This window comes from uncultured Bacillus sp. (assembly GCF_958411575.1).
GTDB lineage: Bacteria > Bacillota > Bacilli > Bacillales > Bacillaceae > Bacillus > Bacillus spizizenii.
Window position 1 is genome coordinate 689,738 of record NZ_CATYRA010000001.1, and the last position, 55,630, is coordinate 745,367.

At 44.1% G+C, this 55,630-nt stretch carries 59 protein-coding genes, 4 tRNA genes and 4 pseudogenes (2 of these 67 cut by a window edge); 23 read left to right on the forward strand and 44 right to left on the reverse strand.

The genetic code is table 11. The features are described 5' to 3' along the window. A protein-coding gene (gene rlmH, locus Q5C82_RS03385) for a 23S rRNA (pseudouridine(1915)-N(3))-methyltransferase RlmH (protein WP_003219117.1) crosses the window boundary here: on the reverse strand, positions 1-24 show its beginning. 456 nt of this gene lie to the left of the window's left edge; the window shows 24 of its 480 coding nt (coding positions 1-24); the start codon lies at positions 22-24; the stop codon falls past the left edge of the window. Positions 25-104: 80 nt separating this feature from the next. Then, positions 105-275: a CxxH/CxxC protein gene (locus Q5C82_RS03390; protein WP_003219122.1), complete on the reverse strand. Its 171-nt coding sequence runs from the start codon at positions 273-275 to the stop codon at positions 105-107. Between the two features lie 184 nt (positions 276-459). Between Q5C82_RS03390 and Q5C82_RS03395 the strand changes: the two are divergent. After that, positions 460-872: pseudogene (locus Q5C82_RS03395) on the forward strand (hypothetical protein). Positions 873-956: 84 nt separating this feature from the next. Here Q5C82_RS03395 and Q5C82_RS03400 read toward each other — a convergent pair. Next, a complete protein-coding gene (locus tag Q5C82_RS03400) occupies positions 957-1,127 on the reverse strand; it encodes a hypothetical protein (RefSeq protein WP_003219127.1) in 171 nt (56 codons plus the stop codon). Positions 1,128-1,274: 147 nt separating this feature from the next. On the opposite strand from Q5C82_RS03400, the gene Q5C82_RS03405 reads away from it, so the two are divergent. Next, positions 1,275-1,571, forward strand: coding sequence for a hypothetical protein (locus tag Q5C82_RS03405; RefSeq protein ID WP_003219128.1), 297 nt, complete (start codon positions 1,275-1,277; stop codon positions 1,569-1,571). 71 nt (positions 1,572-1,642) lie between these two features. Here Q5C82_RS03405 and Q5C82_RS03410 read toward each other — a convergent pair whose 3' ends face one another. The 3 genes from Q5C82_RS03410 to Q5C82_RS03420 all read right to left on the reverse strand — a co-directional run bounded on the left by Q5C82_RS03410 (position 1,643) and on the right by Q5C82_RS03420 (position 4,174). Next, positions 1,643-2,800: a hypothetical protein gene (locus Q5C82_RS03410; protein ID WP_003219129.1), complete on the reverse strand. Its 1,158-nt coding sequence runs from the start codon at positions 2,798-2,800 to the stop codon at positions 1,643-1,645. A 10-nt stretch (positions 2,801-2,810) separates the two neighbouring features. Next, positions 2,811-3,548: a hypothetical protein gene (locus tag Q5C82_RS03415; RefSeq protein WP_032727264.1), complete on the reverse strand. Its 738-nt coding sequence runs from the start codon at positions 3,546-3,548 to the stop codon at positions 2,811-2,813. Between the two features lie 155 nt (positions 3,549-3,703). Beyond that, a complete protein-coding gene (locus tag Q5C82_RS03420) occupies positions 3,704-4,174 on the reverse strand; it encodes a GNAT family N-acetyltransferase (protein WP_003219131.1) in 471 nt (156 codons plus the stop codon). Positions 4,175-4,284: 110 nt separating this feature from the next. Between Q5C82_RS03420 and rapG the strand changes: the two genes are divergently transcribed. Together rapG and Q5C82_RS03430 are read left to right on the forward strand one after the other, a co-directional pair. Next, entirely contained in the window at positions 4,285-5,382 is a 1,098-nt protein-coding gene (gene rapG, locus Q5C82_RS03425; protein ID WP_013308091.1) for a response regulator aspartate phosphatase RapG, read from the forward strand. Next, positions 5,383-5,499, forward strand: coding sequence for a Phr family secreted Rap phosphatase inhibitor (locus Q5C82_RS03430; protein WP_003219133.1), 117 nt, complete (start codon positions 5,383-5,385; stop codon positions 5,497-5,499). Positions 5,500-5,534: 35 nt separating this feature from the next. Here the strand turns inward: Q5C82_RS03430 and rocF are convergent, their stop codons facing one another. From rocF to rocD, 3 genes are all read right to left on the reverse strand, one after another. Continuing rightward, the gene (gene rocF, locus Q5C82_RS03435) at positions 5,535-6,425 is read right to left on the reverse strand and encodes an arginase (RefSeq protein WP_003219134.1); all 891 of its coding nucleotides are present in this window, start codon (positions 6,423-6,425) and stop codon (positions 5,535-5,537) included. A gap of 73 nt (positions 6,426-6,498) precedes the next feature. Next, a complete protein-coding gene (locus Q5C82_RS03440; protein ID WP_003219135.1) occupies positions 6,499-7,902 on the reverse strand; it encodes an amino acid permease in 1,404 nt (467 codons plus the stop codon). A gap of 224 nt (positions 7,903-8,126) precedes the next feature. Continuing rightward, a complete protein-coding gene (gene rocD / locus Q5C82_RS03445) occupies positions 8,127-9,332 on the reverse strand; it encodes an ornithine aminotransferase (RefSeq protein ID WP_003219136.1) in 1,206 nt (401 codons plus the stop codon). 240 nt (positions 9,333-9,572) lie between these two features. On the opposite strand from rocD, the gene rocR reads away from it, so the two are divergent. Both rocR and Q5C82_RS20465 read left to right on the forward strand, forming a co-directional pair. Continuing rightward, positions 9,573-10,958: an arginine utilization regulatory protein RocR gene (gene rocR, locus Q5C82_RS03450; RefSeq protein ID WP_003219137.1), complete on the forward strand. Its 1,386-nt coding sequence runs from the start codon at positions 9,573-9,575 to the stop codon at positions 10,956-10,958. A gap of 121 nt (positions 10,959-11,079) precedes the next feature. Beyond that, positions 11,080-11,199, forward strand: a pseudogene (locus Q5C82_RS20465) (peptidase); the annotation flags it as partial. 147 nt (positions 11,200-11,346) lie between these two features. On the opposite strand, the gene htrC reads toward Q5C82_RS20465, so the two are convergent. The 13 genes from htrC to dnaB all read right to left on the reverse strand — a co-directional run bounded on the left by htrC (position 11,347) and on the right by dnaB (position 22,619). Beyond that, on the reverse strand, positions 11,347-12,558 hold the full coding sequence (htrC, locus tag Q5C82_RS03455) for a serine protease HtrC (RefSeq protein ID WP_013308092.1): 1,212 nt from the start codon (positions 12,556-12,558) through the stop codon (positions 11,347-11,349). Positions 12,559-12,639: 81 nt separating this feature from the next. Then, positions 12,640-13,434 (reverse strand): MBL fold metallo-hydrolase, encoded by a 795-nt coding sequence (locus tag Q5C82_RS03460; RefSeq protein ID WP_003219139.1) that lies wholly within the window; start codon positions 13,432-13,434, stop codon positions 12,640-12,642. 22 nt (positions 13,435-13,456) lie between these two features. After that, entirely contained in the window at positions 13,457-14,299 is an 843-nt protein-coding gene (walI, locus tag Q5C82_RS03465; protein ID WP_003219140.1) for a WalRK two-component regulatory system regulator WalI, read from the reverse strand. Further along, positions 14,286-15,653 (reverse strand): WalRK two-component regulatory system regulator WalH, encoded by a 1,368-nt coding sequence (walH, locus tag Q5C82_RS03470; protein ID WP_032727374.1) that lies wholly within the window; start codon positions 15,651-15,653, stop codon positions 14,286-14,288. The genes walI and walH overlap by 14 nt, the downstream gene beginning before the upstream one ends. After that, on the reverse strand, positions 15,643-17,478 hold the full coding sequence (gene walK, locus Q5C82_RS03475; protein WP_003219142.1) for a cell wall metabolism sensor histidine kinase WalK: 1,836 nt from the start codon (positions 17,476-17,478) through the stop codon (positions 15,643-15,645). Before walK ends, walH begins: the two co-directional genes overlap by 11 nt. A gap of 7 nt (positions 17,479-17,485) precedes the next feature. Continuing rightward, positions 17,486-18,193 (reverse strand): cell wall metabolism DNA-binding response regulator WalR, encoded by a 708-nt coding sequence (gene walR / locus Q5C82_RS03480; protein ID WP_003244363.1) that lies wholly within the window; start codon positions 18,191-18,193, stop codon positions 17,486-17,488. Between the two features lie 383 nt (positions 18,194-18,576). After that, a tRNA-Phe gene (locus Q5C82_RS03485) sits at positions 18,577-18,649 on the reverse strand. 35 nt (positions 18,650-18,684) lie between these two features. Next, positions 18,685-18,761: transfer RNA gene (locus tag Q5C82_RS03490), tRNA-Asp, on the reverse strand. Positions 18,762-18,843: 82 nt separating this feature from the next. Beyond that, positions 18,844-18,915, reverse strand: a tRNA-Glu gene (locus tag Q5C82_RS03495). Positions 18,916-18,924: 9 nt separating this feature from the next. Then, positions 18,925-19,000: transfer RNA gene (locus Q5C82_RS03500), tRNA-Lys, on the reverse strand. 220 nt (positions 19,001-19,220) lie between these two features. Then, positions 19,221-20,513: an adenylosuccinate synthase gene (gene purA / locus Q5C82_RS03505; protein ID WP_003219147.1), complete on the reverse strand. Its 1,293-nt coding sequence runs from the start codon at positions 20,511-20,513 to the stop codon at positions 19,221-19,223. Between the two features lie 205 nt (positions 20,514-20,718). Then, positions 20,719-21,138 carry a VOC family protein gene (locus Q5C82_RS03510; RefSeq protein WP_003219148.1) on the reverse strand — a complete coding sequence of 140 codons (420 nt, stop codon included), beginning with the start codon at positions 21,136-21,138 and terminating at the stop codon, positions 20,719-20,721. A gap of 116 nt (positions 21,139-21,254) precedes the next feature. Further along, positions 21,255-22,619 carry a replicative DNA helicase gene (dnaB, locus tag Q5C82_RS03515; protein ID WP_003219149.1) on the reverse strand — a complete coding sequence of 455 codons (1,365 nt, stop codon included), beginning with the start codon at positions 22,617-22,619 and terminating at the stop codon, positions 21,255-21,257. A 169-nt stretch (positions 22,620-22,788) separates the two neighbouring features. On the opposite strand from dnaB, the gene Q5C82_RS03520 reads away from it, so the two are divergent. Next, on the forward strand, positions 22,789-22,989 hold the full coding sequence (locus Q5C82_RS03520) for a DUF2188 domain-containing protein (RefSeq protein WP_003219151.1): 201 nt from the start codon (positions 22,789-22,791) through the stop codon (positions 22,987-22,989). Positions 22,990-23,033: 44 nt separating this feature from the next. On the opposite strand, the gene Q5C82_RS03525 is transcribed toward Q5C82_RS03520, so the two are convergent. Further along, positions 23,034-23,237: a hypothetical protein gene (locus tag Q5C82_RS03525; RefSeq protein WP_003219157.1), complete on the reverse strand. Its 204-nt coding sequence runs from the start codon at positions 23,235-23,237 to the stop codon at positions 23,034-23,036. Positions 23,238-23,357: 120 nt separating this feature from the next. Between Q5C82_RS03525 and Q5C82_RS03530 the strand changes: the two genes are divergently transcribed. The 3 genes from Q5C82_RS03530 (at position 23,358) to Q5C82_RS03540 (ending at position 26,989) form a co-directional block, all read left to right on the forward strand. Further along, positions 23,358-23,501, forward strand: coding sequence for a YycC family protein (locus Q5C82_RS03530; protein WP_003219160.1), 144 nt, complete (start codon positions 23,358-23,360; stop codon positions 23,499-23,501). A gap of 72 nt (positions 23,502-23,573) precedes the next feature. Beyond that, positions 23,574-24,782, forward strand: a complete 1,209-nt coding sequence (locus Q5C82_RS03535; RefSeq protein ID WP_003219162.1) for an MFS transporter — start codon at positions 23,574-23,576, stop codon at positions 24,780-24,782. Positions 24,783-24,898: 116 nt separating this feature from the next. Further along, entirely contained in the window at positions 24,899-26,989 is a 2,091-nt protein-coding gene (locus Q5C82_RS03540; RefSeq protein ID WP_003219164.1) for a glycosyltransferase family 39 protein, read from the forward strand. Positions 26,990-27,025: 36 nt separating this feature from the next. On the opposite strand, the gene rplI is transcribed toward Q5C82_RS03540, so the two are convergent. The 4 genes from rplI to Q5C82_RS03560 form a co-directional block, all read right to left on the reverse strand. Further along, positions 27,026-27,475 (reverse strand): 50S ribosomal protein L9, encoded by a 450-nt coding sequence (gene rplI / locus Q5C82_RS03545; protein ID WP_003219165.1) that lies wholly within the window; start codon positions 27,473-27,475, stop codon positions 27,026-27,028. Then, positions 27,472-29,451 carry a cyclic-di-AMP phosphodiesterase GdpP gene (gdpP, locus tag Q5C82_RS03550; protein ID WP_003219170.1) on the reverse strand — a complete coding sequence of 660 codons (1,980 nt, stop codon included), beginning with the start codon at positions 29,449-29,451 and terminating at the stop codon, positions 27,472-27,474. Before gdpP ends, rplI begins: the two co-directional genes overlap by 4 nt. 36 nt (positions 29,452-29,487) lie before the next feature. Next, the gene (locus tag Q5C82_RS03555) at positions 29,488-30,417 is read right to left on the reverse strand and encodes a YybS family protein (RefSeq protein WP_003219172.1); all 930 of its coding nucleotides are present in this window, start codon (positions 30,415-30,417) and stop codon (positions 29,488-29,490) included. 225 nt (positions 30,418-30,642) lie between these two features. Continuing rightward, positions 30,643-30,792: a hypothetical protein gene (locus Q5C82_RS03560; protein ID WP_003219174.1), complete on the reverse strand. Its 150-nt coding sequence runs from the start codon at positions 30,790-30,792 to the stop codon at positions 30,643-30,645. Positions 30,793-30,936: 144 nt separating this feature from the next. Between Q5C82_RS03560 and cotF the strand changes: the two genes are divergently transcribed. After that, positions 30,937-31,419, forward strand: a complete 483-nt coding sequence (gene cotF, locus Q5C82_RS03565; RefSeq protein ID WP_003219179.1) for a spore coat protein CotF — start codon at positions 30,937-30,939, stop codon at positions 31,417-31,419. A gap of 29 nt (positions 31,420-31,448) precedes the next feature. Here the strand turns inward: cotF and hypR are convergent, their stop codons facing one another. Then, positions 31,449-31,826, reverse strand: coding sequence for a transcriptional regulator HypR (hypR, locus tag Q5C82_RS03570; RefSeq protein ID WP_003219181.1), 378 nt, complete (start codon positions 31,824-31,826; stop codon positions 31,449-31,451). Between the two features lie 205 nt (positions 31,827-32,031). On the opposite strand from hypR, the gene Q5C82_RS03575 reads away from it, so the two are divergent. Next, positions 32,032-32,961 carry a manganese-dependent inorganic pyrophosphatase gene (locus Q5C82_RS03575; protein ID WP_003219183.1) on the forward strand — a complete coding sequence of 310 codons (930 nt, stop codon included), beginning with the start codon at positions 32,032-32,034 and terminating at the stop codon, positions 32,959-32,961. A gap of 235 nt (positions 32,962-33,196) precedes the next feature. Here the strand turns inward: Q5C82_RS03575 and Q5C82_RS03580 are convergent, their stop codons facing one another. Continuing rightward, the gene (locus tag Q5C82_RS03580; protein ID WP_003219186.1) at positions 33,197-33,643 is read right to left on the reverse strand and encodes a DUF6376 family protein; all 447 of its coding nucleotides are present in this window, start codon (positions 33,641-33,643) and stop codon (positions 33,197-33,199) included. Between the two features lie 11 nt (positions 33,644-33,654). After that, positions 33,655-33,975: a hypothetical protein gene (locus Q5C82_RS20470; protein ID WP_003219188.1), complete on the reverse strand. Its 321-nt coding sequence runs from the start codon at positions 33,973-33,975 to the stop codon at positions 33,655-33,657. 104 nt (positions 33,976-34,079) lie between these two features. Here Q5C82_RS20470 and Q5C82_RS03585 point away from each other — a divergent pair, with 104 nt between their 5' ends. Then, entirely contained in the window at positions 34,080-35,390 is a 1,311-nt protein-coding gene (locus tag Q5C82_RS03585) for an MFS transporter (protein WP_003219190.1), read from the forward strand. Between the two features lie 185 nt (positions 35,391-35,575). Further along, a pseudogene (locus tag Q5C82_RS03590) lies at positions 35,576-36,128 on the forward strand (MerR family transcriptional regulator). A gap of 36 nt (positions 36,129-36,164) precedes the next feature. On the opposite strand, the gene Q5C82_RS03595 reads toward Q5C82_RS03590, so the two are convergent. Together Q5C82_RS03595 and Q5C82_RS03600 are read right to left on the reverse strand one after the other, a co-directional pair. Then, positions 36,165-36,965 (reverse strand): hypothetical protein, encoded by an 801-nt coding sequence (locus Q5C82_RS03595; protein WP_003219195.1) that lies wholly within the window; start codon positions 36,963-36,965, stop codon positions 36,165-36,167. Positions 36,966-37,071: 106 nt separating this feature from the next. Beyond that, positions 37,072-38,271, reverse strand: a complete 1,200-nt coding sequence (locus tag Q5C82_RS03600; protein ID WP_003219196.1) for an MFS transporter — start codon at positions 38,269-38,271, stop codon at positions 37,072-37,074. Positions 38,272-38,458: 187 nt separating this feature from the next. Between Q5C82_RS03600 and Q5C82_RS03605 the strand changes: the two genes are divergently transcribed. From Q5C82_RS03605 to Q5C82_RS03615, 3 genes are all read left to right on the forward strand, one after another. Continuing rightward, positions 38,459-39,337, forward strand: coding sequence for a LysR family transcriptional regulator (locus Q5C82_RS03605; protein WP_003219197.1), 879 nt, complete (start codon positions 38,459-38,461; stop codon positions 39,335-39,337). 14 nt (positions 39,338-39,351) lie between these two features. Next, a complete protein-coding gene (locus tag Q5C82_RS03610) occupies positions 39,352-39,795 on the forward strand; it encodes a GNAT family N-acetyltransferase (protein WP_003219198.1) in 444 nt (147 codons plus the stop codon). Between the two features lie 82 nt (positions 39,796-39,877). Continuing rightward, positions 39,878-40,357 (forward strand): hypothetical protein, encoded by a 480-nt coding sequence (locus Q5C82_RS03615; protein ID WP_003219199.1) that lies wholly within the window; start codon positions 39,878-39,880, stop codon positions 40,355-40,357. Positions 40,358-40,472: 115 nt separating this feature from the next. On the opposite strand, the gene Q5C82_RS03620 is transcribed toward Q5C82_RS03615, so the two are convergent. Continuing rightward, positions 40,473-41,135 carry an MBL fold metallo-hydrolase gene (locus tag Q5C82_RS03620; RefSeq protein WP_003219200.1) on the reverse strand — a complete coding sequence of 221 codons (663 nt, stop codon included), beginning with the start codon at positions 41,133-41,135 and terminating at the stop codon, positions 40,473-40,475. A gap of 105 nt (positions 41,136-41,240) precedes the next feature. On the opposite strand from Q5C82_RS03620, the pseudogene Q5C82_RS03625 reads away from it, so the two are divergent. Both Q5C82_RS03625 and Q5C82_RS03630 read left to right on the forward strand, forming a co-directional pair. Beyond that, a pseudogene (locus tag Q5C82_RS03625) lies at positions 41,241-41,595 on the forward strand (winged helix-turn-helix transcriptional regulator). Positions 41,596-41,690: 95 nt separating this feature from the next. Next, entirely contained in the window at positions 41,691-42,614 is a 924-nt protein-coding gene (locus tag Q5C82_RS03630) for a hypothetical protein (RefSeq protein ID WP_032727262.1), read from the forward strand. 88 nt (positions 42,615-42,702) lie between these two features. Here the strand turns inward: Q5C82_RS03630 and Q5C82_RS03635 are convergent, their stop codons facing one another. Then, positions 42,703-43,155 carry a MarR family transcriptional regulator gene (locus Q5C82_RS03635; protein ID WP_003219206.1) on the reverse strand — a complete coding sequence of 151 codons (453 nt, stop codon included), beginning with the start codon at positions 43,153-43,155 and terminating at the stop codon, positions 42,703-42,705. 120 nt (positions 43,156-43,275) lie between these two features. Here Q5C82_RS03635 and Q5C82_RS03640 point away from each other — a divergent pair, with 120 nt between their 5' ends. The 3 genes from Q5C82_RS03640 (at position 43,276) to Q5C82_RS03650 (ending at position 46,667) form a co-directional block, all read left to right on the forward strand. Continuing rightward, on the forward strand, positions 43,276-43,722 hold the full coding sequence (locus Q5C82_RS03640; protein WP_003219208.1) for a GNAT family N-acetyltransferase: 447 nt from the start codon (positions 43,276-43,278) through the stop codon (positions 43,720-43,722). Further along, positions 43,719-44,309 carry a YitT family protein gene (locus Q5C82_RS03645; protein WP_003219210.1) on the forward strand — a complete coding sequence of 197 codons (591 nt, stop codon included), beginning with the start codon at positions 43,719-43,721 and terminating at the stop codon, positions 44,307-44,309. Before Q5C82_RS03640 ends, Q5C82_RS03645 begins: the two co-directional genes overlap by 4 nt. Before the next feature lie 288 nt (positions 44,310-44,597). After that, positions 44,598-46,667, forward strand: coding sequence for a thioredoxin domain-containing protein (locus tag Q5C82_RS03650; RefSeq protein WP_032727261.1), 2,070 nt, complete (start codon positions 44,598-44,600; stop codon positions 46,665-46,667). On the opposite strand, the gene Q5C82_RS03655 is transcribed toward Q5C82_RS03650, so the two are convergent. Next, positions 46,664-47,563, reverse strand: coding sequence for a CPBP family intramembrane glutamic endopeptidase (locus Q5C82_RS03655; protein ID WP_003219214.1), 900 nt, complete (start codon positions 47,561-47,563; stop codon positions 46,664-46,666). The genes Q5C82_RS03650 and Q5C82_RS03655 overlap by 4 nt on opposite strands. A 226-nt stretch (positions 47,564-47,789) precedes the next feature. On the opposite strand from Q5C82_RS03655, the gene Q5C82_RS03660 reads away from it, so the two are divergent. Continuing rightward, complete coding sequence (locus Q5C82_RS03660) at positions 47,790-49,145, forward strand: MFS transporter (protein WP_003219216.1); 1,356 nt, start codon at positions 47,790-47,792, stop codon at positions 49,143-49,145. 32 nt (positions 49,146-49,177) lie between these two features. Here Q5C82_RS03660 and Q5C82_RS03665 read toward each other — a convergent pair whose 3' ends face one another. The 9 genes from Q5C82_RS03665 to Q5C82_RS03705 all read right to left on the reverse strand — a co-directional run. Further along, complete coding sequence (locus Q5C82_RS03665) at positions 49,178-49,732, reverse strand: sugar O-acetyltransferase (protein WP_003219218.1); 555 nt, start codon at positions 49,730-49,732, stop codon at positions 49,178-49,180. 17 nt (positions 49,733-49,749) lie between these two features. Then, complete coding sequence (locus tag Q5C82_RS03670) at positions 49,750-50,130, reverse strand: VOC family protein (RefSeq protein WP_003219220.1); 381 nt, start codon at positions 50,128-50,130, stop codon at positions 49,750-49,752. A gap of 55 nt (positions 50,131-50,185) precedes the next feature. Beyond that, positions 50,186-51,121: a LacI family DNA-binding transcriptional regulator gene (locus Q5C82_RS03675; RefSeq protein ID WP_003219221.1), complete on the reverse strand. Its 936-nt coding sequence runs from the start codon at positions 51,119-51,121 to the stop codon at positions 50,186-50,188. A gap of 58 nt (positions 51,122-51,179) precedes the next feature. Beyond that, the gene (gene xth, locus Q5C82_RS03680; RefSeq protein WP_003219223.1) at positions 51,180-51,938 is read right to left on the reverse strand and encodes an exodeoxyribonuclease III; all 759 of its coding nucleotides are present in this window, start codon (positions 51,936-51,938) and stop codon (positions 51,180-51,182) included. Between the two features lie 60 nt (positions 51,939-51,998). Further along, a complete protein-coding gene (gene rpsR / locus Q5C82_RS03685) occupies positions 51,999-52,238 on the reverse strand; it encodes a 30S ribosomal protein S18 (protein WP_003219224.1) in 240 nt (79 codons plus the stop codon). A 43-nt stretch (positions 52,239-52,281) separates the two neighbouring features. Continuing rightward, positions 52,282-52,800 carry a single-stranded DNA-binding protein SsbA gene (gene ssbA / locus Q5C82_RS03690; RefSeq protein ID WP_003219228.1) on the reverse strand — a complete coding sequence of 173 codons (519 nt, stop codon included), beginning with the start codon at positions 52,798-52,800 and terminating at the stop codon, positions 52,282-52,284. A gap of 40 nt (positions 52,801-52,840) precedes the next feature. Then, on the reverse strand, positions 52,841-53,128 hold the full coding sequence (gene rpsF, locus Q5C82_RS03695; protein ID WP_003219230.1) for a 30S ribosomal protein S6: 288 nt from the start codon (positions 53,126-53,128) through the stop codon (positions 52,841-52,843). A 110-nt stretch (positions 53,129-53,238) separates the two neighbouring features. After that, positions 53,239-54,339: a redox-regulated ATPase YchF gene (gene ychF, locus Q5C82_RS03700; protein WP_003219232.1), complete on the reverse strand. Its 1,101-nt coding sequence runs from the start codon at positions 54,337-54,339 to the stop codon at positions 53,239-53,241. Positions 54,340-54,465: 126 nt separating this feature from the next. Further along, a protein-coding gene (locus Q5C82_RS03705) for a molybdopterin-dependent oxidoreductase (protein WP_003219234.1) crosses the window boundary here: on the reverse strand, positions 54,466-55,630 show its 3' portion. 839 nt of this gene lie beyond the right edge of the window; 1,165 of the gene's 2,004 nt are visible here — the last part of the coding sequence; its start codon lies beyond the right edge, outside the window — the gene reads right to left on this strand; the stop codon is at positions 54,466-54,468.

Below are 55,630 nucleotides of genomic sequence, written 5' to 3' on the forward strand. Positions count from 1 at the left end.
GATTGTCACAATATTGATATTCACAGGTCATCCCCACTTTAAAAACAAGTTATTCATATATGTTGTCCACAATTGTGGATATCTTTTCTGTATTTTGTGTAAGATCATTCGTTCCCCACTATATATACTGCGGGGTCTCCACATAATTCACAGGCTGTGGATAAACTGTTAGTATGTTCGATTTTTCTGATTTCGGGCGGCAGCTCGTGGTCGTCTATGTACATATCCAGCACCGTTTCGATGTGTTCTTCACAGGAATAATACGCTTGTTTCATGTTCATATCCTCCGATGTTTTCTTCCATTTTTACAAATGTTCTCTTCTCAATATAACCTATTTATTCACATGTTAGTAGTGCTTCGGGCTGAGTTTTATCCACAATTCGACAAACAAGCTGTTGATGACTCTATTTCGCTCGTGTGTTAGTTTGAAGGTAACCGATGTGTGGGGAGGTCTGCATTTGCTCTTTAGATGGGTTTGGCTTTTGGTAATCATGTTGCTGCTTGCTGGGTGTCAGCCGTCTTATTGGGTGTTGGAGAAGGATCGAGTCGGTGAAGGCAGTCCAGACTTAGAAATATACGCTAATTACCTTCAAATGCATGATGACGTAAAAGGATATCAAGTCTTCACCATATCAGAAGGCAAAAAAATGGTCGTGGTATCTCTGGAAACAGTGAGAAAGACAAACAGCTCGAGGTATCAGACATCAAATACTCACCTAAAGAAACAACTGTAACTGTGAAACGAAAACCTGCTCCTAAGGCAAATGAGAAAAACCCTTATATACTGATTGGACTGGACAAAATCGAAGGAGAATTCATTGTACAGGATGAAAAGGGAAATCGCTTTGAAGAAACGGATTATCAGCAATAAAGCCGGCGTTCCTGAGAACGTCCGGCTTTTCTTTTTAGCCTTCCATTCGGGTCGATGATGAATGTTTTAGCATCCTTTCTTTTTTTACGAGTGTTTTTTCTGTATTCTTAGAACAACAAATATGCCAAGAAAGCAGCCGATAATGGTTCCGATGAGGTCAAACCAGTCCGCTTTTCCTCCATTCAGCAGGAATACAACAGCCGCCGAGATTATGCCGATGACCACTGCCAGAAGAATGACCCGTTTGGTGCGCATGTAATTCCTCCTTTACCCATTCTCCAGTTGATACATCAATTTTACAATAATTCACATATTTAACACAGAATTAATTTTAAATCGAAAGGAATCTCATGAAATCCGTTGAATTTTTTATTTGATTTCAAAAAAATGGGAGGGAAGAAAATGTTTAAAAAAGTTGTGATTGGAACTTTAGCTTTAGGAATTTCACTAGGTATTGGTGGCACTCTCGCTAGTCCGGCTTCTGCGGCTGAATTCTCTACTAAGGAAGTCAAAGCACAGGCTACCAAGTATATCTCCGATTATAAAGTAACTTACTGGGGCTATTCTGACGTTGATGATATTCCTGACTATTACAGCTACTCAAAAGACGGATACACAGGAACATTAAAACTCTCTCATGTTGAACCGCGTTATGATGGAGGCTGGACAGCGTTCTATTATGGATATGTATCAAATTAAGCACCAGAAAAAGAGACTTCCTGCAAGTCTCTTTTTCGTATTTCCTGAGAAATAATGTGACAATACTTGCCTTAAAACCCCTTCATCACCTCAACATCATACAGCTTCAAATGACTCTTCGGCGTCACAATCTCCTTTACCTTCCCGATCTCTTTTTCCTTCACTTTCTTTCCTGTTTTCAGGCTGTACTGTTCAATGTATGCAGGCTTGTTATAACTGTATGTGAAGAAATAAAGTCTGCTGCCTTTTTGGGTGATTTCTCTGAAATCGGCTTTCATTTTGTCTCGGGAAAGGGTGAAGGCGGTGCTTGTTTTTCCTGTCTTTGCATCGATTTTATATACCTTTCCGAAGCCGTCAATGAAATACAGGTACTCATCATAATAGAAAAAGCTTTTTTTGAAGCTGAAGGGCATCGAGCTGTATATCGTTTGTTCGTCGTTTTTGTATTCGGCGATGTCGTGCAGCTCGACTTCGCCGCTTTTTTTGTTGATCTTGACCATTTGATAGAGATTGCGGGCTTTTTGACCGCGAACCATAACATAAACCGCTTGGTCGTCCACGGCAAGCTGGGATTCGACTGAGGCTCCTTCCCTGTACTGCCATTCCGTTATGTTGTGGTAGGTGAGTTTCTTCTGATCCGCTTGAATCTGAAGGAGCTGATAGCCTTTTTCGTCAGCTGTCGGGACAAGTGCGAAAATCGCACCCTCATGAAAACCGGAGGCCCGGATGTAGTAGGGAATGACGTCTTTTTTCCACTCTTCGTTCATCTGGCGGTACAGCTCTGAGCGGTACCCGTCTCCCTTTTTGTCGTAGCCGGAGTTGTAGAGGGTGTAAAAACCGTCCGTGTTTTGCAGAAAGCCTGCGCTGTCTCCTGTGTGCTGATAGGCTCTTTTATGAGATCTCAGGCCGTCTTTAATCGTATAAATCGTGTTTTTGTCCTCCAGCATCACATTTTCGCCGTGAACCTTGGCTGATCCCAGCTCAAGGCCCTTCATCTGAAAGGAAGAGAGCGACCCGTCCTGGCTGATAAACAGGGCGTAGCTTTTCCCGCCGCCAAATGCATCTTGATCCGCAGAGGTTGAGAAATATAACAGGACTTCTTTGTCATCCAAGAAACTGGAGTCTCGGAGATCCTGGTGACTTACAGTTTTATGGCTAGGAGAAATGAAGACAAATAGTGCGATTCCTGCGAGAATCAGCATGGCGATAATAATCATCCACTTTTTCATATCCTCCTCCTTAGTTGATGGTCATGATGGTTGTCGTATACGAAGAGCTTGTGATGTCGCGCGGATACACGCCTAAGCCTCCGTTACTGTCAATATCAATGCCCGCTTTCAGCAAAAAGGCAGACCATAGGAGCTTTGAACAGTTTTTGGCGCCGTCATGGCCGGTATTTCTGTTATTGACGAAGTTATATGAGTATGGGTCGCCGACCTTTGATACCGCCCAGTCGGCAGCAGATGTTTTTTGAGATGAGGATACGCTGACGGTTTGCACAATGGAGTTGTCTTCCACGTCTCTGGCATTGTAAGCGATCTGCCTGACACCGTCGCTCGGGACAGATTCAACAATTTTGTCAGCGGATGAGTACATGCCGACGTGGCCATGATTGTAGTAGGCTGTGTAGGAGTTCGTGTAATAGATATTGCCTTTCGCGCTTGCCGGGAGTTTTTTCGTGCCGGACGACCCGCCCATGATAGACATGCCGCTTTCCTTGGCGAGCCTGTCACCTTCTGCTTTATCAGCCGTGATTTCCTTATAAAACTGTTTTAGGATAACGTCCTGCTTTACGTGCTGTTGTTTGGCAATCTGGTTGGCGGACTTCATGATTTCTTCTGGTGTCGTGCCTGGCTGCAGTGCGGCGATTTCTTCAGCATAGTTTGTGGCCTTTACGGCTTTCGCGGGAGAAACAAACAGGCCGCCGCATACTGTAAGCGCTACCAAAAACATTGACACCCGATTCCTCAACTTCATTACATCTCCTCTTTTCTTGTGAATGTAGGAAAGGTGATTTCCTCACCCACATTATATTAGGAAAATAAGGAAAGTAACTAGGTGATTTACAGAATTTTTAGAAATCATTTACAGAAGGCTGTCCGAAAAAAAGGCCTTAATCAGGCCCTTTTTCGTTACAGCTTCTTGCTCATGACCACGTCCGTTTCTTGAAATCCCGTCCGCTCATATAGCTTCCGCGCCACCTGATTGTGAGCAAAGACGTGGAGGGACAGCTTCCGGATTCCCATGCTGCGTGCTGTATGATCTAATGCCGCCAATGCTTGCTTTGCATAGCCCTTGCCCCGGTATGGTTCATATAACCCGAAATCGTAAATAAACGCTTCCTGCTGCGGATGCTCCGGTTCAGCATGTATCCAGAGCCAGCCAACGATTTCCTTTTCATTCAGCGTAAGGCTCCATAAATGATGATGGGGTGTGTCCAGCCCCTTCGGAAGCAGATTAGAAAAGGTCTGCTTAGACAGAAGCAATGCGTCTTCAGGCAGCCATGTTCCTGCTTTTACCTTTTCTTCGGCGTAATGCTTTGCTGTGTACGTAAGATAAGCTCTAAATTCTTCTGTCTGCATGGGAGTCAGCATGATTGTCATATCATCTCTCCTTCATATATTGACTAGAGGATTTTACATAAAATAGAAAGAGGTGTTACTATCAGAATAAGCAACTGAGATTGATAAGTCACTAGAGAAAGGAGTTTCAAATGAATAAAATTGCACCCGCAGAAATCGCTAACATGCTCAACGATTGGTACCTTGCGATCAAGAAACATGAAGTTGAAGAGTCCGCCCGTTTTTTTGAAGAAGTGAAGCCTTTATTGGATGACATGGAAGAGGATCAGGAGGTTCTTGCCTACTTCTCCTTGCTGGAACTGCGACACAAGGTTTTGCTTCACGAGGCGAGAGGACAGGGCTTTCAGCATGAGGAGCCTTCTCATATGAATGCTACGTCTGACATGCTGAAATATTACTTTTTTCTGTTTGAAGGCATGTATGAGGCCTATAAAAATAATTATGATATTGCCATTGGGCTTTATAAAGATGCAGAGCAGTATCTCGACAACATTCCCGATCCGATTGAGAAAGCCGAATTTCACCTGAAGGTCGGAAAGCTCTATTATAAGCTGGGACAAAATATTGTATCCCTCAACCATACACGGCAAGCAGTTAAAACGTTCAGGGAAGAGACCGATTATAAAAAGAAACTGGCTTCAGCGCTGATCACCATGTCAGGCAATTTTACCGAGATTGGGCAGTTTGAAGAAGCTGAAACATATTTGGACGAAGCGATTCGAATCACGAGAGAATTAGAGGATCATTTTTTTGAAGCCCAGCTTTTGCATAACTTCGGACTTCTTCATGCGCAAAGCGGCAAGTCAGAAGAGGCGGTCTCCAAATTAGAAGAGGCCTTACAGAACGAAGAATACGCCCGCTCCGCCTATTACTATCATTCTGTCTACTTGCTTATACGAGAGCTGTTTAAGATTAATAAGAAAGATCAGGCCTTATGTTATTACCAAGAAGTGAAGGAAAAATTGGCTGCTGAGCCGAATAGAATATGTGAGGCAAAAATAGACATTTTGTATGCCATTTATGCAAAAGGAGGTCATGCGGAAACGTTTCACTTATGCAAACAACATATGGATGATTTGATGTCCGAGAAAGAGTATGACAGTGTAAGAGAACTTTCCATTTTGGCTGGCGAACGGTATAGGGAATATGAGCTTTACAAAGAAGCTGCCCACTTTTTTTATGAAGCATTACAAATTGAAGAACTGATCAAACGAACGGAGGTTATATAAATGAAAAAATTTCTGATTGGTGCAGGCGTCGCAGCGGTGATTTTATCAGGATGGTTTATTGCGGATCATCAAACCCATTCACAGGAGATGAAAGTCGCTGAGAAAATGATTGGATAAATGAAAAACCCCCGCGGGATGCGGGGGTTTTCTTATTACAGCAACTTTTTCCCTAGCAGAGATTCTACGAGCTCTACTGCTGTTTGGCCAGTCTTGTTTTCGTGATCAAGAATCGGGTTGACCTCAACGAATTCAGCTGAGGTGATGATGCCTGCGTCATACAGCATTTCCATAGCCAGGTGGCTCTCCCGGTAGCTGATGCCGCCGACGACAGGGGTTCCGACACCCGGTGCGTCGTTTGGATCAAGTCCGTCCAGATCAAGGCTGAGATGGACGCCGTCACATGCTGATAAATAATCAAGGGTTTCTTCGATCACCTTGGTCATGCCGAGACGGTCGATTTCGTGCATCGTGTACACCTTCATGCCGCTTTCCTTAATATATTGGCGCTCTCCTTCATCAAGTGACCGAGCGCCGATAATGACGACGTTTTCCGGTTTGATTTTAGGGGCGTAGCCTTCAAGGTTAACCAGTGACTCATGGCCGATGCCGAGGCTGACGGCAAGCGGCATGCCGTGAATATTGCCTGAAGGTGATGTTTCAAGTGTATTCAGGTCGCCGTGCGCGTCATACCAGATGACGCCGAGATTATCGTAATGCTTCGCTGTGCCTGCCAGCGTGCCGATCGCAATACTGTGGTCGCCGCCCAGGACAAGTGGGAATTTTTTCTCTTCAATTACGGTGTTCACCTTTTGAGCGAGCTTTTCGTTTCCTGCCAGTACGGAATTTAGGTTTTTCAGTTCTTCATCGTTTTTGATCTTTTCACGGCTGATCGGAATGTCACCGAGATCTTCAACCGTATAACCCATGTCTGACAGCCTCTCAATTAGATGGGCATACCGGATGGCACTTGGTCCCATGTCCACTCCGCGTCGTGCTTGTCCTAAATCCATTGGCATTCCAATAACCGAAATCGTTTTATCCATCTGTAATTCCACCTCAACATATAAGATAATGTCCTATGCGGGTTATAACAAAGATGACTTGCGGACAACGTTTTTAGAGCTCTAGCTGACGATTTGCCTGCTGGCGTTTTTTAATGACGACATGATAAATGATGTAGCAAATGACCATAAACGGTACTCCGCAATACAGCGCGATACGCTGCTCCGGATCAAACGCGAGACTGATAAGAACGACTGTATTTAACGTCAGGCCGATCAGCGGAAGCACCGGATATAGCGGTGTTTTAAATTTCAGATCTTCTATCTTGCCACCTTCACGGATATATTTTCGTCTGAACCTGATTTGGGAAAGCGAAATTGCGATCCAGCCGACTTGCGCGCTCATGCCCGCCAAGGATAGAAGCACCATATACACGGTTTCGGCCGCCGCCACTTTTGACAGAAGCGACAGGCAGGCCACAGCCATCGTTACAATTAACGCGTTCAGCGGCACACCTCTTTTATTTGTTTTGCCGAGCGCTTTGAAGGCCTGTCCTTCATTCGCCATCGCGTACAGGATACGAGTCGATGCGTATAAGCCTGAATTCGCAACAGATAAGAGCGCAATCAATATAACAAAGTTCATGATATCAGCTGCATACGGGATTCCGATTTGCTCAAATACGGCAACAAACGGACTTTCCACAACACCCGCCTGTTTCCACGGAATCATGCCGGCAATGACAATGATGGAAAGAACAAAGAAAACCAGAGTTCTCCATACTGTCTGTTTGATGGACCGCGGAATCGTTTTTTCAGGGTTTTCACTTTCTCCGGCTGCAACCCCGATCAGCTCAGTTCCCTGGAATGCGAAGTTCACGGTAATCATCGTTATCAATATTGCCTTTATGCCGTTCGGGAATAACCCATCTTCATAAAAATGCGTCAGAAACGGCGCTTGCTCTCCGCCTTTTAGGTCAATGAAGCCGAACATAGCGGCTCCGCCGAGAATAATAAATAAAAGGATAATCAATATTTTAATGCCCGAAAACCAAAATTCAGATTCTGCAAAGGCTTTCGTTGTTATTGCATTTAAGATAAACATTAGTGCCGCAAAGACCAGACACCAAATCCAGACATCAACGTGCGGAAACCAGCGGAGCATCAGCTGCCCCGCTGACAAAAATTCTATTGCGCATGTAACTGCCCAGCCAAGCCAGTACAGCCAGCCGAACGCAAACCCGAAGGCCGGGCTGATAAATTTTGTCGCATAGGTCTGGAAGGACCCCGACACAGGAAAGGCGACCGCCAGCTCCCCTAAGCAAAGCATGGTCAAAAACATGATAAAGCCGCCCACTAAATAGGACAGAACCGCGCCGAGCGGTCCCGCCTGGTTAATGGTAAACCCGGTTCCCAGGAAGAAACCGGTTCCGATCACTCCGCCCAATGAAATCATGAACAAGTGACGTGATTTCATTGTCCGCTGGAGCTGATTTCCGTTATCTTGGTTCGTATTCACATTCTGCACCCCTTCAGCAACTTGTATTGGATCTAAGCTGGAACATCTATCGTGGTGCATATCCCAGTTTGCTGTCCAAAGAGTCTCTATCTATTTAATATAAAATTCACTTCTTCTCATAAAGATACATTATACTAAAATACTGTAGCTGAGCAAATAGGGAGTGCTGATTTTTCTGTTGTAAATTTATACAAACGAAGTGAATATCCCGCCATGGTGCGGATTTATGCGTTTTGCAGTACGTGCTTAATTTTCTCTATTGCCCAATCCAAATCCTTTTTGGAAATGATTAATGGCGGTGCAAAACGAATGACTGTATCATGCGTTTCCTTGCATAAAAGCCCTTCTTCCTTCAAACGCTCACAATAAGGGCGTGCGGCTTCCGTCAATTCAACACCGATAAACAGCCCTCTGCCGCGGACTTCTTTAATGACAGGGTTGTCAATGCTCTCAAGCTCGCTTTTAAAGTATTCACCAAGCTCAAGAGAACGATCCGCCAGCTTTTCATCCTCCAGCACTTCCAATGAGGCAATAGACACCGCACATGCCAGCGGATTTCCGCCAAATGTGGAGCCATGTGAACCCGGGTTAAACACGCCTAAAACGTCGCGGTCCGCCGCAATGCATGAGATCGGGAACACACCGCCGCCTAGCGCTTTACCCAAGATGTACATATCCGGAACAATGCCGTCCCAGTCACAGGCAAACGTCTTGCCTGTACGTCCAAGACCCGTCTGAATTTCATCCGCAATAAACAGGACATTCTCTTCCTTACAAATCGACGCCGCTTCCTGCAAAAACCCTTCAGGCGGAATGACAATGCCCGCTTCCCCTTGAATTGGTTCGAACAAGAATGCCGCTGTATTCGGCGTAATCGCCTGACGCAGCGCTTCCGCATCTCCGTATGGAATTAATTTGATTCCCGGAAGCATTGGGCCGAATCCTCTTTTATATTCCTCTTCAGAAGAAAGAGATACCGCCAGCATCGTCCGGCCGTGGAAGTTCCCGACACATGCGATAATTTCCGCTTGATTGTCGGCTACGCCTTTCACTTCATAAGCCCAGCGTCTCGCCGCTTTCACGGCAGATTCAACCGCTTCAGCTCCTGTATTCATCGGCAGAATCATCTCTTTGCCCGTCAGCTTAGCTGTTTTTTCGTAAAAAGGCCCAAGCTGATCATTGTGAAACGCGCGTGATGTGAGGGTGATTTTATCAGCCTGATCCTTCAATGCCTGAATAATTTTCGGGTGTCTGTGACCTTGGTTTACCGCAGAATAAGCACTCAGCATATCCATATATTCATTGCCTTCTGGGTCCTTTACCCAAGCACCCAGCGCTTCAGAAATGACAATCGGGAGCGGGTGGTAATTGTTGGCTCCATAATGAGACGTCTGATCAATAATTTCTTTGGATTTAGATAAAGCTGGCATATTTGAATTCCCCCTTGTTTTCTGTTTCAACATGTTATCCTGCTTTCCCTTTTTATAAATGCAAGTTCTGTGCCAAATCAAGATTTCGTGTGTTTTCTACAAATTTCGTGGACAAGGTGCAAAAACATTCAGATATTTCGAGCGAAATTTTCTGCAAGTGCAAAATTCTTTTGCATATCCTCTCCATTCTTTTATAAAATAGAAGCAATATTAAGAAAATAATTGAGGGAGGTTTATACAGTGGTCAAAGACAGCGAATTCCTCACGTTAGTGTTTCAGAGCATTTTGGATGAAATCGATGTTGGCCTGCACGTGGTAGACGAGCACGGAAACACGATCGTTTATAACAATAAAATGATGCAAATTGAAGATATGGAGAAGCATGACGTCCTGAATAAAAACCTGATGGATGTGTTTATGTTTTCAAAGCAGCAGGACAGCACGCTTGTACAAGCCCTTCAGGAAGGCAAAACGATTAAAAACGTTAAACAGAGCTACTTCAATAATAAAGGTCAGGAAATCACAACGATCAATCATACATATCCCATCGTCAAGGACGGCAAAATCAGGGGGGCAGTCGAAATTGCGAAGGATGTGATAAAGCTTGAACGGCTGATCAGGGAGAATATGAACAAAAAAGGCAACACAACCTATACATTTGACAGCATTCTCGGCACCAGCCCGGCCATTCAAGACGTCATCGAAAACGCCAAGCGGGCAACGCGGACGTCATCATCTATCCTTCTCGCAGGCGAAACCGGCACGGGAAAAGAGCTGTTCGCGCAAAGTATCCATAATGGCAGCGACCGTTCAGGAGGCCCGTTTATATCACAAAACTGCGCGGCACTACCAGACAGTCTTGTGGAAAGCATTTTATTCGGAACGAAAAAAGGCGCATTTACCGGCGCTGTCGACCAGCCTGGCCTGTTTGAACAAGCCCATGGCGGCACGCTGCTGTTAGATGAAATCAACTCGCTGAATCTCAGCCTTCAGGCGAAGCTGCTGCGCGCCCTTCAAGAACGGAAAATCAGGCGCATTGGTTCGACAAAGGATACACCGATTGACGTGCGTATTATAGCCACGATGAACGAAGATCCGATTGATGCAATTGCGGGCGAACGAATGCGGAAGGACTTGTATTACAGGCTGAGCGTCGTGACGCTCATCATCCCGCCGCTTCGGAAACGGAAAGAAGACATTTTGCTTCTCGCGTCAGAGTTCATCCAGAAAAACAACCACCTGTTCCAAATGAATGTCGAACACATCAGCGAAGATGTGAAGCAATTTTTCCTATCCTACGACTGGCCGGGAAATATTCGTGAGCTTGAGCATATGATCGAAGGCGCAATGAATTTCATGACGGACGAGCAAACGATTACGGCTTCCCATCTGCCCTATCAATACCGCATGAAAATCACGCCGGCTGACATCCCGGAGCCTGAAGCACCAAGACACCAGCCGGCCGCAGACTTAAAAGAAAAAATGGAGAGTTTTGAAAAATATGTGATTGAGAACGTGTTAAGAAAACACGGCCATAACATCTCACAAGCTGCTCAGGAGCTTGGCATCAGCAGACAAAGCCTACAATACAGGCTGAAGAAATTTTCTCAAGCGCCTGCTGAGTAACAGCCCTATTCCAGTGCAGGAAGCCTGACGTGTATATCGTTAAACGGTAAAGTTCCCCCTGCAACGTCAACTGTAGCAGCAGAAAGGCCGTCAAAGCAATCACAAATGCAAAGGCACAGTCACATCTTCTGCATTGAAGAAAGAAAACGGCATCTATGTATACATCATTAAAATCACTGCCAATAACCACACGGAACAAATCATTAAAGTTAATGCTGAAAACGGAAGCATTTGCAGCTAACATGCATTGCCTGCTGTTTCACGTGTAACACCCATCTTGTATGTTTCTTCATATTCGATATATCCTTTTTTCAACTGAACGGGCGTGACCCTCTTTCAGTTTTTTTCGCATAAAAAACAGTCTGGCAACGGTGCCAGACTGTTTTGATTAACTTCCTAATTGGTCTGCGGAGGAGAGCTTAATGTCAACGGATTTTTCTTTTCCGCCGCGGTAAAACTTCACCTTCACCCGGTCACCGACTTTTTTCTGATAAAGCCGTTTTCGCAGATCAACAATATCATTTACTTTGTATCCGTCAAATTCCGTAATAACATCCAGTTCCCTAAGCCCCGCTTTTCCGGCTGGAGAAAAGGCATCTACACCCATCACAACCGCTCCATTGGTGACATCCTTAGGAAGCTTCAATGTTTCATCCCAATGATAGCTTGCGATGTCGCTTAGCGATTTCATCTCAATGCCAAGGAACGGGCGTTTGACTTTGCCGTATTTCTCTAAATCCTCTATCACAGGGATCACAAGCTTAGACGGAATCGACAGGCCAATCCCTTCAACCGCCGATTCGGCAATTTTCATTGAATTGATGCCAATGACTTTCCCATCCATATTTAACAAAGCGCCGCCGCTGTTCCCAGGGTTAATGGCCGCATCTGTTTGCAGGACTTCTGCATTCCAGTCAGGCTGTCCGTCATCGTTTGAATCCACAGGAATTGCCCTCTCCGTACCCGAGATGACACCCTGTGTAACAGAGCCTGCAAACTCAAGGCCTAACGGGTTCCCGATTGCGATAACCGGCTCACCAGATTTGACTTTATCTGAATTTCCGAAGTCGGCGACAGCTTTGATTTTGTCGCTTTTCACCCGTAAAACAGCAAGGTCCATCAGCTGGTCGCTGCCGACAAGTTCAGCCGATACACGTGAGCCGTCTTTTAGGCTGATTTCAATTTGGGAAGCGCCCTCGATGACATGATGGTTGGTCACGACATAAGCGGAGTTGTCATTTTTCTTATAGATGACGCCGGATCCGCTCCCAGCCTCACCGCTCTCTCCCCAAATATCTGATTTTTGGATGTTCACAACACCGACAACGGCAGCTGACACATTGCTGACAATCTTGGTGACTGCATTGTTGACACTGACATTCACCGTCCTGATTGATTCCCGGCCATTGTTGTTCTGCTGCTGCTGATCTAAGGCACCCGTACCCGTATCAAACCCTTCATTTGAAAAGTACGGCATGAGAAACGCCATTAATACGGCACCGACAATCACACCAATCAGACTAGAAAGAAAATATCCTTTTTTGCTTCTCTTTGGCTGTTCAGGAGTAGTATGTGCTTCCTCACGATCGTAATCCACCATATTCCATCCTTTCCAAGAACGTTAATATGGTTATATTGTGGGTTAGAAGCTCCTATAATAGTCATGAATTACATAGAAAAATTATACAGCGCAAAGCGGAGTGGCCTTCTTCGGATCGGTATCATACAAATCAAATGTCTCGCCCGTCAAGAATCCTTTTGAAGCCAATGTCTGCTGTACAGACATTCTCGCCAGCTCCTTCATGTTGTTGTCCTGGCTCAAATGCGCCAGGTATATACGAGACGTCTCGTCACCAATGACATCAGTCATCGCCAGGGCAGCATCTTCATTTGAAACGTGCCCGACGTCACTTAAAATCCGCCGCTTAATGCTCCATGGATATCTTCCCATTTGCAGCATCCCAACATCGTGGTTGCTTTCAAATACAAACACATTCGCTGAGCGGATGATGCCTTTCATCCGGTCGCTGACATATCCCGTATCTGTCATTAATGCGAGTTTCCGGCCGTTATAATGGAACACATAAAACATCGGTTCCGCCGCGTCGTGGGAGACGCCAAACGATTCGACATCAAGTCCGCCGAACGATTTCACCGTCTCCATCGGAAACACAAACTTTTGATCGGTGTCTATTTTACCGATCTGGTTCTCCATCGCTTTCCATGTCTTCTCATTCGCATAGATCGGAAGCTTGTACTTTCTGGCGACCACGCCGAGGCCCTTAATATGGTCACTATGCTCATGCGTCACAAAAATGCCGTCTACATCATCCATCTTACGCCCGATTTGCGCCATTAGCCCATCCATGGCTTTCCCGCTCAAACCGGCGTCCACCAAAAATGCGTGATCCTCTGTTTCGAGATAAAACGCATTTCCCGTACTCCCGCTCGCAAGTACGCTAAATTGCAAGCTCATGTTTGTCTCACTCCATTATTTTTCATTGATCTGTATCTAAAATCGTACTCTCCAAAGCATTCACAGTAAAATACTCTTGTACTGTCTTTTTCTCGCCGTTCACTTTTTTATCGTACTCGACCGTAATTCTCCATACCGGCGCCAGCACCTGCGTACTTGTCAGCGGATATTGTGCAACGTAGCCGAATTTACAGCTCTTCACAGTGCTGTATTCTTTTAATTGATTTTGATAGTACAATAACTCAACCGCATCCATTTCAGTAATTAAGCTTTCTTTCTGAATTTGCTTGAACGTCTCAAGCGTAGTCTGGTCGTACGACACAACCTCGTTTTTAGCGTTTAAATGCAGGACCACTTGCCCGATCATATTAGAAGAATTGTCGGTCTGCTGGTAAATATAATCGCCTTCATACGTTTGGAAGAAAATAATTTCTTTCTTTGATTTGTCAACCTTCCAAAGTTTATATTTTTCACCATCTTGGATCTTCGAAGAAACAAGTGCCTGAGCATCGTCCTCGATATTTTTCTTTGATAGGGCGATCGGATTCGTAAACTTCATTTTCAAGGTCGTTACTTTACGATCATCACTAGGCATGTCCATCAAAGGCTTTTGATCCTTGAGCGCCTCAATTTCCTCCTTGGTGAAGGCCTTTTGATTTGCTGTGATCCGGTAGCCTTCTATTGCTCCCTTATTCAGGCCTTCATACGTGATATGGTCGGCTTTCATGTCATGCTCGACATCATTTTTGATGACCTCATATTCTTTGCTGGTAGCCTGCCATTTCTGGAAAAACTGATAGCCTAAGAATATATCTAAAATGAGGAAGGCAACGATGAAGATTGATTTTGTCTTATTCCACTCCACTGTTTGCCCCCTCCTTCGTCAACAAATCCTTTGTAATTGGCACCATTTTTCCGTTTATTTTCATCGCCCAAACCGGTTCAAGCTCAACAAGAGGGTCATCATTGGTTGATGTTGATACCAATTGATAAGCAAGGAAGATCTGATCAATTTTGTCCATATCATATTTGGTTTGTTTAGAAAGCAGCATCTTCACTTCGCTGCCGCTCATCAGCTCTGTCTCGCTTGTTTTGATCGGATTCGTTCCAAGACTGTAATTCGGCCGCTTATAGCTGAGAATATCATCGTTCGCCCATTGCACCGTAATCGCCGATGTCGCTCCGAATGGTTTGGCGGTGCTGTTAATGACCGGCATCTGATCCATAAAGATATAAAAGCTCAGCTGCTGGCTGTCATTGATATTGAAAAATTGATAGTGATCCGTCCAGCTTCCCGTATCCTCTAGGTATTTTTGGCTCTTTTTGATTAACTCACCTGTTTGATAAGAGGTGCTCTGGACTAAATTGCGCTGCTGGAATTGCACCTGGCGCTGGCTTAGATTCACATCTAAACGGCTGATCCCATCTGTCAGCACATTTCTGTTGTTGTAATTCGAATCTTCCCTTACAATGCTCGGATCGCTGAACAAGGCCTGCTTAAAGGTATTTGTTTTAATCGATTCTGTGACAAATTCTTTTTTGTCCATCGTAAGCGTTTTGTTCGGCAGCAGGAATTCTTTCTTAGAGCCGATTGAGAACAAACTGTACGCCGGCATGTTTGATTGCCTGTTTTTCAAGTCGCTCATAATGTTCCGGTAGTTTGCCGATTCAACGGTCACTTCGAGAATGAGCTGTTTGCTGTAAGACACCAAATAAATTTTCTTGTTCGCTTTTGTTTCATTGAACGGAATCAGAATATGATCAAACGAACTGTATTCAAACGACTGATTGGACCATCTAAACAGCGTTTGGAAAATATCAATCGGAATCGTGTCAGTGAATTGCAAATCAAGCTTCGCTTCATAACCGCCTATTCCATAAAACCAGCTCTTGAATCCGAGCTTATCATACTGATCAGAAATATCTTTAATTCCTTTTACATCCCAATGAGGCAAGTCAGACCAGACTTCTTCATAGAGGGCTTCATCATCCACTTTGTAATGAGCGCCGTCATCATGGATAAACATGTCCCTCGGTCTTACCGTTTCAGACAACTTTTGGGTGTTTTTTTCGATTTTATGTTTCTCACGCACAGTAGACTCTGTTGATGATGAGCCTTCAGAAAAGTTTGGCTGGAACGTCCATATCCCCCACGTAAACACAAGACTGATGATGACGAGTACCGTAAGTAATATCGTTTTTATATTTTCACGCTTCATCCCAATCATCCTCTTGTTCCTCTTTATATGGAAGAGTAAATGTAATCGTCGTGCCTTTTCCTTCTATGCTGTCTGCCCAAATATCTCCGCCGTGCGCCTGAACCATTTCCCTGGCAATCGCCAATCCCAGACCGGTGCCGCCGAGCTTTCTCGTTCTCGCTTTATCAACCCTGTAGAAGCGGTCAAAGACTTTTTCGACATCCTTTTTCGGAATTCCGATCCCTTCATCCTTGACGCTGATATAGAGGAGTTCTTCCTCTTCATTTACATCAATTGAGAATGTGACATGTCCGCCTTCCGGTGAGTATTTTAAAGCGTTAGAAATAATATTATCGAGTACCTGCGTAATTTTATCCTGATCAATCTCGACGTACAGATTTCTGTCCGGCAGATTTCGGATAAATTCCACATGCTGTTCTTTTGTCATTTCAAAACGATCAATAATAAGCGACATAAACCGGACAATCTGAATCCATTCCCGGTTAAATTGATAATCCTTACTGTCAAACTTCGAAAGCTGAAGCAGATCATTGACAAGCCGGATCATACGCTCTGTTTCATTTTGCGTCACCATTAAGAAACGCGGGGCAATGTCCTTATTTTCCCACGCGCCTTCAGCTAACGCCTCTAAATAACTGCGCATTGTCGTGAGCGGCGTCCGCAACTCGTGTGATACATTTGCAACGAATTCTCTGCGTTCCTGATCCATTTTCTCTTGCTCGGTAACATCGTAGATGACAGCGATTAAACCATCGATTTTGCCATGTTCCCTTTGAATCACAGAGAAATTCACGCGAAGCACTGTTAATTCATCATCCCGCTCAATTTCAAGCAGCATAGAATCCTGCTGCTCCACTAAATCTTCAAACGTATAATTCTCTTGAATCCCCAGCAAGCTCGTAATCGGCATTTCTAAGGCTGTTTCACGTGAAACGTTCAGCAGCTCCAGCGCCGGGCTGTTTAAGAGAATAATTGCCCCGTTTCGGTTTGTGGCGATAACGCCGTCTGTCATATAGGCAATAACAGAGGCAAGCTTTCTGCGCTCTCCTTCTGTCATCGCCTGGGCATCTTCAAGCTCTCTCGTTAAGTGATTAAACGTAGTGGCAAGCTGCCCAATTTCATCATGCCCGTACTTTTTAACCTTCCTCGAGAAATTCCCTTTCGCAAGCTCCATCGCCTGTTTTCTCATATCCGAAAGCGGATGGGTAATGGTTCTTGCCAGAAAAATACCGAGAAGGGCCGTCAAAACAAGTGCCAAACCTGTGCCGGATGCCAGTATCGTGTTGATCGTCTTCATTTGGTTAAAGACATCTTCCATACTCGCGACAACATAGATCGCGCCGACAACCTCTTGGTTTTCAGTCATGACGGGCTTCGCGGAAATGAGAACTCTGATTTTGCTTTTCGGGTCATAGTACTTTCTTAAATACGATTGTTTAGTAGAAAAAATTCTTTTAAAGATCAGATCGGTCGTTTGTTTCCCCGCTACTTCCTCACCATACGGCTTTGAAGAACCGACCACTTCATAGCTTTTATCTACAAAACTAATTTCCCGGACCTCATCACTTTTCGTGAAGTCATTCAAAATACGGCTAACGTCATCTTTGATGACGGTGCTGTCGTTATCGCTTTTATATTCTTGTTCAATATAGTAAGAAAGGTTGTCGATTCGCTGGTTCAGCGATTGTTCATACGAGCTGATCAGCGACTTCTCTACCTGATTGACAAAATACACACCAATGATTTGCATTGCAATGATAATCAAAAGCACATAAATCAAGGTAATCTTAAATTGGATCGACCGAAAAAAACCAACCTTATTCATAAGGGCATTAGTCCTGTTCTGGGTTTCTCAAGTAATAACCTACGCCGCGGCGTGTGACAATCCAATTTGGATGGCTCGGGTTGTCCTCGATTTTCTCTCGAAGCCTGCGGACTGTTACGTCAACCGTTCTGACATCGCCAAAGTAATCATAGCCCCAAACGGTTTGAAGCAAATGTTCACGGGTCATCACTTGTCCGATATGTTTTGCTAAATAATGAAGCAATTCGAACTCACGATGAGTCAATTCGATTGTTTCATCTCGTTTTGATACGACGTACGCGTCAGGGAAGATGACGAGAGAGCCGATATGAATCTCATTAGAGGACGGCTCTTCCTCCGCAGGCGCTGTTGTCAGCTGGCGGCGCAAGTTCGCTTTTACACGTGCCAGGAGCTCGCGTGTGCTGAATGGTTTTGTAACATAGTCATCAGCACCGATTTCAAGCCCGATGACCTTGTCAATTTCTGAATCCTTCGCCGTCAGCATAATGATCGGCATATCGTATTTCTTTCTGACTTCACGGCATACTTCAACACCGTCTTTATTAGGAAGCATAATATCTAAAAGAATTAAATCAGGCTGAAGCTCTTCTACCATTTCAACGGCTTCGTTTCCGTCGTGGGCACAGTGCACCTCATAGCCTTCTTTTCTTAAGTTAAATTCCAATATATCTGCAATCGGTTTTTCATCATCTACTACAAGGATCTTTTTATCCATCATTTTGATTTTCCTCCTGCCGAATGACTTCATTTCATCTATATAACATTCGTTTCATCACTTATGGCCCACGTAAACAATGGGTCCTTGTCTATTATAACGGTTTAAGGTCAAAAGATAAAAAAAATAAAGGTTTGGAAAAAAACACATATTTCACCTTTATCCGCTCATTGTTTATTTTTTGTCATGCTAGTCAACTTTTTTTAAAATAGCTAACTTTACTGAAACCTCCCCTCACCGGAGTGCGTCTTTATCAATGACGTCTTCTTCTTTGAACCGGCCGCAGGGCCGGTTCTCCCTTTTTCTTCTATTATACCACGCCTCATGTTTGCCTTTTTCCTAAAAGAAAAAACGCACCTACGATTGCAGATGCGTTTGGTAAGTGGCTCGGGACGGAATCGAACCGCCGACACACGGATTTTCAGTCCGTTGCTCTACCAACTGAGCTACCGAGCCAAATGTTTTATTTTTCTCTACTAAGTAAAGTAAAATGGCGGTCCGGACGGGACTCGAACCCGCGACCTCCTGCGTGACAGGCAGGCATTCTAACCAACTGAACTACCGGACCTTACAGTAATTTGCCGCGAGAGCTGTCGTGTCAGCCCTCGCAGACAAATAAGGAATTTAGCAATAACGCTAAAGTAAATCAATGACCCGTACGGGATTCGAACCCGTGTTACCGCCGTGAAAGGGCGGTGTCTTAACCGCTTGACCAACGGGCCTTCACGAAATGGTGAGCCATGAAGGACTCGAACCTTCGACCCTCTGATTAAAAGTCAGATGCTCTACCAACTGAGCTAATGGCTCTTAAGATGTCGGAATTTCCATAGAGCAAACGACTTGGAACAAGTTCTATCTTGTACTCTATTGAAGCAGTTTCCGTAACAACGAGATTTATAATATCACGAACAAATAGAAGTAGCAATAACTTTTTTGGTTTTTTTTCATATTTTTTTCTCAGACCAACTTATATGCGGCTTTCAAACAAAAAAAGCCCCTCAATTAGGGGCTTTTAAGCAAAATCTATTTAGTTCGCACGGTACACGCTGCGAAGGACATTTGTCTGTGAACGGTCTGGGCCGACAGAGAAAATAGAAAGCGGAATGCCTGTCAACTGGGACACGCGCTCAAGATAGTGACGCGCGTTTTCCGGAAGATCGCTCAAGCTTTTCGCGCCTGTGATATCCTCAGTCCATCCTGGCATTTCTTCATATACCGGCTCACATTCAGCAAGTGCTTTAAGGCTTGCTGGGAATTCTTCAATGATTTCGCCTTTGTAGCGGTATGCCACACAGATTTTCAGCGTTTCAATTCCTGTTAAAACGTCGATTGAGTTCAAAGAAAGATCTGTAATTCCGCTCACACGGCGGGCGTGGCGGACAACAACGCTGTCAAACCAGCCGACACGGCGCGGACGGCCTGTTGTTGTTCCATACTCGCGGCCGACTTCACGGATTTGATCGCCGATTTCATCTTTCAGCTCAGTCGGGAAAGGACCGTCGCCGACACGAGTCGTATATGCTTTTGATACACCGACAACGTGCTGAATTTTGGTCGGGCCGACACCGGAACCGATCGTGACACCGCCGGCAACCGGGTTAGATGATGTAACAAACGGGTATGTTCCTTGGTCGATATCGAGCATAACCCCTTGCGCGCCTTCAAACAATACACGGCGCCCTTCATCAAGAGCATCATTTAAGACAACAGATGTATCGCAGACATATTTTTTAATCTGCTGGCCATACTCATAATATTCGTCTAAGATATCCTCAATTTTAAACCCTTCTGTCTCGTACATTTTCTCAAGCAGACGGTTTTTTTCTTCAAGATTACGTTCAAGCTTCTCCGCAAATGCGTCACGGTCTAACAGATCTGCGATGCGAATCCCGATGCGGGCTGCTTTGTCCATGTAAGCAGGGCCGATTCCTTTTTTCGTTGTGCCGATCTTGTTAGCCCCTTTTCGCTCTTCTTCCACTTCATCCAATTTCAAATGATACGGCAGAATGACGTGAGCTCTGTTGCTGATTCTCAAGTTGTCTGTACTAACGTTGCGTTCATGAAGATACGCAAGCTCTGTGACTAATGCTTTCGGATCTACAACCATTCCGTTTCCGATCACACACGTTTTATCCTTATAGAAAATTCCAGACGGAATTAAGTGAAGCTTGTATGTGACTCCGTCAAACTTGATTGTATGCCCTGCGTTATTTCCGCCTTGATAACGGGCGATCACTTCTGCATTTTCTGAAAGGAAATCTGTAATTTTACCTTTTCCTTCATCGCCCCATTGCGTACCTACTACAACTACTGAAGACATGTCCGTGCACCTCCGTTAACCTTTCAAAACGATTCTATTCAAACAAATCAAGTTTATCAGTGAAGAAACAGAAAGTCAATTGTAAATCCGAACATTAAATTAATGTAAATCAATATTCGTTCGCTTCCATTCGTTTTACAAGCGTTTTCTCATCGCATTGTCCTAAAAAGCTCGTGAAACTTTTATCCTTTAGCACGAAAAAGAGTTACTTGCCTGATATCCCTTTTGTATTCATAAAAACGACTCGCCAACCGTCCGGATCCTCTATCGTCACGCCTCCATGGCTCCAGTACGGGTTCTCAGATTCAACCTCTTGATAGCCCATGTGTTTTAGCTTTGAAGTGATCGCTGTCAGTTTGTCTGCATTCGGCACATAAAAAACGAGGAGACTGTCGGGATGGGGAACGGGAGCAGTGCTTTCCCCCTCATACTGGGTGAATTCCAAATGATAATCGGCATGAGGGAGACCGAACATGACACCGTCATACCCGTTATGCTGCGAAAATTCTCCAATCCGTTTCAAGCCCAGTCCCTCTTCGTAAAAGCGAATGATCTCATTGAGCTGGCCCGTAGGCCGCGCAATCCGGATTTGCGCTGCGTGAAAATATGAAAAAGGGTTTCCCATGTTACCATCTCCTTTTTGCACCATTTTATTAAAACGCTTTCAAATTTACATCCGCTGAGCGAACGGTATTTCTTCCATCTTTCGAATGAAAAAACCCCAAGATGAGCTCTTGGGGTTTATGCGCCGGGTGGAACACCTGCGTCATCAAAACGCCGTTCCAGGTTGACGAATTTGTTGTATTCTTTTACGAACGCAAGAGACACGGTTCCTACCGGGCCGTTACGCTGTTTGGCAATAATGATTTCAATAATATTTTTATTCTCGGTTTCTTTGTCATAGTAGTCATCACGATAAAGGAACGCGACAATATCCGCGTCCTGCTCGATACTTCCTGATTCCCGGATATCAGACATCATCGGACGTTTATCCTGACGCTGCTCAACGCCCCGGGAAAGCTGAGAAAGCGCGATAACAGGGACTTGCAGCTCCCTCGCGATCGCTTTCAGTTCACGGGAAATTTCTGATACTTCTTGCTGACGGTTATCCTTTGAGCGTCCACTTCCCTGAATCAATTGCAGGTAGTCGATCAAAATCATGCCGAGTCCGCTTTCCTGCTTCAAGCGGCGGCACTTGGCGCGGATTTCACTCACGCGGATACCCGGTGTATCATCGATATAAATCCCGCTGTTTGACAGGCTTCCCATCGCCATCGTCAGCTTGCCCCAATCCTCTTCCGTCAGGTTACCGGTACGAAGATTTTGGGCATTGATGTTTCCTTCGGCACAGAGCATACGCATAACGAGCTGCTCTGCACCCATCTCAAGACTGAAAATTGCTACGCTTTCGTCGGTCTTGGTCGCCACGTTTTGTGCGATGTTCAGGGCAAAGGCCGTTTTCCCCACTGACGGACGGGCAGCCACAATGATCAAGTCGTTGCGCTGGAACCCGGCAGTCATCCGGTCAAGCTCTGTAAACCCTGTCGGAATTCCCGTAATATCGCCTTTTCGATTGTGAAGCTGTTCGATATTGTCATAGGTTTGGACAAGGACGTCCTTAATATTTTGGAAGGCACTCGTGTTTTTGCGCTGCGCCACTTCCATAATCGTTTTTTCAGCTTCACTGAGTAAATCCTCGACCTCATCCTCACGGGTATACCCGTCTTGAGCGATAGTTGTCGCTGTTCTGATTAATCGGCGAAGAATTGATTTTTCCTCAACGATTTTCGCGTAATATTCTATGTTAGCCGCTGTCGGCACCGAGTTTGCGATATCTGTCAGATACGAAATACCACCCACTTCTTCCAGCAGGTCTGTATTCGCAAGCTCTGACGTTACCGTCACTAGATCAACCGGTTCACCTCGGTCACCGAGCACCAGCATCGCATTATAGATTTTTTGGTGGGACATTCTATAGAAATCATCTGGAATCAATACTTCTGAAGCCAGTGTTAAAGCAGACGGCTGTAAAAAAATAGCGCCTAACACGGCTTGTTCGGCTTCTATATTTTGCGGAGGAAGCCGATCATTCAGAAGGTCTGTCATGCTAAGCACCGTCCTCTCATTAAAAAATCTCCAAACTCCATTCTACCATTTCTGCAGAAAAAAAATAGAAAAATTGTCTATTTCCTGTTTTTTTCAGCTAGCCGATTGGATCGTTTCGGACAGTAACAAGGCGGGAAAAATGCAATAAAACTTGAGGGAGGAATGAATGATGATGAAAAAATATGCGGTTACACCCAATGTTGATGCGGACGGCTGGTTTATTAAGGTGGAGAATGTGGCGCCGACAGCTTTGTATACATCTAAAGACGCCGCAATTGAAAAAGCCAAACAGATGGCAAAAGAAAACAGTCCAGCAAACCTTGTGATTTATGACCAGTTCAAAAATGTGGAAGAAGAATACTCATTTTAACGAATGAAACCCTTCGCTGCAGCGGGGGTTTTTTCGTGATCAGCTTATTTCATCCATTGGAAGCCTGTATGCATCATCAGATCTGCCGCTTTTTGATACAGATCCCATTCCTCGAATGAAGCAAATTTCCCCATCAGCTCCTGAAGTTTCCGCCTCACAGCTATATATTCTTCAAAGGTGACAGCTTTCTCAGTATCTTTCTGATGCTCAGTCAGCATTTGTTTTAATAATGACAACGGTGCTTGCATAAGAACCCTCCTTCCCTCTTTTATAACGGGCATTTACGGATTGTTCCATTCCTTTGTGACATCTTATTACATTTCACATCTGATTCTTGTACAATGGACAGAAGAGAGGAGGGATCTTTTGTGAGACCTTTGCAAATTTCTTCTGAAACTGCCCAAAAGCTTGCAGAGTCCTTAAATCTGCCGCTTGAACAGATCATGCATATGCCTCAGCATATATTGCTTGCCAAAATGGCTGAATTGCAGAAAGAAGAAAAACAATCGTAGCATTCGTTCGCATACTTGCTTTCATTTTACGGAATTATATTTAGTATATGTTAGAAAGAAGGAGTAACTGCTTTGCCACATCCACAAAATAAAAAAATCCAATCGTTTTGGCTGATCGCCGGCATTATCTTTATCGCGTTTAACTTACGGCCCGCGATCACTTCAGTCGGTCCGGTCATCAGCTCTATCCGGGCAGAGCTGCACATGTCCAATGGGGCAGCCGGGTTTTTGACAGCACTGCCGCTGCTTTCGTTTGCAGTTCTTTCTCCGCTTGCGCCTAAGCTCGGACAGCGCCTCGGAAATGAGCGAACCTTATGGCTTGGTCTCCTGATCCTGTTTATCGGCGTTTTGATTCGTTCTGCCGGCTATACTGCCGCTTTATTTTTCGGAACGGCACTCATCGGAGTCGGAATTGCGATCGGAAACGTTCTTTTGCCAAGCTTAATCAAACATAAATACCCTGAAAAGTCAGGGATCATGATCAGCCTGTATACGACATCAATGAATATATTCGCTGCTTTGGCATCAGGTGTCAGCGTACCTCTGGCGGCACAAATGGGAGGCGGATGGAAGCAAGCCTTTCTCTTATGGGGCGGGCTGGCGTTACTTGCATTGCTGATCTGGATACCTCAGCTGCGCCACCGGGATACAGCAAACAAGGCAGTTAAGCTTCAAACCAGTTCCATTTGGGCTTCCAAAATGGCATGGTTTGTCACCATCTTTATGGGACTGCAATCATTTTTATTTTACAGCAGCATCGCTTGGTTTCCTGAAATCCTCCGTTCACACGGGATTGATACATCAACAGCTGGATGGATGGTGTCACTCATGCAATTTGCGAGTCTGCCTTCCACTTTTCTGACACCGGTTTTAGCCGACCGTGTGAAACAGCAGCGCGGTATCGTTGCGGCGCTGGCCGCAGTCTATCTAATCGGCCTATGCGGATTATTAGCGGGCGGCAGCCATACAACGCTTGCCATCTGGATGGTGATTATCGGTATCGGACAAGGCTCCAGCATTAGTTTGGCACTCGCTCTTATCGGTCTCCGCAGTGAAAATGCACAGCAGGCCGCTGCGCTGTCAGGTATGTCTCAGTCATTCGGCTACCTGCTTGCAGCCGTCGGTCCAATCTTTGTCGGCTATCTCTTTGACCAGACACATTCATGGACAATGCCGATTGTGCTTCTTATTGCTGCCCTGATCGTAATGGGAGCAGCCGGACTGGGAGCCGGACGAGATCGATACATTCTTCAGTCAGCGAAACAAAGAAATTCAGCATAAAAAGCGGGGAAGACATCTCCGCTTTTTTCTCTGAAATTCTTCGAATATTTATGGTTTATTCATAAGTTTTTCATATTTGTTTTTTACAATGAAACACCATAAAGAGGTGAAAAACGATGAAAACCAAACGATTCGACGTAGTCCTTATTCTCATTTTGCTTACTGCGGCTTTCCTGAATGCGTATAATATTTGGCAGGATGACACAGCGAACCAATACTATTTGGCGGCTGTGAAAAGCATGACGCAAAGCTTCCACAATTTCTTTTATGCCTCATTTGACCCTTCTGGATTTGTGACAGTAGATAAACCGCCTGTTGTGTTATGGATTCAAACGATTTTCGCACTGATTTTCGGCGTTCACACATGGAGTGTGATCATTCCCCAAGCTCTCGCTGGAGTTGGATCTGTATTCCTTCTTTACAGAATGATCAAACCGACTTTTGGAATTGGAGCGGCCCGCATTGCCGCACTTGTCATGGCACTGACGCCTATCGCAGTAGCCGTCAGCCGGACAAACAATATTGACAGCATGCTTGTCTTTACCTTATTGCTCGGTTCATCATGCCTGCTTCGGGCGGTCAAACAAGGCAAGCTGGTTTGGCTCCTGACGGCATTTGCCCTGATTGGACTCGCCTTTAATATGAAGATGATGCAAGCGTTTATGGTATTGCCTGCATTTGTGTTATTCTACCTGATTGCAACTCGGATTTCTCTGAAGAAAAAAATCGGGTCTCTGATTCTGTCTCTCGTCCTTCTGACAGGCCTTTCGCTCTCATGGGCGGTTGTGGTGGATTCAACCTCATCCTCCAGCCGGCCCTATGTAGGAAGCAGCCAGACCAACTCAGTGTTAGAACTGGCCTTCGGTTACAACGGCACAGAGCGGCTGCTTGGACAAACCACCGGCCTTGCTAGGAGTGATATGAATACTGATGGCGGCCGTAACATGCAGAATAATAGCACCATGCAACCGCCAAACAGCAACGGATCATCTTTTTCCGGAAATAGCAAGTCTGACGAAAGTACCGCCAATCAAAACGGCAATCAATCATTCGGAAACAATTCACAGGGGCCTCAGCCGCCTAGCGCTCAAAACGGCGTTTCCAATGGCGGAGGCACACCTCCAACAGGCGACAACGGCCCTGGAAACGGCGGACCTGGCGGTGGCGGAGGAAAAAGCATGAATAAGTTCGGCACCGGCGATGCAGGACCGCTTCGTCTCTTCCAATCGGCACTTTCCGGCCAAATCAGCTGGATGCTTCCATTCGCATTGATCGGATTGCTGGGCGGAATCATCAACTGGTACCGTGATCGCCGGGGTCAGGCTACTGAAGTGAAAGAAACGATATTCTGGGCTGCTTGGCTCGTTCCTGTAGCCGGTTTCTTCAGCGTTGCAGGATTCTTCCACCACTATTATTTAATTATGCTGGCACCCCCGATTGCCGCACTTTCCGGTATCGGATGGCATACGATGTACCGTTTATACAAAAACAATAAAGACTGGGCCAGCTATCTTCTGCCGGCAGCCGTTCTAATCACAGCCGCGTTCCAGGTTTATATTCTAAGCGCTTATACAAGCCAAATCGGCAGTGTATGGATGTACGTACTGGGACTCTTAGGACTAGGCATCACCCTTGCGCTTCTGATGCTTAAACGCAGCCATCCGTTCAGCAAGCAGTTGACCATCAACAGCTTATGCATTCTGCTGCTCACGCCAATCTACTGGTCAGCAACGCCGCTTCTATACGGAGGCAACAGCGTTCTTCCTGAATCCGGCCCGCAGCTCAAAAGCTCAGCAAACGGCGGGAACATGTTCTCCTCAGAGGTCGACACCGGACTCCTGTCCTATCTGAGAAAGCATAATACCGGCGAAGAGTATCTATTTGCTACTTTGACAACCGTAACGGCTGCGCCATACATCATTCATGAAAATGAATCTGTTATGGCAATGGGCGGATTTAACGGCACAGATCCAATTTTGACTGTGACCGAACTGAAAAAACTGGTCAAAGAAGGGAAAGTAAAATACTTTCTTCTATCAAGAAATAACTCCGGCAACAGCGAACTTGTTTCTTGGATTAAGAAAAATGGAAAAGAAATATCATCTGACGAGTACAGCAGTTCCTCCAGCAGCTTAAACAGCAGCCAGCAAGGCATGAGAGGAGGACCTGGCGGAGAAAGCCAGCAAACTCTTTATCTCGTAGAATAAAAAAAGAGGCTTGGATTGCTCCAAGCCTCTTTTCTATTAAACTTCTTCTTTCACATGTACCTTTAACACAGCCTGCACCTCAGGATGCAGCTTCACAGGCACATTTGTATATCCTAATGCACGAATGCCGTCCGGCAGTTCAAGCTTCCGCTTATCTACTTTAATCTTATGGTCTTTTTGGAGCTGTTCAGTAATTTGCTTGCTTGTCACAGAACCAAATAAACGGCCGCCTTCCCCTGATTTCGCGCTGAGCTCAACTGTCAGTTTTTCTAATGTTTCTTTTAAGCTCTTTGCTTGCTCAAGCTCGGCAATAGCTTCTTTTTTCTCTTTTTGTTTTTGTCCGTTCAGCGCGCTGATGTTTGACGCGTTTGCTTCAACCGCGAGGCCTTTTTTAATCAGAAAGTTATGCGCATAACCGTCTGCTACGTTTTTGACTTCGCCTTTTTTTCCTTTTCCTTTTACATCTTGTAAGAAAATAACCTTCATCTCTGTACGCCTCCCTCAAAATACTCATCTATGGCGTGCTTCAGCCGTTCCAGCGCTTCAGAAACTGAAATGCCGGACAACTGAGTCGCCGCATTTGTTAAATGCCCTCCGCCTTCCAACGCCTCCATGATGATCTGAACATTGACCTCGCCAAGTGACCGCGCACTGATACAAACAGTTTGTTCATCCCGTCTCGCCACCGCAAATGAAGCCTCAACTTCACTCATCGACAGCAGCGAATCGGCCGCCTGCGCAATCAGCACTTGATCGAAGTATTCCTCCTCATTTTCAGGAAGAGACGCAATCGCAATGTTCTCTTTATAGAGGGCTGTATGCTGGATCAGCTTCGCCCGTTTAATATAGGAATCAACGGTTTCTTTCAGGAACTTCTGCACAAGCACCGTATCGGCGCCTTTTGCCCTTAAATAAGAAGCCGCATCAAAAGTCCGCGAACCAGTGCGGAGAGAAAAGCTCTTTGTATCCACTATTATACCAGCTAATAGGGCTGTTGCTTCAATCATATTGATTTTTAAGCGCTTCGGCTGATATTCAAGCAGCTCTGTCACCAATTCCGCTGTCGATGAAGCGTACGGCTCCATATAAACGAGCAGCGGATCTCTGATAAACTCCTCGCCCCTGCGGTGATGGTCGATAACCACGATATGTTCAATTTTATTGACCAGCCGTTCCTCCATGACAAGTGACGGCTTATGTGTATCAACGATCACAAGCAGCGTGTCATCATTGGAGATTTCCATCGCTTCTTCAGGCGTAATAAACCTTGACCACAGCTCTTCATATTTTTTGATTTCCTCAATCAAACGCTGCACACTTGATCCAATTTGATTTGGATCAATGACGATAAAACCATCTTTGTTATTTGCCTGAGCCACCTTTAAAATTCCGATCGCTGCGCCGATAGAATCCATGTCAGGGAATTTATGCCCCATGATAATCACATTGCTGCTTTCAGAGACAATTTCCTTTAAGGCATGAGAAATGACGCGGGCCCGCACCCTTGTTCGTTTCTCCATTGGGTTTGTTTTACCTCCGTAAAACTTCACCTTGCCGTTCGGCAGCTTAATGGCTACTTGGTCTCCGCCGCGCCCCAGCGCTAAGTCCAAGCTGGATTGCGCCAAATCGCCAAGTTCTTTCAGCGAGGAGACTGAAGCCCCGACACCGACGCTTAACGTCAGCGCTACACCGTCAAATGAGGTTTTTTCCCGCACCTCATCTAGAATCGAAAACTTCGAATTTTCGAGTTCAGTTAAAATGTGTTCATTAAGTACAGCGATAAAGCGTTCTGAAGACGTCCTTTTCAGGAAGATCCCGTACTCCTGCGCCCAAGCGTTCAGCAAAGATGTGACCTGGCTGTTCATCGTGCTTCTCGTCTGGTCATCCAATCCTTGGGTCACATCATCATAGTTATCAAGGAAAATATACGCCAGCACAGTTCTTTCGTTTTCATATAGCTTTTCAATCTGGATTTGTTCCGTTACATCAAAGAAGTACAGCAGGCGCTCATCCCGTTTGATGACAACCTTAAACTTGCGGTCATTCAATGTAACCGTTTCCGATTCGACCTCTTGTTTGATGAGCGGCACAACCGACTCACAAGTATCGTAAAGGGACCTCCCCACTAATGTGCTTTCATTAAAGCAAGAAGAAAGAAACGGATTTGCCCATTCTATATAATATTGGTCATTAAAAAGCATGATGCCGATCGGCATTTCCATCAATGCCTCTTCACCGACTTTTTTCAACCTGTAGGATAACGTAGAAATATAAGCATCAATCTCTTGTCGAATAAGAGAATCAGCACGTTTAATAAAAAACAAAATAACTGCGAGCAGCAGTACTTCGACGGTTCCTAATATCCAGTTAAAATAAAAGCTGATGAGGATTGTAATGATTGACAGAGCAATCAATGCATAGATGGGATACCGAAACAGCGGTTTTTCATAAAAGCTTGGCATTTCTATCACTCCCCACCACGTGAGTAAAACTCATGTTCACTTCACCTTATTCCTTATATTAAAGCCCATATCTATAACGCCTAAAATGCGAATGGCTGCCATAAAGATCGGATGCACCAATCCAAGAATCACTGCAATGACAGCCGCAGCCTTCGGATATCGTTTCTTATGGCAATAGAAAAAGATAAATGATAAACCTTGGATAAAAATCAGAAACCCGAGTATAAACTCCCCATTTAAAGCGATAGAGTACAGCATTTGCCCTTTTTCTAAAGGCAAAAATGAAAGTATGACAATCATTAAATACAGCACTACAACACTTTGCGGAAACTTCAACTCTCTAAAAGGCTTTAGATTAGGAATATCGGGGGAGAATCGCCTTAAGAGCGGCTTAGCGATAAGGTAACTGAGGAAAGAAAAAATAGCTCCTACCATCACAATAGCTGTTGGAAAAAGATATTGAACGATACCCAATTGTTCTTCCATCAGTTTCAATTGCTTCTCAAGCTGTTCAGCATTGCCCGACTGCTTCATTACTGTTTCTACAATATCAAGAGATTGCCGGTATTGTGTCATCGCTTCATCAATGATATTGATACCCAAAAACTGAATGCTTATCACAAAATAGAAGACAATACAAAGCATATAAATAAGAGCGCCCGAAATAATGGCGTGCCCGGGTTCTTTCTTTTTGAAATAGTGCCCCATGGCAATGCCGGCGCAAGCTGACATAAAAGCTACAATAAGTCCGTTAAAGGACCCGACAATAAAAACAACCGGAAGACTGACAACGCCCATCCATATCCCTAACTTCAATCCATGTCTAATCGTATACAGGATCATGGGCAGCGGCAGTGCAAATAAGAGAATTGTTCCAATCACGGGAACATAAACGACCAAAAGCGTAATGATCGCAAACAGACTGATTAAAATAGCACCTTCCATTAATGCTCTCGTTTGTTTCACTTAGTCACCTCGTATCATCCTGAACATACGAATAGAAAAGAGCAGCATAAACGACTGCTCTTCTTTCATCGCTGCAACATGCTTTGCACCGAATGTTTTTATATTATCTCTACATTTTACTTTTATATTTTAACATAAGTCCAAATCGCAAGTAAAATGACGCCAATGTTTCATGTGAAACATTGCAAATGAAAAGACATTCTTTGAAAAGAATGCCCATCACAATTAATGTTTATCATCCATAAAGCCAGAAGTTTCCTTGTTTTTCTTTTTCGTTTTTCTGACATACATGAAAATTAAGATCACCAGTAAAAGGGTTGTTGCTTGCAGAACGCCGCTGCTAAACAAGAAAAAGTTCTTTATCATCTCCCACATCGCGTTTCACCTCTTTTTGCATGTTCTCAACCCGTATCCTATATAAAATGAATTCCCTTTTTAAAAACTTCAAAACATCATGAACAACATTGAGCGTTGGGCATATGCTGATATGGAATCTGATTGATAAAGGAGAATTGTTACATGGATGAACGCAGAACATTGGCTTGGCATGAAACATTAGAAATGCATGAGCTGGTTGCTTTTCAATCAAATGGACTCATTAAACTGAAGAAAATGATAAGAGAAGTAAAAGACCCTCAGCTCAGACAGCTTTATAGTGTATCCATTCAGGCTGTTGAGCAAAATCTAAGAGAGCTTCTTCCATTCTTTCCGCAGGCGCCGCACAGAGAGGATGAGGAAGAAGAACGCGCAGATAACCCATTTTACAGCGGTGATCTTCTCGGGTTTGTCAAAACGTCTGTCCGCAGCTATGCCATCGCGATTACAGAAACAGCAACACCTCAATTAAGAAACGTACTGGTCAAGCAGCTGAATGCCGCCATCCAGTTGCATGCGCAAGTTTATCGATACATGTATCAGCATGGATACTATCCGTCTTACAACCTTTCTGAACTGTTAAAAAATGACGTCAGAAACGCCAACAGAGCCCTTTCAATGAAATAAAACAAGCAGCAAAGGAGTTCCCTTTGCTGCTATTTCTGCTGATCCTTCAGCAAGCCGTTCGAACGGTAAGATTCCAGCATCTCTCTGTTGGATTCTCCCCATTCTTTCATTTGCAAAACAATCGGTTCAAGCGTTCGCCCAAATTCCGTCAGAGAGTATTCAACCTTGGGCGGCACCTGATGGTAAACCTCACGATGTACGATGCCGTCCGCTTCCAGCTCCCGAAGCTGAAGGGTAAGCATTCTTTGAGTGATACTCGGGCAGATTCGACGAAACTCATTAAACCGTTTCTTGCCATCTATCATGTGATAAAGAAGAATTCCTTTCCACTTTCCGCCAATCACATCTAGTGTAAATTCAACTGGACAGCCTTCTTTGTTCGGGTATATATTCTTTTTTTCACTCATTCTTGACCCTCCAATAGTACCTTTTTTGATACTACATCACATTTTGCAACTAAGCTACCCAGTATTTTACACACCTTTTCTTTTCAGCTCAAAGAAAATGCTTCTTATTCACATCAATTTTTACGGGTTTGTATGATTACACCTGCAGCAAGACGTGTTAAACTATATAAAGATTACACTACTTAAAAAAGGATAAGGAGCTATCATGGAAAAGATACTTATTTTCGGACACCAAAACCCAGACACAGATACGATTTGTTCTGCGATTGCTTATGCTGATTTGAAAAACAAACTCGGCTTTAATGCCGAGCCTGTCCGTCTTGGACAAGTCAACGGCGAAACACAATTCGCACTTGACTATTTCAAACAAGAAAGCCCGCGTCTTGTTGAAACAGCTGCAAACGAAGTCAACGGCGTTATCTTGGTTGACCATAACGAACGCCAACAAAGCATCAAGGACATTGAAAATGTTCAGGTTCTAGAAGTGATCGACCACCATCGCATCGCTAACTTTGAAACAGCTGAGCCGCTTTACTATCGTGCTGAGCCTGTAGGCTGTACGGCTACAATCCTAAACAAAATGTACAAAGAAAATAACGTGAAAATCGAGAAAGAAATTGCCGGCCTTATGCTCTCTGCGATCATTTCTGACTCACTGTTATTCAAATCTCCAACTTGCACAGACCAAGACGTAGCGGCAGCAAAAGAGCTTGCGGAAATCGCTGGCGTAGATGCTGAAGAATACGGCTTGAACATGCTGAAAGCTGGCGCTGATTTAAGCAAAAAAACAGTGGAAGAGCTGATTTCTCTTGATGCGAAAGAATTTACACTCGGCAGCAAAAAAGTCGAAATCGCACAAGTGAACACAGTGGACATTGAAGATGTAAAAAAACGCCAAGATGAATTAGAAGCAGTGATTTCAAAGGTTGTGGCTGAGAAGAACCTTGACCTGTTCCTTCTTGTCATCACAGACATCTTAGAAAATGATTCACTTGCCCTTGCGATCGGTAACGAAGCAGCGAAAGTAGAAAAAGCGTTCAACGTTACATTAGAAAACAACACAGCCCTCTTAAAAGGCGTTGTTTCCCGTAAAAAACAAGTCGTTCCTGTCTTAACTGACGCAATGGCTGAATAATAAAAAAAGCATCCCGTCGCCGGGATGCTTCATATTACTGACAAAATCCTAAAACGGTTTATCGTTTTAGGATTTTGTCATCTTTTCAGCGTGATTGAAAACCCTTGAAGTCTAGGAAGGACGAGCATCGAAGTACAGCGAATGTTGGAATTCGTGAGCACCGAAGCGCAGGCCTGACAACGAATGCGAGGGTTTGTCGACAAGCTGAAGCATCCCTCCTTCGGGATGCTTTTTCTTATTCACCCAGCTTTTCAATCTGGCCCATCACGTCAGTAATTTGCTTTGCATTTTGGACAAGGTCTGACTGCTCCAATTCTTCAAGCGATACCTTGCCTTCCTCCACTTGTTTTAACACAGCTTCAGCACTTTTTTGCAAGGTTTCGTTATGCTCCTGAACGGTTTGATGAATCTCCGCCGCGGCATCAGGCGGTGTTAATTCATTAAAATCAGCGGCAGCCTGCTGAATCGACTCAAGCTGTGCTTCAAGTTTTTCTTTCGCTTCAGTGTCATTTACAGCTTGCTCAGCCAATTCAGGCGCATCCTCTGCAAATATCTTCACCTTCTCCACATAGCCGGCAGCTTCACTTGTATAATTCAATCCGTCATTCACCTGATCAAGCATGCCGCATCCGCCCGCACTCAAAAGCCCCACTCCGGCAAGAACAGTCAAAATGATTTTCATCGTCAGCCTCCTCATCGCTTCTTCTTCATTTTTTCTTTTAAGATCGGAATCAATTTCTCTTTTGCTAACGGCAGCCCTTTCCTCACCAATTCTCGCTTTAGCCACTTTTTCAGCTTAGACATCCTGACGCTCCTCTCCCTTTTTGATAAAAATGAAAAAAACTCCACCGATTTGGTGAAGTTCCGAAACAAAAAGACCTTCACCAAATCAGATTTGGCAAAGGTCTCGCTAACAATTAGATTGCCAGCAAAGCCGAGGACATCTTGCCCCGTAATGACGACTTTACTGTGAAAGCTACTCCCCTTTGGAGTGTTCATTTTTATTACTTTCATTCTAAAGCACCGGGCTTTTCCAGTCAAATTCCTGTTGTCCGTTTACGCAAAAGTACACTGTGGTATTTAAAATTTGAATGGTATTTCCATCAGGAGATCATGCTATGACAGAGGAGGTTTTCATCATGAGTCAAGAGCGCGTGAAACGGCCTGGACATACCAGATGGTACATATCTTCGTTACTCAGCGGCATTATTATTCTTAATTATTTTGACCGAGTGGCCATCTCTGTAGCGGCCCCTGCGATACAAGATTCATTTCATCTTACAGCAACCGAACTCGGCATCGTGTTTTCCATTTACACTTATTCCTATACACTGATGCAGCTGCCTGTCGGAAGTTTGCTGGACCGGTTTGGCGTGGCGTGGGTCACGAGGATTGGAATGACAATATGGAGCTTTTTAACGATCCTTCTTGCTTTTTTGCAAGGAAAATTGCTGTTATATTTGTTCCGATTTCTCATTGGGCTGACGAGCGCCTCTGCGTTCCCCGCCGCCTCCAAGGCTACCGCTCTATGGTTTCCTCCAAGTGAGCGAGGGTTGGCAAACTCACTGTTCGACTCGGCCGCCAAGTTTTCAAACGTGATCGGCGCTCCATTGGTTGCCTTTCTTGTTACGACATTTGACTGGCGTGTCGCTTTTTTGACGATTGGTTGCATCAATGTGTTGTTTACGATCTTTTTCTGGCAGTATTATGAGCAGCCTGAACGGCACAAACGCATTTCCAAAAGTGAGCTTAACTATATTCAAAGACACAATTCAATTACAACAGAGCAAATCCCTTACAAAACGGGTCCGCTTTTAAAAAAGCTTTTCTCCAACCGGAAAGTATGGGGCTTGATGATCGGATTTACAGGGTACGGCTATACATTCAACCTGCTGCTCACCTGGCTTCCGACTTTCTTTAAACACACATACGGAATGGATCTCATGTCGTCCGGTTTATTTACAGCCGTGCCATGGCTGATCTCAACCATTTCCGGAATTGTGGTCGGGGGCTGGCTCGTCGATTACTTTATTAAGAAAGGTTATTCTAACACCAAGGTGTACCGAACCGTGATCATTGTCGGAATGAGCTTCGGCTTTTTCTTTTTAGGCTCCATTCTGACGAACAATATCACCATCGCGATTATATGTATTTCAATCGGTCTTGCCGGTATTTCTGCAACCGCTCCAGTCGGCTGGTCCATCTCCGCAGAGCTGGCTCCGATCGGTTCCGTGTCCATGCTGAGCTCCATGGTGAACCTGGCAAACAACCTATTCGGAGGCATAATCGCCGCTTCACTCACAGGATATTTGTTTGATGTGACAGGTTCCTTTACGCTCAGCTTTCTGGTTGCCGGTTTTGTATTACTGCTCGGGCTGATTTTTTACGTGTTTGTGCTAGGGGATGTGAAAAGGATTAAGTTGGAGTAAAGAGTGCTTGTGTGCAAGCACTCTTTTCTTTGATCATAAAAAAAGAGCCGTCAGCTTCGAAACGGCTTCACAGGATTCTATTCATCAGACTATATCCCATTCTCTCCGGGTTAAAAAAACATCATTTTTATCCTGGACTCCAACCAAAGGTAAGGCCTCATAGTGAAAGAAGAAGGAGGAATCGGATTGTGAAATTAACTGTAAAAGAACTATCCCACATTGCGAACGTGACAATCAAAACGCTTTATCATTACCACAAAATCGGCTTGCTGTGGTCCCAAAAGAAATAAGCGAAGCCGGATATCGGCACTATGGTGCTGACGAACTAAAAAGACTGCAGGAAATCCTTTTTAACAAAGAATTAGATATTCCTTTATCAGAAATAAAAACATTATTGGATGAGGATGCTGAAAGAACTAGTACATGAGAAAAACAAAAAAAGCTGTTTGAAATGAAAATTGAAAAGTATCAGCGCCTCATTCAAACAGTTAACACGTCTTTAGAATACACGACAAAAGGTGAGAATATGGATCATAAGGTCATGTTTAAAGGCTTTGAAAGCGCTGAAGAATGGAAACAATCTTTAGCAGAACAAATCAGAACGGGCATCCGACAAGTAAAGAAGATTACGTAAAACAAACACGATTTTTTATGCAAGATCATGTACATAGAGGAATGTTAGAAGAGCAGCAAACAGGTTTATCTTATTGCTTGACCGTCGTTGCAGAACACCTGTAACGTGAGTCTATGTCACTCTATATAGGAAGACAGCATTCATGATGACGAGACTGCCCCGCCAACAATTGATACATTCTGCCGGTCAACGGCAAAATTCCGCCCGTTCCATTTCAATACGGTTTGAACATATCCCAATGAGTCGGCGTTATACCTCCCCGCTATCCGCTGATACGCCAGCAGTTCGTATACGCCGTCTCTGTCAAAATCAACCGGATACAGGCCAGACAAAGGATTGACCCATCCTTCTATCGGCATCTTCAATACCCCCTGCTGGGTATAAATCTCATTCAAATATTCCCTGCCCTTGTAAGTAAGATCGAGGATATATATTTCGTTTTGCTGATGACTGATGACACTCGCTTTATATTGATTTTGATACCTCACACTGTACTTCAATTCAGCATTCCACACATCCGAATTGAAAATCTGCCTGAACTGCCGGTTCATATAGGCAAACACATATGAATAGATAGCACCGCCGCTTCCACCGGTATCTATCACCACTGCCACATCATCAATCTTGCCGCCTGTCATATCCCCAAGAAAAAGAGACGGATTGTATCCCAAATTGTTTTGGAGCTGGATTCGCTGTTCCTGATGGGTTCTGCCGTTACGGATCACCAATGTGATATGTCTCCATAAAGGGCTGCCCGTCATTTGGCTGCCAGTGAGAAAGACTTCGTCAATTACGCCGTCTCCCGTTACATCCCCGCGGGCTGATACAATGATTGCGCGAGAGGAAACGGGCTGCCGAAATACGTATGGATGTGGAACTAGGCCTCTGTGCCTGCCTGCATTAAACCGATAAGGATACATTCTGATGTCATACAGATTCATTGGAGTCACCTTCCCTAATCAGCTGAATGAATTATTATATGCAGGAATGGCCCATCGAAGACATATCTGGACGCTAAACACCAATTAAATCCGTACCAAACATCAGTCATAACGCTTTATTCGGCATTTTCACACTTCTAGCCAAGTATCCCGACAGCCATAAGGCAACCATCAGCATGAAGGTGATCATACCGACGACGCCCAGCCAGTGAAAAGCAGACCAGAATAGCCCGCCGACTGTTCCGCAAATGCTTGAACCGGCGTAATAAAAGAACAAATACAGCGATGACGCCTGCGCTTTGTTGTGCAGGGCTCTCCTGCCCACCCAGCTGCTGGCGACTGAGTGCCCGCCGAAGAAGCCGAAGGTAAAGAGGGCAATCCCCAGAATTTTCACTGCTAATACACCGTTTATCGTTAATAAAGCACCCGTGATGACGATGAAAATATTCATCACCAGTATTTTCGGATAGCCGTATTGATCAACCATTCTTCCAATGAAAGACGAGCTGAAAATCCCTACAATCATCACAATAAAAATCCAGCTGACAAACGCTTTATTAAACGAATATGGCGGTCCCAACAGCACATACGCAATGTAGTTAAACAATGCAACATTGCTTCCGAGCAGCAAAAAACCAATGAGGAACAAGCTTAATAGTTTCCGGTCCTTCAAGTGGCTGATTAAAGACATTCCCAATTGCCCGAGCTCCAATTTTCTCGGCGTAAAATGCCTGGATGGAGGCAAATTCATAAAAAATATAATACTTGCGATCAAACTAATCACACCAATTGATCCCATCGCTACATGCCAAGTAAAGTACTCGCTCAGAAGCCCTGAAACGATCCTCCCAAAAACGGCACCGATTGCGTTTCCGCTGATATACAGCCCCATCGCCGACCCAAGGATTCCGGTTTCAATTTCTTCTCCGAGATAAGCCATCGCAATCGAAGGAAGACCGGCGAGCGCAATCCCCTGAATGGTTCTCAATACGAGCAGCGTATGGAAGTTCGGGCTGAAGGCCGACGCCAGACAAAGAACGGATGCGGCCAGCATGGATACAGCCATAATTGGCTTGCGCCCCCACACCTCGGACAATGAACCAAAGACTAGCATACTCGCAGCTAACAGCATTGTTGTAAGGGATAAAGAAAGACTCGCCGCCGTAGGCGTTACATGAAATTCCCGCGTGAATTCCTCCATAAGCGGCTGTACGCAATAAAGAATTGCGAATGTATTGAAACCCGCGGCAAAGAAAGCAAACGTAATTTTCCGAAAAACCGGTGTGCCTTTTTGAATGTATGTCATTGGGACTTTATCGGTCCCTCCATATGTTGTTGAGCACTGCCATTCATAACCAACCATCCTTTATTTCTAATGAATTCAAACATCCTCGAGTCTGTTTATACATTTATCTTAGCACCGTTGATATATGTTGTATAATGCATATAAAATATCCTTTTCATGCTTATATGTAATATAGGAGGGATGATGATTGGAATGGGAACAACTTGAATATTTTCAAACACTGGCCCAGATGCAGCACGTGACGAAAGCGGCAAAAAGCCTCTCCATCACACAACCTGCGCTTTCACGCTCAATCGCCAGACTGGAAAACCATTTAGGCGTCCCGCTATTCGACAGGCACGGACGATCCATTACCTTAAATCAATACGGACACATCTTTTTGCGGCGGGTTCAGGCAATGATGAAGGAGTACACCGAAGGAAAAGAAGAAATCCAAGCCTTATTAAAGCCAGACCAAGGTGAAGTGTCTCTCGGTTTTTTGCATACCTTAGGGACAACGCTCGTGCCCGATCTCATCGGCTCCTTCCAGCAGGAATATCCCAACATTGCCTTCCAGTTGAAGCAAAACCATTCTTATTGGCTGCTTGAACGATTAAAATCTGGAGATCTGGACCTCTGTCTCCTCGCTTCGATCAAGCCTGAAAAGCCAATCCAATGGATCAAACTGTGGAGTGAAGAGCTATTTGTATTTGTGCCAAACGATCACCCATTAGCCAATCGTGAAAGCATTACCCTGGATGAGATTGCCGGGGAGCGATTTATTTTATTAAAAAAAGGCTACGCGCTTCGGATGACAGTGGATGAGCTGTTTGAGAAAGCCGATATACAGCCCAACATTATGTTTGAAGGGGAAGAAGCAGCCACCGCGGCAGGTTTTGTGGCGGCCGGACTGGGCATATCCATTCTGCCCGACCTGAAAGGTTTAGACCAAAGCAAAATCACAAAAATCCGTGTCAGCTGGCCGGAATGTCAGCGTGTCATAGGAATCGCCTGGATTAAAGGCAGGTTTTTATCGCCGGTTGCTGAGACCTTTAAACAATATGTCATCAGTCATTTTTCTGAGTAAGGGGGGACCACATCATGAATGTGAAGAGAATAACGTCAGAACTTGATTTACATACAGCGTTCGAAATCAGAAAGACAATATTTGTAGAGGAACAAGGCTGTCCCATTTCCGATGAATTCGATGAGTTCGATACACTCCGTGAAGATTGCCGGCACATCCTCGTTTATCATGAGAATGAACCTGTTGGCACTGCACGTGTCCGTATCGTTGATCACGTGGGCAAACTGGAAAGAATCTGCATTTTGAGACCTTATCGCAAATGCGGGCTGGGCAAAGTGATCGTCGATGCGTTGGAACGTATTGTGAAAGAACAAGGCATTTCTTCATTCAAACTGTACGGCCAGACACAGGCGGCAGGCTTTTATGAAAAGCTCGGCTATCAGACAGTATCAGAAGAATTTATGCTGGACGGCATTCCGCATGTACTGATGACAAAACAAGACGGTTTCAGCCAATAAATTGTTCACAAATTTGTCACTTATGAGCATGAATGGTTCATTGGTATACTAATCACCTATTATTAAGAGAAGGACTGATTGTATGCCAGCGAATAAAAAAGAAGGTCTTATATTTGGCGTGATGATGTGTTTTGGAATGGTCTGTGTCATGTCGATTTACAATGCCATCATCAACGGAGCTATACATGATTTTTCATTGGTAACAGCTTTTGAAATGGTCATCGGTTTTATTGTCGCCCTGCTGTTAGATTTACTGTTAGTGGGTCCCCTTGCCAAAAAGATTGCATTCAGCATGCCGTTCGACAAGTCTAAGAAATTATATGTCATCCTTGCCATGTCGACGTGTATGGTGATCGGCATGGTGCTTTGTATGTCTGTGTTCGGTTTAGTGACAGCAGCTTTATCAAACGGACTTAACGGGGACAGCCTCTTCAGCGCTTACCTTATGATTGTATTGAAAAATTTCATCTTAGCTTATCCTTTGCAATTACTGATTATGGGTCCATTAGTTAGAGGGGTTTTTATGAAATTTGTAAAACCAAAGCTCACAGCTGCTGTTTAACTAGAAAAGGAGTGAGCGTTACACCCACTCCTTTTCAGCACATTCACCTCAGCTCTTGCCGTCAATATTTGTTACTTTCAGCACTTACTCAATCGTATGTTTTTTCTAACTTCAATTAGTCCCTATACCTTAACACGTAGCTTTTATACAATTCTTCGTTATAAACAATTTCTTCTCCATGTGAAGAGCAGATAAGCGTTGGTTTGATTTCATCTATGATTGCGCCGCTGTCGATGTTCTCATTCATATCAACACTGAATCTTCTGATAGGCGGGTGTAAATTTTTCTTACTTGTGATAAAAAGATCACCTGATAATAGAACATGATCGACTTCATGATGGTACACAACATGCCCCGGGGAATGTCCGGGTGTAAGATAGAATTGCAGCGGCAAGTGGGCAAGCGTCTGTTCCATCAGCGGCTGGACAATATGGGCTACCCCTGTGTGCTCCACTTCATTTTTGTTCGGATAAGGCGCTTCTCCATTGATATACACGAGTTCTTTTTGATGCGCATAAATCGGGATATCAAATCTCTCCAACCACTTTGGTGCCCCCTGAATATGGTCGCTGTGGCCATGGGTAAGCAAAATGGCTTTTGGATTGCCGATCGCTAATGCTGCCCTCATTTGAGCATCAGCAAAACGTTCTATTCCCGTATCAATGATATATACATCCTCACCATCTTTGATGAACCAAGTATGAACTGGGATATGAATAGGCACATCAAGTTCAAACTCACATTGAAAGACATGTTCTGATAACTGTCTCAAGTTCATGCAACCCACTCCCTTTGGGAATTTTTTGATATTATAACTGTAATACATCTTCGCTAATTATGTAATAACGCACATTTTTGTAACTTACATTGTGAGGTGACAAATATGGGAAACTGGTTAAATGGATTTGGTGCTTGCAGTGCAGAAGTAAAAAAGGCTTGTCCAGTGGAGATGACGCTGCATATTATCGGAGGGAAGTGGAAAGGAATCATCATCGACATCTTATCTCAGAAACCAGTCCGGTTTAATGAGCTGAAACGATTCATACCAGGCATTACACAAAGGATGCTGACGCTGCAGCTGAGAGAATTGGAAGCAGATGGTGTCGTGAAAAGAAAGAAATGTAGAGAACACTGTCCCCAAAAAGGTGGAGTATTCTTTGACAGAACTAGGTGAAAAGCTTTCTCCTATTATTGCATCCATGAGAATATGGGGAAATGAGTATATGAGTAAGAGATGAATAAAGAGAAGTTGTCGCTTAAGGAGAAATGACTTTATGCAGATGTTGATTTTCAAGTTTTAAAATTATAAAGTTACCTTATCTTCTTGGAGGTGATGATTGTGTATATAGGAAATGGACATTATTGTTACTCAAATTCAGCTGCTATGTTTCTTTTATCAATAGGTGAACATGTTTCTCCTCAAATGTTCGAAGTCTTAACTGGTGTAGGTTTGGGCGCCATGCTCGAAAACGGAAAAACGCTATTTTTAAGTATGAAAGATCCTGATGATGGTATTAACTGCGCATTCAATATACTTGGCATCGACGCAGATGAACATCAACAGGCTGATTGTTTGGAAGCTCCCTTTTCACTCTTGAAAAAACAAATGACACGCGCACCTGTTTTATTAGGCCCTTTAAATATGGGAGAACTCACATACCTGCCAAACCATAAACATTTAAATGGCGCTGACCATTATGTATTAGGCTATGCCATGGACAATCAATCTATTTATCTGCACGATCCAGCTGGATTCCCTTATGTTCCACTGACGCTCGAACAATTCAAAAAAGCTTGGAAAGCCGATGATATTCCCTATTGTAAAGGACATTTTAAATATTGGAGTTCCCCAAAAAAGACCCATTCGTTACATGATAACGAAATATACGAAAAGACGATTATGTACTTTAAGAAAACTTACCAAGAGTTTGAAAACTCAAATTTAGAGCTAATCGGTAAAGATGCAATCCTTCATTATGCACAGCAGCTGCGATATGGGCCCATTACACATGAAATGATCGATCATACCACATATTTTCTTTTTCAATTAAGTGCAAAAAGAGCGAATGATTTTGCGTTTTTTTTCAAAAACAAGGCCACAAACCTATCAAAACTCAAAATCATTCAAGCTGAAACACTCGGTTTATGTCATTACTTATCTGTAAACAAAGAATGGTCTCAGCTTTCGGAGAAACTGCAGACGCTTGCAGATATTGAGGATCGTTTTAGATCGGAACTATTCAAGACTGCCATTTGAGTGGGGGAAGCATATTCATGACTCATTATCTTGAAAATATCCCCATGCACCCGAAGAATCCGTTCTCACCGGCTCGACTTGTTGACCATTAATAATCCCTTTTGTTCCCCTTCTTCACATATTCCCAATCCCGCTCTATATTGTTCCTGACTCTGTGAATGAGTACAGAAATTGTTTCCTTTTCCTCAGAAGTAAAACCAGACAAGGCCACTTCCGTGGAATGCTCTCCTTCTCTTCTTAACAATGGATACACCTTGTTCCCTTTCTCAGTCGGGAACAGTTTTTTTATTTTTTTATTTTGTTCATCAGGCTGTTTTTGAATAAATCCCTGAATCTCCAACTTCTTAATGGCCCGCGCAGCCGTTGTTCGGTCCACTTTTATCATTTCTGCCAATTTTTCTTGAATAATTCCCGGGTTTTCGTATATACGTACGAGATAGAGATACTGCCCTCTTGTTAAGTCCAAATCTTTAAATTCAATATTGCTTATGGAATCCAACGCTCTTGCTATCATGCCGATCTCACGCAAAATGTCATTCATTCCTAAAAACCCCTCACGTATTTTTGTTGCATTTACAACAAAATTGTTTTAACCTTACTATTATAAGACCACATGCATGCTGTACAGTCCAGACTAATATCAGAAAAGGATTGATCAAATATGAATATAAAAAGAATAACTGCTGAAAATGACTTACAAGTTGCTTTAGATATTAGAAAAGCGGTTTTCATTGAAGAGCAACATGTATCTGAATCCGATGAGTTCGATCAATTTGATGCCCTCCAGGAACAATGCCAGCATGTCTTGGTATATCATAAGAATCAACCTGTCGGCACAGGCCGTGTGCGCATCGTTGATCAGACAGGTAAGCTGGAAAGAATCTGTATCCTAAAACCTTATCGGAAGTACGGATTGGGTAAAGTCATCATTGGAGAGCTAGAAAAAATCATGAAAGAAAAAGGAATAACTAAAATGAAGCTGCATGGACAAACACATGCAGAAGGTTTTTATAAAAAACTGGGCTATCAAACTGCTTCAGATGAATTTATGGAAGACGGCATCCCGCACATCTTGATGACAAAAGAAATATCGCGGAATATAACATGAAATATATTTATTACGGATTAGGCATTCTCATATTAAGTTTGGGCATTTCTTTAACGATACAATCAGGACTGGGCACATCCCCCTTCGATGCCCTTTTGGTTGGTCTTTCAGAAGAAGTTGGTCTTACCGTGGGAAGCTGGGAGGTCCTTATTTCTGTGATCCTCTTAATCTGTAACTCTATCTTAACGAGAAAAAAACCTATATTGCTGGGGTTAGTCACAGCATTCATTACTGGGATAGGCATTGACCTATGGTTGTTTGTTGTAAACTACACCATTTATCTAAACGCGTTGTTAAGCAAACTGATTTGTTTCGGATTTGGTTTGATGTTCATCGGTCTTGGAACAGCCATCTATCTTCATACGAAATTTGCATCAACGCCTATCGATCATTTAACACTCATCATCCGAGATCTCTCCAAAAGAACGATCTTATTTTCAAGAACATTGGTATATGCTCTTTTCTTAGTATTAGCTATTATATGTAAAGGCCCTATCGGCATCGGAACGCTTTTAACTGTTTGTTTAGGAGGAATGATCCTTCACTTTTTTATGCCTTTTGTTGAACGACGTTTTTTAAAAATGTAAATGAACTTGTTTGAAATTGCTAATAAAAAGAAATGAAGAGGTTAACCTTAGAAGACCTCTTCCTCTTGATATTTGGTATAGTAGTTAAAGTCAGTACTGATAAATAACCGTCGTAATCCAACATATCCAATAATCTCACCAAAGAGACTCCCATTTAACTCCTTTCATGATGAATTTCACCTTCATTCTTTTAGATTTACTCATTTTCGTGAAAATATTAAATGAAGTATTTATTTTTATTCTTGTGGTACAGTAAGAATGCAAAACAAGATGAAAGTAGGTGATCCCATGCCAAACAAAAGTAAACCCAATAGATTAATCGCTGAGAAGTCTCCATATTTACTTCAACACGCCCACAATCCTGTGGAGTGGTTCCCTTGGGGAGAAGAGGCCTTCGAAAAAGCAAAACGCGAAAACAAGCCGGTTCTGGTCAGCATCGGTTATTCAACATGTCATTGGTGCCATGTCATGGCCCACGAAAGCTTTGAGGATGAAGAAATTGCGCGTCTCCTCAATGAACGGTTTGTGGCGATTAAAGTCGACCGGGAAGAGCGGCCGGATGTGGACTCCGTTTATATGAGAATCTGCCAGCTGATGACCGGGCAGGGCGGCTGGCCGTTGAATGTGTTTATTACGCCTGATCAGAAGCCGTTTTACGCGGGTACATATTTTCCAAAGACGAGTAAATTCAATCGTCCCGGTTTCGTTGATGTGCTTGAGCATCTGTCTGAGACATTTGCGAACGATCGTGAGCATGTCGAGGATATTGCAGAGAACGCCGCTAAACATTTGCAGACCAAAACAGCCGCAAAATCAGGCGAAGGCCTTAGCAAATCAGCGATTCACCGGACATTCCAGCAGCTTGCCAACGGGTTTGATACGATCTACGGCGGCTTCGGGCAGGCGCCGAAATTCCCAATGCCTCATATGTTGATGTATTTGCTTCGTTATGATCACAATACGGGGCAGGAAAATGCTTTATACAACGTGACGAAAACGTTGGACAGCATGGCAAATGGCGGCATTTACGATCATATCGGCTATGGATTTGCCCGCTACTCGACCGATGACGAGTGGCTCGTTCCTCACTTTGAAAAAATGCTGTACGACAATGCGCTGCTGCTGACTGCTTATACAGAAGCCTATCAGGTTACACAAAACAGCCGGTATAAAGAGATTTGCGAGCAGATCATCACGTTCATACAACGGGAAATGACCCATGAGGATGGAAGCTTTTTCTCCGCTTTAGACGCGGACACAGAAGGAGAAGAAGGAAAGTACTACGTGTGGTCAAAGGAAGAGATTCTGAAAACGCTCGGAGACGATCTCGGAATGCTGTATTGCCAAGTGTATGACATCACTGAAGAAGGAAACTTTGAAGGCAAAAATATTCCGAACCTCATTCACACAATGCAGGAACAAATCAAAGCAGATGCCGGGTTAACCAAGGAAGAGCTCAGCCTCAAGCTTGAAAACGCAAGACAACAGCTCTTGAAGACTCGCGAAGAAAGAACCTATCCGCATGTCGATGATAAAGTGCTGACCTCATGGAACGCGCTGATGATCGCAGGTCTCGCCAAAGCGGCAAAGGTATACCAGGAACCGAAATATCTCAGCTTAGCGGAGGACGCCATCACATTTATAGAAAACCAACTCATCATCGATGGCCGTGTGATGGTCCGATATCGAGACGGCGAAGTGAAAAACAAAGGCTTTATCGACGATTATGCTTTTCTCCTATGGGCTTACCTGGATCTCTATGAAGCTTCATTTGATCTGTCTTATTTACAAAAAGCGAAGAAACTGACAGACGATATGATCGGCTTATTTTGGGATGAGGAGCATGGCGGATTTTATTTCACCGGACACGATGCAGAAGCCTTAATCGTCCGGGAAAAAGAAGTATACGACGGCGCCGTGCCTTCAGGAAACAGCGTGGCAGCCGTTCAGCTGCTGCGCCTCGGACAAGTCACAGGCGACTTATCACTCATTGAAAAAGCAGAAACGATGTTTTCTGTGTTCAAGCCGGATATCGAAGCGTATCCGAGCGGCCATGCTTTCTTTATGCAAAGCGTGTTAAAGCATGTGATGCCTAAAAAGGAAATCGTTATTTTTGGCAGCGCAGACGATCCAGCCAGAAAACAAATCACCACTGCACTTCAAAAAGCCTTTAAGCCCAACGACTCCATTTTGGTGGCAGAGCATCCTGATCAATGCAAAGACATAGCACCCTTTGCAGCAGACTACCGCATCATAGACGGCAAAACAACCGTGTATATTTGTGAAAACTTCGCTTGCCAGCAGCCGACAACAAATATCGAAGAAGCCATCCAAACGTTAATAAGCAGCAGGGATTAAGACCCTTGCTGCTTACTTTGTGATTTCTTATGGTACCATAAAGCGATTCCCGCAAAAACAAGATTGACCGCTATCGTAAATAAAGCCTCCCACATCGGGTTCCCCCGCGTAACCATAAATAAAGAAGGGATTCCTCCATACACACTGTTTTTTTCTGTGATAAACATACATAAAAACATATTATTCGCGGCATGGGCGCCAAGTGATATTTCAATACTGCCTGTTTTAATCGTGTAATAGGTCCACACAAAACCAAATGTTAAGTACTCAATTCCTGCCCAGACAGCGCCATTATTCATTTCTGGATTAGCAAAATGCAATACGCCAAACAAGCCCCCGACAATCAATGTCAAGATAAGTGGATTTTTTGTTAATCTCCCGAAAGCTTGAAGCAAAAATCCTCTGAAAAACAGTTCTTCTGCTGATGTTTGAAACGGAACCAAAATGAGGGCCGCCGCTAGCAGCCATATAAACCGTGAAGCATCAACATCTTGCATTGAATAGCTGTCAGGATGAATCGCAAAATCAATCAATTGTACGGCGATCATTAGCAGGAAATAAGCAATAAAGCCAAAGAATATTCTCCGCCAATTGATCTTTGCATTCGGCGTAATGACTGTTCGAAAAGGCCGTTTCAAAATAAAACGGACAGCCAGCCATACTCCTGGAATCGCAAATAAAAAAATGACATGAGACAAATAAAGATCGACCAAAGGATCACTCAGCACAGCTTCGTCTAAATCAAACGTGATATTGGGATTCACAATAACCGTGAATAGTATAGCGAAAAGGTAAGCAATATTCCCGAATACATATAAACCTACCATCACCAAAAAGGCGAAAAAATATCTCCACAACGTATTGTTTCCTTCTATAGGACGGATAAATGGATTCATACCTTCTATGTCTCTTCCTTTCAATGAGAATATTCCTATATATTTGCATAAATTGGTCTATGAATCTACTGTTTTGGAAATCTTTTAAGCAAAATTAAAATATAAAGGGTGAATTTAGTTCTTTCATCTAGTGATTTGAACTCTGTCGCCAATGAATCAAGATACTTATAATATTCACAAGAGGGGAGTTTTCAGTCTTTTCTAACTACTCAAAAGGGGGTTTTTTATGAATACGATCTTCAAACAGAGGAACACACATCCTTTCTCAAACGCAGCGAATCGTTTAGACCGCCTTCCGATTTCTCGCGTTCACTTCCAAGTATTAACCGCTCTCGGCATTGTTTATTTCTTTGATCTTGCAGATTTATTTACCCTCAGCAATGTAGCGCCGGCACTGATCGAGCATTGGGGCATCCCGCTTTCAACCATTGCCAATGTAACGGCGGCTTCGTTTTTAGGCATGTTTTTAGGCGCATCACTGGGTGGAAGGCTGTCCGATCGAATTGGCCGCAAAAAAGCCTTAAATCTATTTGTATTTGTTTTCTCAATTGCATCGCTATGCAATGCCACGGCATGGGACATCCCGTCTTTAATGACATTCCGTTTTCTTACCGGATTTGGTGTCGCAGCGGCCATGGTCATTACCAATAGCTATCTGGCAGAATTTTTTCCTTCCAGTGTCCGCGGGAAATATATTTCTTTCTGTGCCATGATTGGATTGATTGGCGTTCCGATCACCAATATTGTGTCTGCCTTTGTCATTCCGCTCGGTTCATGGGGATGGAGGCTTGTATTTGTATGGGGAGCCGTCGGCCTTATTTATTTTTTCTTTATCCGCCGTCTCGAAGAATCACCTCGCTGGCACGAAAATCGTGGTGAATTCGCGAAAGCCGACGCGATCCTCAACAGAATTGAGGCACAGGTTGAACAAGAGAAAGGCCCGCTTCCGGAAGCAGCTCAGCCCAAAGCAAGCAGAACTGTTCAGCAGCATGCAGGTTACGCAGGGCTATTGAAAGGGAGAAACCTTAAAATTACCATTGTGTTATCTGCTGTATGGATTTTTGAAACGTTTGGATTTTACGGATTTGCCTCATGGGTTCCAAGCCTGTTAAAAAGCAATGGAGTCTCCATGGAAAATACATTGTGGTATAACGTGTTGCACTCCGTTGGCGCTCCGCTTGGCGCATTGCTCGGTTCAATGATTTCTGAAACTTTTCAGAGAAAATGGATTTTAGCCGCCAGTGCATTTTTGACAGCTATCGCCGGCCTCTTATATGGCATGACTTTTATACCGATCATGATCATTGTGTTTGGTTTCATCGTGAATATCACAGAAAGGGTTTTCACCTCGAACTTATACGCTTATACGTCAGAACCTTATCCGACTGAATACCGCTCGTCTGGCAGCGGTTTAGCCTATGGCCTCGGCCGCTTTTCAAACATCTTTGGCTCATTGCTCGTCGGGTTTATCGCCGTTCAGCTCGGCTATGTCAGCGTCTTTTTATTTATCGGCGGATGCTGGCTCGCATGCTCCGTGCTGTTAATTTGCTTCGGCCCTAATACGAATGCGAAACAGATTTAAAAAGTCAGTGCGGATCTGCCGCACTGATCTCATTACAATTCCTTCAACATCCTCGCAGGGTTTCCGCCTACAACGGTATTAGCAGGTACATCCTTAGTCACAACAGACCCCGATGCGATCACCGCGTTATCGCCGATCATCACTCCCGGGTTAATCACTGCCCGGCCTCCGATCCAAACATGATCTCCAATTGTCACAGGCTTACCGAACTCCAGCCCGGACTTTCTTTCAATCGGATCAAGAGGATGACCGGCCGTGTAAATATGTACCCCTGGCGCAATCAAACAGTGATGTCCGATACGCACCTCACACACGTCTAAAATGACACAGTCAAAATTAACAAATGTATGGTCTCCAATATGAATGTGATAGCCATAATCACAGCGAAATGTCGGCAAAATCGTGACTTGATCACCAATCGAACCGAACAGCTCCTTCAAAAGCTCCGTCCGCACTGCATCATCTTCTGGCGTTTCGTTATATTGTCTAATCAGCTGTCTCGCATGTTTGCGTTCTAGCAGCAGTTGTTGATCTTCCGGATTGTATAATTCTCCGGCTGCCATTTTTTCTTTTTCTGTCTTCAGCATTCAAGTCACTCCAGATGTCAGATTGTAATCTCGATCAAATTTCCTTCATCATCTTCAATCACACTTTCATAGTAGCCGTCTCCAGTTGTCCGCGGGCCGTTTACTACTGCGAAACCATCCTTCTTCAATCGATCAGTCAGTTCATCAACCTTCTCCCGGCTTCCAACGGAAAAGGCAATATGGGCCCAGCCTGTCATCGTTTGTGAAGGCGGATCAGTCACATTTCCTTTTTTCATCATTTCCAGCCTTGCTCCGGAATCAAACGTAATAAAATAAGACTTAAAATCTTTTTTCTCATTGTGATATAGATCATTCGCTTTGCCGTTAAAATACGTTTCATAAAAAGCCTTCATCCGCTCTAAATCTTTGACCCAGATCGCTGTATGTTCAATTCGCATTTCTTCCTCCTCCTTCACCTTCAATGAAGTTATAAAGTATGAAATGCATTTCAGTTCAAGCTTTTTTCTCGAATTGATGCTGAATTTTGATATCAATGGGTTCATCCTGCAAAAATAGAAAAAATGCTGCGATGCCGAGCTGCTCAAGATTCAAATCTAGCGACGGAAAACCAAGAACACGGCTGATAGAAGAATTCCCCTCGCCAATGATTTCAACATCCCATCTATTCTTATGGGCAAATACATGAATTCCAGCTGCCACTTCATCACTATTTGCATAAATAGCAGTCGGAACCCGCTCGCTCGTATAAAAGTGCTCAGCTGCCCGCACACCGTCATTCATATCATTGCAACCAGACAGCATATGACGGTCTTCCAGCCTCCCGCAAACCGCTTTATAGGCCGCAGCTTTATCAGCCGTACTCGGGCTCTTGTCGGCTTCTCTGACGCACGTGAAAGCAATACTCTCATGCCCACGGCTCTTTAGATAGTGAAAACTTTCTGTATAAGCAGCTTTTCTGTCATTGTACGCACATGGGACATCAATATCTTCAGTGTCCTCACAAGCGATGATCGGCCCATATTCCTGATAAGCGATAATGCGGTTCCAGTCATTGGCGCGGGATGTAATGATGAGACCGTCTATTTTCTTCGTTCTTAATAGCTCTAGATATTTGATTTCAATAGCGGGGTTATAATTGGTGGGGAGGAGGGTCGTTGCATACTCTTGCTGAAAAGCCGCCTTAGTGATTCCGTTTACGATTTTATCAAAGCAGGGATGATCGCTATAAGGCAGGATCACACCCACCGTATGGGTTTTCCCGCGAATGAGATCGATTGCGGTTCGATTTGGTGTGTAATCTAATTCCTTTATGACTTGATGAACAAGCTTTCTCTTTTCTTCAGACACATATGGATGATGATTCAATACTCGTGAAACAGTCGAAACAGATACATTTGCCAGTCTTGCAATCTCTTTTATGTTTGCCATCTCTTTCTCCTTTTTCATATAAAAAAGCAGTAAGTGTAAAATCCTTACTGCTATCTCATCATATATTGATCATAAGTTCAACAGGACAATGGTCGGAACCCATGACGTCCGCTGATATACTGGCATCCTCAATCTGTTCCTCAAGCCTTTCGGAAACAACAAAATAATCGAGACGCCATCCGATATTCCTGTCCCGGGCCCCGGCACGATACGACCACCAGGAATAAGCGCCTTCAAGATCTGGATAGACGTGGCGGAATGAATCAACAAAACCGGCTTCTAATAAACGGGTGAATGCTCCTCTTTCTTGATCAGAAAACCCGGCGTTATTCCGGTTCGCCTTTGGATTTTTCAAATCGATCTCCTGATGAGCTACATTCAAATCGCCGCATAAAATGACCGGCTTTTTCTTATCCAATTCAAGAATATAAGATAATAAAGCCTCTTCCCATTGCATCCGATAATCGATTCGCTCCAATCCTCTTTTGGAATTAGGCGTGTAAACGGTCATCACAAACAAGTTTTCAAATTCTAGTGTAATCACTCTGCCTTCTTGATCATGCTCTTCTATTCCGATACCATACATGACACGCAGCGGCTCTTGTTTTGAAAAGACAGCCGTGCCGGAATATCCTTTTTTCACTGCATAATTCCAATACACATGATAGCCATCAGGCTGAAGATCAACCTGGCCGTCCTGTATCTTCGTTTCCTGAAGACATATAATATCTGCATCCTCTTCTTTCAGATAAGAGAGGAAATCCATCTTTCTCATGACAGCCCGCAGGCCGTTTACATTCCAAGAAATCAGTTTCATGTTTCATCCCCCTATAAAAAAGAGCAAGAACCCGAAGGCCCTTGCTCTTTACGTATCAGCTTACTCACCGCTTACGTACGGAAGTAAAGCCATTTGACGAGCGCGTTTAATCGCTGCAGTCAATTTACGTTGGTATTTAGCGTTTGTTCCAGTTACACGACGTGGTAAAATTTTACCGCGCTCAGAAACAAACTTTTTAAGAAGATCTACATCTTTGTAGTCGATGTGCGTGATACCGTTAGAAGTGAAATAACACACTTTACGGCGTTTCGCACGACCGCCTCTGCGTCCTCCTGCCATTGTCATTTCCCTCCTTTCTTTTTCATTTTAGGGGATAATCACATTAGAATGGAAGATCATCATCCGAGATGTCAATCGGTTTGCCGTCGTTGGCAAATGGGTCATCATTAAAGCTGTTCCCCTGATTGCGTCTCTGGTTGTTTTGATTTCCTCCAAATGGATTATCATTTTGGCCTCCGCCAAAGTACTGGCCTCCGCCGCTGTTTCCTTCGTTGTATCCACCTGAACCAGAACCGCCGCCGTTTTTCGGCTCAAGAAATTGAACACTTTCAGCTTGGACTTCAGTCACGAAGACACGCTGTCCTTGCTGGTTTTCATAGTTTCTTGTTTGTAAACGGCCATCTACGCCTGCAAGGCTTCCTTTTTTCAGGAAGTTTGCAACGTTTTCGGCTTGTCTTCTCCAAGTGACACAATTAATGAAATCGGCCTCACGTTCTCCGGACTGGTTCGTAAATGTACGATTCACAGCAAGAGTAAACGTAGCAACAGCCGCACCGTTTGGCGTATAACGAAGCTCTGGGTCTTTTGTCAGTCTTCCGACTAATACAACTCGGTTAAGCATAAGAAAGACCACCTTTTACCATTATATATTTCAAAATTGCTTATTCTTCTTCTTTAACAACAATGTGGCGAATGATATCGTCACTGATCTTAGCTAGACGGTCAAATTCTTGAACTGCCGCAGCATCAGCTTGAACGTTTACGATTTGGTAGAAACCGTCGCGGAAATCGTTGATTTCGTAAGCAAGACGACGTTTACCCCAATCCTTTGTTCCAGTGATCTCCGCACCGTTAGAAGTCAGAACGTTGCTGAAACGCTCGATAACTGCTTTTTTAGACTCTTCGTCAATGTTTGGGCGGATAATGTACATAACTTCGTACTTTCTCATCTGTTTGCACCTCCTTTTGGACTAAGCGGCCCGTAATGGGCAAGGAGCAATAATTCTATTACTCACAATTTTATATTATACCAAAGCTCTTGTCCCTTTACAACTGCATCCTATACATTAAATCGGAAATGAATAACATCTCCGTCTTTTACCACGTAGTCTTTTCCTTCAAGACGGACTTTTCCTGCTTCTTTCGCTCCTGCCATACCGCCGCCCGCAAGAAGATCCTCATAAGCAACAGTTTCAGCACGAATGAAGCCGCGCTCAAAGTCACTATGGATAATTCCTGCACACTCAGGGGCTTTCATGCCTTTTTTGAATGTCCAAGCTCTGACTTCCTGTTCTCCGGCTGTGAAGTATGTTGCAAGGCCTAGAAGGGAATAAGACGCTTTGATCAGCTGATCAAGACCTGATTCTTCAATGCCAAGCTCTTCAAGGAACATTTGCTTTTCATCGCCTTCAAGCTCAGCGATTTCGGATTCAATTTTCGCACACACAACGATAACTTCCGCATTTTCGCCGGCAGCGTACTCGCGAATCTTCGCTACATTTTCATTGCCGGACGGATCAGCTACTTCATCTTCACTAACGTTCGCAACGTACAAAATAGGCTTCGAAGTTAGTAAATGAAGCTGCTTCACAAGCTTTTGCTGCTCTTCAGTGAACTCAACAGAACGAGCAGGCTTTTCACTCTCAAACGCTTCTTTCAGTTTAGACAGAATCTCAAATTCAAATACAGCTTCTTTATCTTTTTGCTTCGCAAGTTTGCTGACGCGCGTAATCCGCTTTTCAACTGTTTCCATATCAGCAAGGATCAGCTCAAGGTTGATCGTTTCAATGTCATCAATCGGATCAACTTTTCCGGAAACGTGTGTAATGTTGTCATCAGAAAAAGCACGGACAACGTGACATATTGCGTCAACCTGGCGAATGTGAGAAAGGAATTTGTTACCGAGTCCTTCTCCTTTAGACGCGCCTTTTACGATCCCTGCAATATCAGTGAATTCAAAAGCGGTCGGCACAGTCTTCTTCGGGTTGACCAGCTCAGTCAGCTTTTGCAGACGATCATCAGGTACTTCTACAATTCCCACGTTCGGATCAATTGTACAGAACGGGTAGTTGGCTGATTCGGCACCGGCCTGTGTAATTGCGTTAAATAGCGTTGATTTCCCGACGTTTGGCAAACCAACAATTCCAGCTGTTAAAGCCATTCTTTCATCTCCTCTATATAAAACAGTCATTGTATAAACGTAATTTGAACCTAGAGCAATTATAAGGAGGTTCACTGGAAAAGACAAGCTGACAAAAAAGCATTTTCAGCCTGCCAATCCCTTTGGTTATGCTTTTTTCAAGCCTACTAAACAGTCAAAAAGCGTGCTTCCCATTCCATTATCAGAATTTGTATCATTTGTCAGTGCATTGACTGAACCTCCAAAAGCCGCCCACATGCCTTCATCTATATTAATCGTCTTCGGATGAGCCTGCTTCATCACTTTCACCTTGCCCGTCAAGCGCCCGCGGTCATTAAAGATGGCAACCTCGTCTCCGTCCTGAAGATTCTGCTCAGCCGCTATATCTGGAGAAATATCGACCTGAACGTGCTGAAGCTTTTCAATAAACGGCACATGCTGAGAATGATTAGAACGCTGCGGATGAATGGACAACAGCGTGTAAGGATACTTTCCAGCTAAATCCTCATTATGGAAAGCAGATTCTTCGGGCACATTTAATTGAAGTAAGCCGCTAAATCCTTTTTCCTCAGCCAACGACGAAGTAAATTCAAATTTTCCGCTCGGCGTCAAAAACTGATAGTCATCCCATGGCACTTGCTTGACCGGAAGAGGGAGATGGCCTTTTTCTTTCAATCGCTCAAGCGTCACATCCTCTGCTTCCAATGAAGAAAGCCCCATTTCCAAAAATTCTTCAGTGCTGTGTTCAAACAACTCGCCAAATCCAAGGCGTTTTGCAAGCTCTGACCAGATCCAGCTGTCCGACTTCGCTTCACCCTGCGGCTCCACAAGCTTTTTCCCATACTGAACGTAATGGTGATACATGCTGGAATAGTAGATATCCTCTTCTTCAAAAACAGTGGCTGTTGGCAAAACATAGTCACATAGCTTTGCCGTATCCGTCATGATAGAATCAATCGCCACTGTCATCGGAACCTTTTCAAACGCTTGTCTCACTTTATTTGTGTTTGGCACCTGGGTCATCGGGTTTCCACACGTCACGATAATCATCTCGATCGCTGGATCGGCAGCCGTCAGCACCTCTTCAGCCTGTGTCATCATTGAAAACGAACGTGATGTTGTTTTTAATTCCGGCAGCGTCAGCTTCGTTTTCGCAAAACTCTCACCAATTTGGACATTTCCGAAATTCGCACCGCCGCCTTTAATTCCGACATTTCCGCTTGCCGCAACGAGTGCATCAATCCAGCGAATCGTTCCGCCGCCGTTTTTATAGCGCTGCATACCAAGGCCCATAAAAGTAGACACCGGGCCA

What these genes read in the sequence shown, in the direction of transcription:
- Q5C82_RS03390 (WP_003219122.1), bottom strand. Translation starts at nt 275, where the DNA reads ATGAAACAAGCGTATTATTCCTGTGAAGAACACATCGAAACGGTGCTG.
- Q5C82_RS03400 (WP_003219127.1), bottom strand. Translation starts at nt 1,127, where the DNA reads ATGCGCACCAAACGGGTCATTCTTCTGGCAGTGGTCATCGGCATAATC.
- Q5C82_RS03405 (WP_003219128.1), top strand. Translation starts at nt 1,275, where the DNA reads ATGTTTAAAAAAGTTGTGATTGGAACTTTAGCTTTAGGAATTTCACTA.
- Q5C82_RS03410 (WP_003219129.1), bottom strand. Translation starts at nt 2,800, where the DNA reads ATGAAAAAGTGGATGATTATTATCGCCATGCTGATTCTCGCAGGAATC.
- Q5C82_RS03415 (WP_032727264.1), bottom strand. Translation starts at nt 3,548, where the DNA reads ATGAAGTTGAGGAATCGGGTGTCAATGTTTTTGGTAGCGCTTACAGTA.
- Q5C82_RS03420 (WP_003219131.1), bottom strand. Translation starts at nt 4,174, where the DNA reads ATGACAATCATGCTGACTCCCATGCAGACAGAAGAATTTAGAGCTTAT.
- rapG (WP_013308091.1), top strand. Translation starts at nt 4,285, where the DNA reads ATGAATAAAATTGCACCCGCAGAAATCGCTAACATGCTCAACGATTGG.
- Q5C82_RS03430 (WP_003219133.1), top strand. Translation starts at nt 5,383, where the DNA reads ATGAAAAAATTTCTGATTGGTGCAGGCGTCGCAGCGGTGATTTTATCA.
- rocF (WP_003219134.1), bottom strand. Translation starts at nt 6,425, where the DNA reads ATGGATAAAACGATTTCGGTTATTGGAATGCCAATGGATTTAGGACAA.
- rocD (WP_003219136.1), bottom strand. Translation starts at nt 9,332, where the DNA reads ATGCCAGCTTTATCTAAATCCAAAGAAATTATTGATCAGACGTCTCAT.
- htrC (WP_013308092.1), bottom strand. Translation starts at nt 12,558, where the DNA reads ATGGTGGATTACGATCGTGAGGAAGCACATACTACTCCTGAACAGCCA.
- Q5C82_RS03460 (WP_003219139.1), bottom strand. Translation starts at nt 13,434, where the DNA reads ATGAGCTTGCAATTTAGCGTACTTGCGAGCGGGAGTACGGGAAATGCG.
- walH (WP_032727374.1), bottom strand. Translation starts at nt 15,653, where the DNA reads ATGAAGCGTGAAAATATAAAAACGATATTACTTACGGTACTCGTCATC.
- walK (WP_003219142.1), bottom strand. Translation starts at nt 17,478, where the DNA reads ATGAATAAGGTTGGTTTTTTTCGGTCGATCCAATTTAAGATTACCTTG.
- walR (WP_003244363.1), bottom strand. Translation starts at nt 18,193, where the DNA reads ATGGATAAAAAGATCCTTGTAGTAGATGATGAAAAACCGATTGCAGAT.
- purA (WP_003219147.1), bottom strand. Translation starts at nt 20,513, where the DNA reads ATGTCTTCAGTAGTTGTAGTAGGTACGCAATGGGGCGATGAAGGAAAA.
- Q5C82_RS03510 (WP_003219148.1), bottom strand. Translation starts at nt 21,138, where the DNA reads ATGGGAAACCCTTTTTCATATTTTCACGCAGCGCAAATCCGGATTGCG.
- dnaB (WP_003219149.1), bottom strand. Translation starts at nt 22,619, where the DNA reads ATGACAGACCTTCTGAATGATCGGCTTCCTCCGCAAAATATAGAAGCC.
- Q5C82_RS03520 (WP_003219151.1), top strand. Translation starts at nt 22,789, where the DNA reads ATGATGAAAAAATATGCGGTTACACCCAATGTTGATGCGGACGGCTGG.
- Q5C82_RS03525 (WP_003219157.1), bottom strand. Translation starts at nt 23,237, where the DNA reads ATGCAAGCACCGTTGTCATTATTAAAACAAATGCTGACTGAGCATCAG.
- Q5C82_RS03540 (WP_003219164.1), top strand. Translation starts at nt 24,899, where the DNA reads ATGAAAACCAAACGATTCGACGTAGTCCTTATTCTCATTTTGCTTACT.
- rplI (WP_003219165.1), bottom strand. Translation starts at nt 27,475, where the DNA reads ATGAAGGTTATTTTCTTACAAGATGTAAAAGGAAAAGGAAAAAAAGGC.
- gdpP (WP_003219170.1), bottom strand. Translation starts at nt 29,451, where the DNA reads ATGCCAAGCTTTTATGAAAAACCGCTGTTTCGGTATCCCATCTATGCA.
- Q5C82_RS03560 (WP_003219174.1), bottom strand. Translation starts at nt 30,792, where the DNA reads ATGTGGGAGATGATAAAGAACTTTTTCTTGTTTAGCAGCGGCGTTCTG.
- cotF (WP_003219179.1), top strand. Translation starts at nt 30,937, where the DNA reads ATGGATGAACGCAGAACATTGGCTTGGCATGAAACATTAGAAATGCAT.
- hypR (WP_003219181.1), bottom strand. Translation starts at nt 31,826, where the DNA reads ATGAGTGAAAAAAAGAATATATACCCGAACAAAGAAGGCTGTCCAGTT.
- Q5C82_RS03575 (WP_003219183.1), top strand. Translation starts at nt 32,032, where the DNA reads ATGGAAAAGATACTTATTTTCGGACACCAAAACCCAGACACAGATACG.
- Q5C82_RS03580 (WP_003219186.1), bottom strand. Translation starts at nt 33,643, where the DNA reads ATGAAAATCATTTTGACTGTTCTTGCCGGAGTGGGGCTTTTGAGTGCG.
- Q5C82_RS20470 (WP_003219188.1), bottom strand. Translation starts at nt 33,975, where the DNA reads ATGAAAGTAATAAAAATGAACACTCCAAAGGGGAGTAGCTTTCACAGT.
- Q5C82_RS03585 (WP_003219190.1), top strand. Translation starts at nt 34,080, where the DNA reads ATGACAGAGGAGGTTTTCATCATGAGTCAAGAGCGCGTGAAACGGCCT.
- Q5C82_RS03595 (WP_003219195.1), bottom strand. Translation starts at nt 36,965, where the DNA reads ATGAATCTGTATGACATCAGAATGTATCCTTATCGGTTTAATGCAGGC.
- Q5C82_RS03600 (WP_003219196.1), bottom strand. Translation starts at nt 38,271, where the DNA reads ATGACATACATTCAAAAAGGCACACCGGTTTTTCGGAAAATTACGTTT.
- Q5C82_RS03610 (WP_003219198.1), top strand. Translation starts at nt 39,352, where the DNA reads ATGAATGTGAAGAGAATAACGTCAGAACTTGATTTACATACAGCGTTC.
- Q5C82_RS03615 (WP_003219199.1), top strand. Translation starts at nt 39,878, where the DNA reads ATGCCAGCGAATAAAAAAGAAGGTCTTATATTTGGCGTGATGATGTGT.
- Q5C82_RS03620 (WP_003219200.1), bottom strand. Translation starts at nt 41,135, where the DNA reads ATGAACTTGAGACAGTTATCAGAACATGTCTTTCAATGTGAGTTTGAA.
- Q5C82_RS03630 (WP_032727262.1), top strand. Translation starts at nt 41,691, where the DNA reads ATGATTGTGTATATAGGAAATGGACATTATTGTTACTCAAATTCAGCT.
- Q5C82_RS03635 (WP_003219206.1), bottom strand. Translation starts at nt 43,155, where the DNA reads ATGAATGACATTTTGCGTGAGATCGGCATGATAGCAAGAGCGTTGGAT.
- Q5C82_RS03640 (WP_003219208.1), top strand. Translation starts at nt 43,276, where the DNA reads ATGAATATAAAAAGAATAACTGCTGAAAATGACTTACAAGTTGCTTTA.
- Q5C82_RS03645 (WP_003219210.1), top strand. Translation starts at nt 43,719, where the DNA reads ATGAAATATATTTATTACGGATTAGGCATTCTCATATTAAGTTTGGGC.
- Q5C82_RS03650 (WP_032727261.1), top strand. Translation starts at nt 44,598, where the DNA reads ATGCCAAACAAAAGTAAACCCAATAGATTAATCGCTGAGAAGTCTCCA.
- Q5C82_RS03655 (WP_003219214.1), bottom strand. Translation starts at nt 47,563, where the DNA reads ATGAATCCATTTATCCGTCCTATAGAAGGAAACAATACGTTGTGGAGA.
- Q5C82_RS03660 (WP_003219216.1), top strand. Translation starts at nt 47,790, where the DNA reads ATGAATACGATCTTCAAACAGAGGAACACACATCCTTTCTCAAACGCA.
- Q5C82_RS03665 (WP_003219218.1), bottom strand. Translation starts at nt 49,732, where the DNA reads ATGCTGAAGACAGAAAAAGAAAAAATGGCAGCCGGAGAATTATACAAT.
- Q5C82_RS03670 (WP_003219220.1), bottom strand. Translation starts at nt 50,130, where the DNA reads ATGCGAATTGAACATACAGCGATCTGGGTCAAAGATTTAGAGCGGATG.
- Q5C82_RS03675 (WP_003219221.1), bottom strand. Translation starts at nt 51,121, where the DNA reads ATGGCAAACATAAAAGAGATTGCAAGACTGGCAAATGTATCTGTTTCG.
- xth (WP_003219223.1), bottom strand. Translation starts at nt 51,938, where the DNA reads ATGAAACTGATTTCTTGGAATGTAAACGGCCTGCGGGCTGTCATGAGA.
- rpsR (WP_003219224.1), bottom strand. Translation starts at nt 52,238, where the DNA reads ATGGCAGGAGGACGCAGAGGCGGTCGTGCGAAACGCCGTAAAGTGTGT.
- ssbA (WP_003219228.1), bottom strand. Translation starts at nt 52,800, where the DNA reads ATGCTTAACCGAGTTGTATTAGTCGGAAGACTGACAAAAGACCCAGAG.
- rpsF (WP_003219230.1), bottom strand. Translation starts at nt 53,128, where the DNA reads ATGAGAAAGTACGAAGTTATGTACATTATCCGCCCAAACATTGACGAA.
- ychF (WP_003219232.1), bottom strand. Translation starts at nt 54,339, where the DNA reads ATGGCTTTAACAGCTGGAATTGTTGGTTTGCCAAACGTCGGGAAATCA.